The following is a 51,698-nucleotide window of genomic DNA, read 5'->3' on the forward strand; positions in this document are numbered from 1 at the left end:
TATCTCAACTGTTTTTTGATTTTCTAATGCGAAATATAGTGTTTTGTTCTAACTCATTCATAATTCAAAATGCTATCGCATAACTACATGTAAAATAAACCCAGTATAATAAAAAATTATACTGGGTTTGTAAACAACCTGTAAAATACCCACAGTATAATATACTGTGGGTATTTTTAAAAATTAATCAGATTTAAATTATATTGGTTTATATTATTTAGATGAATTAGCAGAACCTAAAACATTAATGATTTTACCTTCAACTAATTTTGTTATGTTGTTTCTAGCTTCTCCTAGATATTTTCTAGGATCTATTTCGCCAACATTTTTAGTGAGTACTTTTCTTATTGAACCGGTCATAGCAAGTCTTAAGTCAGTATCCATGTTTATTTTACAAACAGCCATAGAAGCAGCTTTTCGAAGCATTTCTAGTGGTATTCCTTTTGCACCCTTCATTTCTCCACCAAATTCATTGATCATGGCAACGTAATCTTGATCAACAGCAGATGCACCGTGAAGTACTATTGGAAAATTATGCATTCCAGCTTCTTCTAATTTTTTTGTAATCAAAGTTAATCTTTCAAAGTCAAGTTTAGGTTCACCTTTGAATTTATATGCACCATGGCTTGTTCCTATAGCTACAGCTAAAGAATCAATACCAGTTCTTGTTACATAATCTACTGCTTGATCTGGATCTGTATATGTTGCGTCTTTTGCTGAAACATTAACAGCATCTTCTATGCCAGCAAGTTTACCAAGCTCAGCTTCAACTACAACACCTTTAGAATGAGCATATTCAACTACTTCTTTAGTTGTACGTACGTTTTCTTCATAATCAAGATGAGAACCATCATACATAACTGAAGTAAAACCAGATGTTATTGCAAGTTTGCATTGTGCAAAATCTGAACCGTGATCTAAGTGAAGAGCAATAGCAAGACCAGTGTCTTCCACAGCGGCCTCTACCATTTTTCTTAAGTATGTTGGTCTTGCATATTTCATAGCTCCACCTGATACCTGAAGTATAACTGCTGATTTGTGTGTTGCACAGGCGTCAATAACGCCTTGTATTATCTCCATGTTATTGATATTGAAAGCTCCAATTGCGTATTTTCCTTTGAGAGCTTCTTCGAACATTTTAGTAGTAGTAACTAAAGCCATTTTAATTCCACCTTTCAAATTTTGTGATAGGGACATTTATCGTCCCTGTGGGACAGTTTTGATACATATATAATTATAAGCTATTAATGGACTATTTTCTACCCCTTTATTATAAGTCACATGAAAATAAATAACAAATGTAAAATATTAAAAAATATTTGCTATAGATACTTTTTCATGAGACATAATATGATTTACAAGATATTTCATAACATATACAGTGGCTAGGCCCTCAGATCTATCTTTTAATTTTATATATTGTGTTAGTTTTAAAATCTCACTGTCTAAATGATCTATGTCTTCATGATGTATATTTAGAGTTAAAAATTTAGAAGCCTTTTCCCATTTGGCTTTGTAATCTAGTGATAAGTCATATGCACCTTGATAATTTTCGTTCATTATATAAATTTCTAGGGAAGAGTTCAATTTTTGTAAATCAGAACAACTGCGGTTAATAACATTTACAGATAAAAATATTCCTATAATCATTACAGTGAATAAGCTAAAAGCTATCAAAAGGTTTTTCATCTTTTTTTATTTTTCCCTTCCTTAAGTTGATAATAAAATTTATTTTTAGAATCAAGCATTCCTACGAAAACTTCTTTTACTGTTGAAATTTTATTTTTCTTTAATATATGATATAACCAAGTTTCATCTTTTTCTAAAAGTTTTAAATTCTTATAATTTATATAACCATCCATAATTAAAGGCACAGGCAAAGACTCTTGAGTTATTTTTAAGTTTAGATCGTCTTTAGTTGCATTACTTTGACCAGTTTTAGGTAATATAGATAACTCCCCACTAGTCTCTAAAATAGCATACTGGATATCGGATAAATTAAAATATCCTTTTAGTCTAAGCTCTTCCAATAGATCATTAATATTAAATCTTTGATATCTGAGCTCTTCAATATCAATTTTGCCATCTTTTATTAATATACTGGGCGTGCCAGTTAATATTCTTCGGGCCTTCTCGCTTTTGAGTTCAATATAGGAGGTACCTACTTGGAGAAATAGCAAAGTAATTATTGGTATAAGTGCATGGGAAATAGGTATTCTTATATCTTCCATAGGAAAGGTAGCAAGATCAGAAATCATTAATGCAATTACAAGCTCAAAAGGTTCTAGTTCACCGATTTGTTTTTTTCCCATCATTCTCATAATAAATATTACTGCAAAGTATAAGAAAAAAGTCCTGATTACTAAAATTAACATAATATTACCTTCCTCTCTACTATATAATGTATATGTTTCGTTTAAATAGAAAAATTATAAGGGGTACAGGATACATTTTTAAATAATTAAAGTATAATAGTACTAATCACTAAAAAAATAGGGGATGATTGTATCATAACTTTCAATATAGGACTTAAAGATGGTGAAAACATTTTAGTTCCAGAGGGGACTATATTAAATGATTTTTTAAAAGAAAATAGTTTATCAAATGGTTTTCCAGTAGTTTTAGGTAAGATTAATAATAAACTTTATGAGCTAGGAAACACTATCACCACTGAGGGTAATTTTGAGATTGTGGATATTACAAGTAAAATTGGAATGATGACATACGTTAGAACCCTCCAGTTTGTCCTAATAAAAGCGATTTCTGAATTGTTCCCTAAAGTTAAAATTTCGGTTGAACATTCTTTAAGTAAAGGATTATTTGGTGAAATCGATAAAAACCCTGAATTAGATATTGATGATATATATGAAATAAAAAGTAGAATGAGTGAAATAATAAAAGCAGATATTCCTATAAGGAGAATTGCATTTTCAAAAGAACAGGCAATAGAGATTTTTACAAGATATGATATGCAAGATAAAGTTAAGCTTTTAAAATATGTTACTGCTAAGGAAATAAAACTATATGAATTAGATGGGAGATATGACTATTTCTACGGCATGATGGCTTATTCAACAGGAATACTCAAAACATTTGATTTAATATACTATGAACCAGGTTTTATATTAAGATATCCGACTATTGATACTCCAGACAGAATTCCTAAATTTTACAAACATGAAAAACTAGCTAAAGTATTTTATGAAGCCGCTCAATGGGGAGAAATACTGGGTGTTGGAAGTGTTGGTTCCCTAAACGATGAAGTAGTTAATGGGGATGTTGTTAATCTAATTAGGGTAGCTGAGGCACTTCATGAAAAGAAAATTGCCTACATTGCAGATATGATCCATCAAAAGGAAAAAGTAAAATTAGTGCTGATAGCAGGTCCATCATCTTCAGGAAAAACGACTTTTTCAAGAAGGCTGGGTATTCAATTAAGTGTAAATGGTCTTATACCAATATTTATATCGTTAGATGATTATTTTGTTGATAGAGACATCACTCCAAGAGACGAAAATGGAGAATATGATTTTGAATCTATATATGCTTTAGATTTAGAACTTTTTAATAGGGATTTAGAACTATTACTTCGTGGAGAAGAAACTGAAATACCAACTTTTAATTTTATGACGGGAAAAAGGGAATGGCATGGAAATAAAATTAAAATTCCTGATAATGGAGTTGTGATTGTAGAAGGAATACATGGATTAAACGAAATCTTAACTTCCTCAATATCTAAGGATAGTAAATTTAAAATATATATAAGCCCTTTAACGCAGCTTAATTTAGATGATCACAACAGAATTTCTACAACAGACGTAAGAATGACGAGAAGAATAGTTAGAGATTATTTATCAAGGGGATATGGGGTAGAAGATACACTTAAAAGATGGCCTTCTGTAAAACGTGGAGAGGAAAAAAATATTTTTGTATTTCAAGAACAGGCAGATGTTATGTTTAACTCTAGTGTAGTTTATGAACTTTGTGTGCTTAAAAAATTTGCATTAGCGGAACTTAATAAAATCACAGAAGAAAGTCCAGTATATTATGAAGCAAGTAGATTAAAAAGCTTCTTAAACTTCTTTATAGATGTAGACAAAGATTTAGTACCAGACAATTCAATAATAAGAGAATTTACTGGCGGAAGTTGTTTCTATCAATATTAAAATGTAATAACTAGCTAGAGCATCTATCATGTAGAGAATGGAAATGCATTAACAGATCCATTATTTACATAATGGATGTTTTCAATTTTTAAAATTAAAACTTACATAGTTTAATGTATAAAGAAAAAAATGAAATTTTTCTTGCAGGTATTGCAAGTTACGAAGGGATAATTGTATAATTGATATGCAGGTATTTTTTGTTGCGACATCTTAAGGTTTTAACATGTAGGATAGCAAACAATTAATATTAGTTAAATTATTACAAAAGAATAATATATGTAAATGCAGGATAAAATAATAATGATTGTTTTGCATTGGAGATAGAGTATAAAAACAGATGAGGAGATAAAAATGAAAGACTATAGTGTTTTTGACATATTGGGACCAATTATGATAGGTCCGTCAAGTTCGCATACAGCCGGTGCTGCAAGGCTTGGTAAGGTTGCGGCTGTAATTGCAGGAAAAAATATAAGATCGGTCAGATTTGTTTTACATGGGTCTTTTGCTAAAACTTACAAAGGTCATGGAACTGATAGAGCCTTAGTCGCAGGAATTTTAGGAATGGATCCTTGGGATGATAGACTTAAAGACTCAATAAGTATAGCTAAAGAGCGTGGTCTCGGTATAAAGTTTGAATTTGAAGATTTGGGTGATGTTCATCCTAATACAGTTAAGTTTATTATAACAAAAAAAAGTGCGAGAGAAGTTGAAATCATTGGCTCATCTGTTGGGGGAGGGAATATTTTAATCTTTGAAGTTGATGGTGAACCAGTTGAATTTACAGGTAAGAACCCAACAATTATAATTGGACATAAAGATACTCCGGGTGTGATTTCAAAAGTGAGTACCATATTATATAATATGGATATTAACATAGCATTAATGAAGGTTTATAGAAACAGCAGAGGGTTAAAGGCGGTCATGGTGTTTGAAACGGATACAATAGTGCCTGATAACGTACTGGATAAAATAAAAAACATGCCGAACATTTACAATATAAGAGAAATAACTCCAGTACCACAGTCATAATATAGTTAAGAAAGTTAGGGAGGATGAAATTGTGTTTGCAAACAAAGGAATAAATATTTTAAATATATGTCAGCAAAAAAATATATCAATTTGGGAATATACAATAATGTGTGAAGAAGAAGAAAGTGGTCTACCTAGGCACGAAATTATTGAGAAGATGAGAAAAAATTTGAATACAATGAAAGAGGCTGCAGAATACGGACTTATAAATGAAACTAGATCAATAAGTGGTTTAATAGGAGGAGATGCATTTAAACTCAATAGGTATGCAGAGGCTAAAAATACACTGACTGGAGAATTTATGATAAAAGCAATGGCGAGAGCTGTTTCTTGCTCAGAAGTTAATGCAACCATGGGTAGAATAGTTGCGGCACCTACAGCGGGGTCTTGTGGGATACTGCCAGCAGTAATTATTACAGCAGGAGAGAAATTAAATAAAACTGAAGATGAGTTAATTAATGCGTTATTCACGGCTTCAGGTATTGGGATTATAATTGCTAAGAATGCTACACTATCTGGAGCTGAAGGTGGGTGTCAGGCTGAATGTGGATCAGCAGCAGCAATGGGCGCGGCGGCCGTAGTTGAAATGATGGGTGGAACCCCCGCTATGGCAATGGACGCAGCGGCTATAGTCATAAAAAACGTACTGGGATTAGTATGCGACCCGATTGCTGGTTTAGTTGAGGTGCCTTGTGCCAAACGAAATATAGCTGGAACAGTCAGTGCTTTAACTACTGCAGATTTAGTTATGAGTGGTGTTACAAGTCGAATACCTTTTGATGATACAGTTTTCGCTTTGTATACAGTAGGCAAACAATTACCTTGTGAATTAAGAGAAACTGCCATGGGTGGACTTGCGACAACTCCCACAGGCCAAAGACTAGCAAAAGAAATTCTATTAAAAGAAAAACATTAAAATAAATGTATTTTTATATATTAAGAGCGGAATATCCTAAAAGGATGTTCCTTTTTTCATAATAGTCATAATTTAAAATACACAATAATATAATTAAACTAAAAGGTGATTATTTGGCACATAGAAGGGTAATTGATAATTATTATAACGATATAAATAATCTGGCAGATATTTTAAGTAAACTAGTTAATTCCTATAGGGTATTAATAGGTGGAGCAGAGGAATTAAATAGAATTGCACTAGGAAAAAAAAGTGATGTTAAGGATGCACTAAAAAGAGCGGATAATTTGGGAGACATTATAGACGAAACGATTAAAGTTTTAGATGATGCTAGTTATGGTTATATGTCTTATTGCAAAATAAAAACTGAAGTTATGAAATGTAAGATTCAAATAGAGTTTATAGAAACAGAAATTGACGAGGATTTAAGGTTAAAAGATTAAGGCACAAACAAACAAACAACAATTAGGTATAGTATAGATATTTGTTGTTTGTTTGTACCTATGAAAAAGTGTGAGAAATATTTCTTATACTTTTTTTATTTGAAATTTACTTACCATAAGATAAGAGAGTATAAACATTATAATAATAGTAAGTGGGAAATTATTAGGCGAATTTAAAGTAATTAAAGCGTAAAGTGCAACGAGCATTCCAGCTAGAGTAATAGGAATACCTGTATAAACGTTATTAAATGTAGAATTATTATATCTTGCTAGCCTATATGCACCAGCTACAGGAAAAATCAGAAAACAAACGTACCCTAAATAGCCTAGAGATTTGAAATTATATAAATAAAATATAAGAATAGAAGGTGCTACGCCAAAAGATACTAAATCGGCTAACGAATCTAATTCTTTTCCAAGGTCACTAGATACTTTTAAAAAACGTGCTACTTGACCATCGTACCTATCCATAAGACCAGCTAATAATATGAAGATAACTGATAACTTGTAATTAGTTTCAAAAGTCATTAATAAGGATAATAAACCAAAAATCAGATTTCCAAAGGTAAGAATATTTGGTACAGAAGATTTCTTCACTAAACATCACTCCTAAAATAATAAAAATTAATTATAAATTCGAATATTATGATATTGTTTTTTATAAAAATCATCTTTTTAATTATACCTTACTTTACATCAATATTTAAGTAAGTTTATCATATATTTTATTGTTACCCAAAAGGAAAAATTCTAAGTGAAATAAAAAAATATTAATATTAATTTTTCTTTATGGTTAAAATAAAAATAATTATTAATATTTATCTACACTAAAGCACTAAGAAGGAGGAATATAAAATGAAAGTTTCTGAAATAATGACTAAAGACGTTATAAGTTTATCTGCGGATGATACAGCGGAACATGCAGCAAAGCTTATGGAGGAGCATAATATAGGATCAATTCCTGTAAATGCAAATGAAAAAGTAATTGGCATTGTAACAGATAGAGACATAATACTTAGATGTATAGCTAAAGGTCTAGATATAAAATCACAAAAGGTACGAGATATCATGACTTCAAACCCAGTGGTAGGAGAAGAGAATATAAATGTGGATGATGCTGCTAGGATTATGTGTGAAAGGCAAATAAGGAGATTACCAATAACATCAAATAACCAATTAATTGGAATAGTAACACTTGGAGATTTGGCGTTAGAACCAAATTGTCGTGAAGAGGCTACGCTAGCACTTAGTGAAATTTCTATTCCCTGTATTCATAATATTTAGAATTTATGTATTTTAATAAATAACAAGTTACATATTTAATAGAAACTTATTATTTATTATAAAACACTTAAGACAAAATCCACAAGGAAAGGAATTCTTGTGGATTTATTTTTAAAGAGGTATAATATATGTAAATTAATTATCAAATCTAAGCGCGAAATAGGAGAGAATTTAATGAATAAGGTAAAATTTATTTACAATCCATATTCTGGAGAAAATACTATAACATCAGATTTAGATGAGATAATAAGTATTCATCAAAAATATGAACATACAATAGTGCCATATAGAATATGTTATGGATATCCTATAACTGATGCTTTTTATGATATTGATAAAGGGTATAGGTACGTCTTAATAGCAGGTGGAGATGGAACAATAGATAGTGTGGTAAATGAAATGAAAAAAAGAAATATTGATTTACCTATAGCAATTCTACCAGCAGGTACTGCAAATGATTTCGCTAATTATATAGGGATGTCTCATGATATTTCTAAAGCATGTAATCAAATATTAAAAAGTGAAGTAAAAAAGGTTGATATAGGAAAGATAAATAATAAATATTTTTTAAATGTAGCAAGTACTGGTTTATTTACAGATATTTCTCAAAAAATGGATATGAATTTGAAAAATACTATTGGTAAATTGGCATACTATGTAAAAGGTTTAGAGCAATTACCTAATTTTAAAAAATTAAAAATAAAGGTCAGTTCACAAGAAGTGTTGTTTGATGGAGATATGTATTTAATGTTAGTGTTTAATGGACAGACAGCAGGTAGCTTAAAATTTGCATATAATGCTAGGGTAGACGATGGACTTTTAGATGTAATTATAATAAAGGCTGGAATAATGAAGAATATTTTAAATGTTTTTATTAAAATGATTCGAAATGAACACTTAGAAAATGTTGAGGGAATTGTTTATTTTAAAACTAACAGATTGGAAATAGAATGCTTTGAAAATATTGTTACCGATATAGATGGAGAAAGAGGACCAGATTTTCCACTCGTTATAGAATGTATCAAAGGTGGAATATCCATATTAGGTGCTAAAATATAGTAAGTTATGCATATTTTTATATATAAATTAATAAATATTAACAAGAGCAATTTTGGGGAGAGTATATAAATGAGTATATATTTTTTACTACTGTTAATAATAGTTATTTTATTATATCAAGGCATAATTTCAACTTTGTTATATGCACCTAAAAAAATTAAAATAATAAGTGTTATAGCTTTAATTTTAATGACGTTTAGATACATAGCCTTATTAATTTTTTTCATTATGAAAAATCAAAATTATTTGTATCTATTAAAACCCTTAGTATACACAAATTTTCTTTATATACCAATATGTGGTATCGTTTCACTCTTTATATTTTCTAGAAATAATAGAATTAAACTTAAAAAAATTTTATTTATATGTGTCATTTTATTTATAGCCTACTTCACTGTTATATATAAATCAACTGCAATTATTAATATATCAAATATCAGTGGATTTTCTATAGAATTAAACCTCAAAGATTATTTTTATGTGGGGCTTCTTATATTAAATTCGATTTTTATTATAAAGGGTATAGAACTTCTTAATAAAACCTATTCTAACAAAATAGGCACTCTGCTGATAATAATATCATCTAGCGTTACATTATTATCAGTACTTTTAACTTGTATAAATTCAGATATTGCATGGTTATTACTAGGGGATATTTTTTGGATTGTAACTATAAACTATGGTTTAATAAAATTTAAAAAATAAAGTAATATAAAGGCAAAATACTAAAAAGGGATATACAGCTATAAGTAAATATATAGCTGTATATCCCTTTTATTTTTTAACCTTGTCTTGTTCTAGGATGATGTTTTGAAGTAGGTCTTGGTGCCTTCTTCGAAGCAATTTTCGGTGATGTCATTAAAGTTGGTTTTGAATTAATCTTCAAAGTAGTACCAGAAGAGGTTTTCGAATCGGACTTCACAGGGGATGATTTAGAACCCTTTTTCCTTGTGAATTTCGAATTAGTATTGTTTTTCATTGGTCTTGGTGGTATTAATGATTTTTTATCAAAACCAATTAGATCCTCTCTATGAGCTTTTATTAGTGCTTCTTTTACTATATTATAGTTCTCTGGATTTTTAAATTGAAGCAGAGCTCTTTGCATGTTTTTTTCTTTTTGATCATTTGGAACATAAACCTTTGCGCCTGTGAAAGGGTCAATTCCTGTGTAATATATTGTAGTAGATAAACTACCAGGTGTTGGGTAAAAGTCTTGAACCTGTTCTGGAGTGTAGCCCATTTCATTAATGTATTCTGATAATTTAATAGATTCAACGAGGTCACTACCTGGGTGGCTTGACATAAAATATGGAACCAAAAATTGATTTTTGTCTAGTTTTTGATTAAATGCGACATATTTTTTTACGAAACGGTCATACACTTCTCTTTTTGATTTTCCCATTTGATCTAGTACCTTGTCACTAATGTGTTCAGGTGCTACTTTTAATTGACCGCTAATATGATGTTCACACAATTCCTCAAAAAATTTAGTATTTTTATCATAAATCAAATAATCATATCTTATTCCAGAACGAATAAACACTTTTTTGATGTTCGGAATGACTCTAACCTTTCTTAATAAATCTAAATATTCTGTGTGATCAATAATAAGATTTTTACAAGGGATTGGATACATACATTGTCGATCCTTGCATACACCTACTTTTTCTTGAATCTTGCAAGCTCTATGTCTAAAATTTGCTGTAGGACCGCCTATATCATGAATGTACCCCTTGAAGCCCTTTAAAGTAGTCAAAAGTGTCGCTTCGTCTATAATAGATTTTTGGCTCCTATTTTGGATAACTCTGCCTTGATGGAAGGTTAAAGCACAAAATGAACAACTACCAAAACAACCTCTATGACTGGTTATAGAAAATTCAACTTCCTTTATAGCTGGAATACCACCTTTGGCTTCATATATAGGGTGATATGTTCTAGTGTATGGAAGACCATAAGTTATATCCATTTCATTTTGCGTTAAAGATATTTGAGGAGCATTTTGTACTACATATCGATCGCTATGTTTTTGTACTACTGTCTTTCCTCTTATATCATCTTGCTCCAAGGATTGTAATTTGTAACTCTGGGCATAAGCATTTTTATTCGCCACTACATCTTCGAAAGAAGGGACTTCTATGAAATCTTTAAGTTCACTAATATCTTTTGAAGCATAGACCGTGCCACGAAGGGTAGTCATTTTATCTATGTTCATACCATACTTAAAAAGATTAGCCATTTCGACTATTGTTTTTTCTCCCATGCCATAGATTAGTAAATCTGCTTTGGCATCAATTAATAAGCTTCGCCTTACTTTATTGTCCCAATAATCGTAATGAGCAAACCGCCTAAGACTTGCTTCTATACCTCCAATTATAATTGGAACATTTTTAAATGCCTCGCGGGCTCTATTACAATACACAATTACAGCCCTATCTGGACGATGACCTGACTCACCACCTGGTGAATAAAGATCAGTATGCCTTTTTTTCTTTGCTGCAGTATAGTGATTGACCATAGAATCTATATTGCCAGAATTTATAATAAATGCATATTTAGGTTTACCGAGTTTTCTAAAATCTTCAACGTCTTCCCAATTAGGTTGGGCTATAATACCTACATTAAAACCTTCTCGTTCTAAAGTTCTTCCGATAATTGCAGTTCCAAAAGATGGATGATCTATATATGCATCCCCTGTAATTATTATAAAATCTAATTGAGATATATTTCTTTCCTTTAAATCATTCATGCTAATAGGTAAAAATTGTTTATTTACTATCATATAATCCTCCTAAGAGACTAGTCGAACCTTGGTTCGTCGAACTCATATTTCATTAAACGAGGGTTCGTTGTCTTGTGCTAACTCTATCTAATAATATTAACATAATTACTGAAGAATATGAACTATAAAAGTTTGTAATTGCTAAAACCTTATTAATATATGGAATTTTTCTTTTATAGTTGCATTTTGAAGTATATATAATATACTTATATAGAGAAAATGTTTTTTGAAATAAAGTAAAAACATAATAATGAATTAGTTTATATGGAAAAAAAATTATAGGTGGTGAAAATAAATGGAAGATGACCCTCGAATTAGAAGGTCAAAATTAAATCTAAAATTGAATATTAATATGCAGAGAATTTCTTATTTTAAGAATTGACATAGTATAAGTAGTGATAAAAATCAATGGTTAAAATTATGTTTTGATATTTCTCTGTATAAGAGGAGGGATATCTATGGAAATAATTTCTGAGTTTTTTTTAAGCAAGTTATTATATCAAAATGTGTATGATGAATTTGAGGATAATATCGGAAAGTTATTCGATATTTACGTTACAACTGATCAAGGGTATCCAAGAGTTATAGGATATAAAATTAAAAAAGCAAGTGAAATTTATAATTATGAATTTAGAAATATTGAAATATGTAAAGAAGATAAAAAAATAAGTGTACAAGTAAGAGGGGTTAAGGATATAATTCCTAGAAAATTCTCTTACCTTTTATCTAAGCATTTACTAAACAAACAAATAGTAGATGTTAATGGAAAGAAAGTTGTTAAAGTTAATGATTTAACCATGAAAAAAGTCGCTGGAGAAATAAGGGTTGTAGCAGTAGAATCGGGTATTATTGCAGCTTCTAGAAAATATAAATTAGACGGATTAATAAGAGCTTTTTATAATATATTAGGTAAAAAACCTAGAGAAAATAGCATAACATGGGAGAGTGTTCAATCACTAGAAATGGTAGATCATAGCTTAAAATTAACAAGACCCTATGGGAAGTTAACTAAACTTCATCCAGCAGATCTTGCAGACATTTTAGAAGGACTGGATACTAAGGCCCGAAATAAAATTTTTGAAAGTCTTGATAAAGATTTAGCAGCGCATACTCTAGAAGAACTACAACCAGAGGTTCAGGCGGATATTCTAAGTACAATAAATAGTATACTCGCACAGGAGATTTTAGATGAAATGCCTAATGATGAAATTGCTGATATTTTAGATGAGATGAAGGAAGTCGATGTAGAAAAAATTCTCCTAAACTTTAATAAAGACGATGAAGAAGAAATTAGAGATCTTATGAATTATGAAGAGGAAGTTGTCGGGAGCATAATGAATAAAGATTTTATATCTTTTAATGTCAATATTACAGCTAGTGAAACTATAGAAATCCTAAGGGAACTTCAGCCTGAAGATGAGGTAATACATTATATTTATATTGTAGATGAAGATGAAAAACTTCAAGGATCTATTTCACTTAGAAATTTAGTTTTATCAGCACCGATTCGGAAATTGAAAGATATTATGGATGATACAGTTATTAAAATAAAAGATAATCAAGATATTGAAGAAGCTGTCGAGCTTGCACTTAAATATGATTTGATTTCTTTACCTGTAGTTGATAACGATGAAAAGTTATGTGGAATAGTAATTATGAATGATATAATTGAGGAACTATTGTCTCCTAGATGGAAAAGAAAACTTAAAAAAATTATATAAAGGCTATATAAGAATTATATAAATGCACTGTGTTACTAGATTATAGTAGCACAGTGTATTTTTTTTTGAATTTAACACAAACTAATGATGCTAATGAATTATATATATTTAATCTAAGGAGGGATAAATTTGAAACTTAGAAAACATTTACTCAAAAGATGCAGCGCTGTAGTTATGGTAATTTTAATTGCATATTTTGCAAGTGAAGTTTATTTTAATATTTCGGCAAGAGCTATAGCGCAGGTTTACAAATATGGGTCAAGAGGAGACCAAGTTAAACTAATTCAAACTAAATTAAAAAATTGGGGTTTCTATAATGAAAATGTTGATGGAATATACGGGTACAATACCTATCTTTCTGTCAAGGCTTTTCAGCGAAAGAATGGATTAGCAGAAGATGGAATAATAGGAAATTCGACACTTGCAGCCATCGGGTTGCCCGTTAGCACATCAACCTCCGGTGGATCACCCTCTAGCAAAAACGTAACAAATAACAAGGATGTAGAATTATTAGCTAGGCTTATAAATGGTGAAGCTAGAGGAGAACCTTATGAAGGCCAAGTTGCTGTTGGTGCAGTAATCTTAAATAGAACAAATGATGCGAGATTTCCGTCTACAATAGCAGGAGTAATTTATCAACCAGGTGCATTCACAGCTATAGTAGATGGTCAAATTAATGCAAAAATAGAAGCGAGTTCTACAAGGGCTGCAAGTGACGCATTAAATGGATGGGATCCCTCGGGAGGTGCTGTATTCTATTTTAACCCTGCAACAAGTACTAATAAGTGGATATGGTCAAGGCCTCTTATAAAAATAATTGGTAAACATAGATTTTGCAGTTGATAAAATTTAAGTTTAATGTAATATATTTTAAATAAACTTAACATTAAAAGCTACTTAATAATTTCTAATAATATTAGAAATTATTAAGTAGCTTTTTTATATTAAATTATAAAATATTAGATTAAATGATAACTCAGATATATTTAAATATTTATTTACAAGATAACATTAGTATTATTTAAAATATGGTATAATATTCTTAAATGCGTTTAAACAATTTACATATATTATACACAAAAATTTAACAAAATTTATACAAACTTTAAACAAATTTTACATAAAAAGTGGTAAACATGCAACTAAATATAAATAAATACGTATATTAAGCGAATTGTTTTTTAAAATACCACTGATATTTATAAAAAAACAAATTATATTGGGGGTACTGCTTAATGCCAAGCAAGTTCGAACAGTTGTACGACAAGTACTATGATTGTGTTTACAGGTATATCTTTGTTTCTGTAAAAAATAAATGGAATGCAGAAGATATAATTGCTACTGTATTTACTAAGATATATGAAAACAAGGATAAAATTACTGACGTAGAAGCAAGCAAAAATTGGATTTTCAGAATAGCTCATAATACTATTATAGATTTTTATAGAAAAAACAGCAAAATAATCCCTATAGAAAGTTTTTTTGATAGAGGGGATGAAGATTTTGGATATGAAGATATTATTATTAAAGATGAGTATAATGGAGTCAAAAAAATAATTGATTTATTACCGGAAGAAACTAGAAAAATGCTTTATTTGAGATTTTATGGTGGATTAAAATTCAGAGAAATTGCAGAGGCGGTAGATATAACTGAAAGTACTGTTAAGTCAACCATCTCAAGGGCTATAAAAAAAATCAAAAAAAATTATGACTGTAGTTTAGGAGGTGATGTAATTGGCAGTAAATGAGATTAATGTTGAAAAAGCATTGTGTGACGATGCAGCAAAAATTGTTATTGATGAAAAATTTAAATATGATTTAAAAAAGAGAATATTGTTTGGAGATAAGTATAACAATGTTATAGAACTACCTAAACATAAAAATAATTTTATAAAAAACAAATATTTCAAAATTGCTTCAGGTCTTGTAATTTGCGTATTTGTAGGTGGAACAATATTCAGGGCTATAAATGTTCCCAGCAAAAATATTTTTACTAAGGCTGATGGAAATACTGATGTAATTATGCCGATAGTTAATGCTAAAGGCTTGACGGGAGTTAGTAGTGAAAAAATAAATCCATTACAAAGATTAGATGATATTATAAAAAATAATTATAAAACTAAGCAAACAAATCTAGCCATAAAAAATTCGAAAAGTGCTGATAGTAAAGCTCTGGCTGAAAATGGCGACAATAACAATGTTATTATAAAAAAAGATACGAATGGGGAGAATTATGCAGAAAGTGATGCTTCCATAAATCAAGGATTAAGTATTAAAGGCACCACACATGCCAGTGCACCAACTGTTGTAAAGGTTCCAATAGATGTGCCTGACAAGGGTAACGTAAAAGATGATACCAGTGATAATTTGAAAGTCTACGATTCAAGGTATTCTTTTGATGAAAAGAAATTGGTAAGTGTTAAAGATGATGGTATATATGTTAAAAATATTGGGTCCTCAATAGAGACAAAGTTAATAGCTTGTAATGCAGCTACACAAATTGTTGATAAACCTAATTTTACACCTAAAGGCGAAATAATTTATTATAAAGCGGAAAAAGTAAAACTAGAAAATGGTGCTATTTATTTATCTGATAAAAATGGTAAAAATCCTATTAAAATTGTTGACGGGAAAAGTCCAATGATATCAAAAGATGGAGTAAAATTAGCATATGAAGTTAATGGTTCAATATATATTGAGAACCTATTAACAAAAGCTAGAAGTTTTATTGCTAATGGTAAATATCCTGCTTTTTCAGATAATGGCAACTTAATTAGTTATGTAAAAGAAGGAACAATTTCTAGTTTGTATGTTTTTAATACATCAACTGGCAAGGAGAACAAATTAAGCAATATGGAAATTAGTGCTGGAGATAGCAGCATTCAATCTTGGGCGGCAGCTGTAAGAAGTGTAAATGGTATTAGTAATTTAAGTGTAACTGGTAAATATAGCTATTTTGAGAGCATTTGGTGTTCGAGTAATAAAGAAATATATGTTCTTAGAAGAAATAATCCAGCGCAAGTATTTGACTTAATTAAGTTTAAAGTAGATTTATAACTACGTTAATTAATAACTAAGTTATAGAAGGCTAGACAAGAAATTAATTGTCTAGCCTTCTATAACTTTTAATTTCATTTATTCTAAATTGCAGTATTTAATAATTAAGTTAAGCGTACATAATATGGAATCCATATGAGTTCTTTCATAGCCATGTGAAGCATAAATTCCTGCACCGATTAAAGCTGTCTTTATATCCCATCCAGCTTTTAGAGCAGCAGATGCATCAGAACCATAGTGTGGATAAGTATCTATCTTATAATCTATTTTTTCATTTTTGCATATCTCCATTAATTTTTTTCTTAAATATAAGTCATAAGGACCTGATGAGTCTTTAGCACAGATACAAACGGAGTACTCAGATGAATTCTGACCTGGTCCAGGGCAACCCATATCTACAGATACAAATTCTTTGGTATTTTTTGGAATAGATGCAGAAGCACCATGCCCAACTTCTTCATAATTACTAATGAATATATTTGTTGTATATGGAAGATCAATTTTATTTTCTACTATGTATTTAATAGCATAAAGTAGAATAGCAACTGAAGCTTTATCGTCTAGATGTCTTGATTTTATAAAACCTTTTTCCGTAAAGAGTGTTCTTGGATCAAAGCAAATAAAGTCACCAACGCTTAAGCCTAATTTCACAACTTCTTCTTTTGAAGAAATTTTCTCATCAAGAATCACCTCCATATTCTCAGCAGTTCTTTTAAGTTCACGTGCATCATCACCACTAATATGTACTGAAGGTTTTATGGTTTGAATAGTTCCTGTAAATATTTTACCATCAATAGTTTCTATTGTGCAGTTTTCACCCTCTATTGAATTCATCATGTATCCACCTATAGGATCTATCCCTAAAGAACCACTGGGATTAATCTTTTTAACCATTGCTCCAAGTGTATCTACGTGAGCGGAAAGAGTTCTTTGATAATCATTATTTCGTCCTTTTAAGGTAGCCACAATTGCGCCTTTATTGGTAGTTAAATATGGTACGTTTAGAACGTCAAGTTCACCCTTTATGTAGTCTATAATTTTTTGTGTATAACCAGATGGACTGGATATTGATAGAATGGTTTTTAAATAGTATTTAATTTTACCTTCATCATAATTCATATTATCACTCCTTAAAAATGCAATTAGTATGGGCATAATTTTATCATAAAAATAGACGAATTAGTAGTGAAATATTTGACTTAAGTCAATGAGCAGGCACGAGTGCATAGGTTTTAATTATATAGGATTATCAGTTTCTTTGTAGTATAATATTCATGAGTAGAAAAGGGGAGTACATATGGGGAAAAAAGCAATTATTATATTAGGGGTTTTAGTATTGGTGGGTACAATTATTTTTAGTAGCCTCTCTTATGTTAAAGTGAAAAAATGGGATGCTTTGATTTTACCTAAAGTTAAAATAGAAAATGAAGATTTAACAGGTAAAACTAAGGAAGAGGCTCAAACGATAATAAAGGACAGGTATTTCAGCGAATTGACTAAGAAAAAAATAACCATAGTAACTAGTGATAAAAAATATGTTTTGGATTATTCAATGATAGATGCAAAATACAATATTGATGAAGCAATAGATCGGGCAATTAGCTATGGTCATGATATGAATATGTTTCAAAAATATAAAGCTATCAAAAATCCAGTTGAAAAGCAAATAAAGTTAACCTTTGAATATAATGATAAGAGTGTTGATAAAATAATAGAGAAAATAGCTAAAGATACAAATAAAATTCCCGTAAATGCAACTATAACTAAAGGTAGTGGCGGGCAATTCATTGTTACAAATGATGTTATTGGAAAGCAGTTAGAAAAAGATAAATTGAAAAGTAAGATTAAAAGCAAAATAGATGGCGTTTTGTCAGAAGATGTTATAAATATTACGGCTCCAGTAACGCAGTTAAAGCCTAAAATCTCAGCTGCTGACTTAAAAACAATAGATTCAAAAATATCAGGATATTCTACAAACTTTGCAAGCTCAGCAGAAGGTAGATCAACAAACATATATTTATCTACTAAAAGTATAAATGGCACATTACTTATGCCAGGTGATGTATTTAGTTTTAATGGGGTTGTAGGACAAAGAACAGTAGCAAGAGGATATCAAACCGCAGGGGTAATAATTGGAGATAAATTAGAACAAGGATTAGGTGGGGGAATATGTCAGACTTCATCTACTTTGTATAATGCAATGCTTACAACGCAAATTGTCTCTGTAGAAAGAATTCACCATACAATTTCGTCAGGTTATATCCCAAAAGGACAAGATGCTACAGTTGATTACGGCAATCTTGATTATAAGTTTAAAAACACATTTAAGTATCCAATATATATTGAAGGTTTTATATCAAATAGAAATATTTATTTTAATATTTATTCTAATTCTACATTAACTAAAAGAACATATGAAATAACAAACGAAACATATGAACTTACAAAGCCGATAACAGTAACGGTGCAAGACCCAACAATGTATGAGGGACAAAATGAAGTTGTTAAGACTGGTTATTCAGGATTTAAAGTTAGAGTTACTAGAAAGACTTATGAAAATGGGAATGTAGTTAATTCAGAGGTTATAAATAATGATACATTTCACGTTATCAATGGCATTGTAAAAGTTGGTACTAAAAAGAGAACATAACGTTTAATAAACGTTATGTTTTCTTTTATAGAGAATGAGGAGGAGAAAAAAATGGACTATAAATTGATATGTATAGATATGGATGGTACATTGTTAAATGATAAAAAAACTATTAGTGAGAGGAATCTTAAATCTATTCGGTTAGCTAATGAAAAAGGAGTTAGGATTGTTGTGTGCACAGGGAGAATTTTTACTTCCGCGAATTTCTTCTCGGAACTTTTGGGAGTTAAGTCACCGGTGATAGCTTCAAATGGTGCTTATATTAGGGAGAAAGATAGAGATGAAATAATATACAATGCAACACTCGGTGCGGAAAAATGTAAGAAACTTTTATCTGTTTTTAGGCAATATGATATATATCCACACTATTACACCAGTAATAAAATTTTCACAGAGGATGTAACATTTTCTTCTCGCTTTTACAAGGAAACTAATAAGATATTATCAAAGGATAATCAAATTAAATCAATACTTGTGAAGGATTGGAATAAAGTATTTAAGGAATATGGAAACGAAATTTTTAAATGCATAGGAGTAGATGTAGATTTAGAGAAAATTGAAAAAGTAAAAAAATCATTAAGAGGTATGAATAATTTTGAAGTGGTAAGTTCAAATCTTGATAATTTTGAAGTAACGAATAAGGGAGTAACAAAGGGGAATGCAGTTAAAATTCTAGCTGATTATTATGGGATAAATAAAGAACAGGTTATTTGTATAGGAGATAGTGAAAATGATTTATCTATGATTGAATTTGCAGGACTCGGGGTTGCTATGGGAAATGGGGATGAAAATGTGAAGCTAGCATCACAATATATTACTGATACTAATAATAATGATGGAGTAGCAAAAGCTATTGAGAAATTTGTGCTAGAAATGCAACCTATGAGAAACTAAATTATTAATTGAAAAAATAGTTTTCTTTATGTAAGAAATCATATAAAATATATATGGGGCACATTGTTGTTTTTACTAATGGATACATTTTTTAAAAAAACTAAAGGAGAATTTACTATGGAGAATAAGTTTTTAGGATCAATAAGAAGTGATTATAAAAAAGATGTAGATAAGAAAAGAGATTTTAACAAGTTTAAAAAATTATATAATATGAGTGAAAAGAAAGATTACACCTTAGATGATCAAACATGGGATGATTTAGATATGGATAAGGTATATGGAAAATTGGATAGAGCATATAGTAGCCCTGGAGAAGCGGCTTTATATTCAATGCTGAGAAATCCATTAATGAAGGAAGATAAATTAAAAGAAAGAGGAAAATTAATTACATTATTTAGTGAAAATAAAAAATTAAGGGAAAGTCTTTCGTGTATTTTTTTCGAATTAAATAGTGATATAAAAAATAGTTTTCTAGATATGATAGAAACTGACCTAGTTATTAATAAAGCTAAATTTTATATTTATACTATTCTGGGAAAGGTATTTCCAATAATAGCAATTTTGCTCGCTATATTTGTAAACATTAAATTTATGCTAGTACTTTTTGGATTAAGCTCTATTAATATGCTTATAAACTCAGTAGAGGTAAAGTCTATTAAGACTAATGGCATATTTTATTTACAAAAAAATATTAAGGCAGCTAAAAAAATTATAAAAATAAATAATAAAGATATTATTTATTACAAGGATAAAATAACATTATTACTTAAGAATGTAAGAGATATAGACAGAAATACTAGATTAATAGGGATTGTAAATATGTGGGGAGGATTATTTGAATTCGTTTCCATTATTTTTCTTTTAGAAGAAAGTGCTTATTATTCTATTTCTCACAGAATAAAAAAGGAAAAAGAAGGGTTACTAGACCTTTATTATACAGTGGGAGAATTAGAAGCATTAATTTCTATTTCAGGTTATAAACAAAATTTAAAGGAGTATTATATAAAACCTAATTTTATAAAAGAAATTACCTTAGAAATAAAAGATGGAATACATCCTCTTATAGAGAACGCTGTTCCCAATTCAATTAACATACAAAAGGGTGGAATTGTGCTTACGGGAACAAATATGGCTGGAAAATCTACTTTTTTGAGAATGATGGGAGTAAATATAATACTGGCCCAAAGTTTTTATTTTACTTTAGCTAAAAATTACAAAGCTCCTTTTTTTAACATTGTTTCATCAATTAGCCCGAGTGACGACTTAACAAAGGGCAAGAGTTTCTTTATGGCAGAGGTAGAATCAATTCAACGAATAATTAAAGCGTTAGAAAAGGATGTGCCTGTATTTTGCCCTATAGACGAGATATTTAGAGGTACAAACCCAATAGAGAAAATTTCAATGTCAGCTGCAATATTAACTTATATAAATAATGGCAAAAGTATTTCTATTGTAGCTACTCATGATCGAGAATTAGTTGACATTTTAAAGGAAAATTATGAATTCTATTACTTTAGTGAAAAGGTTGATACTAAAAAGGGGTTAAGCTTTGATTATAAGATAAAAAAAGGAGTTTCTCAAACAAGAAATGCTATAAAACTTTTAGAATATATGCATTATCCAAAAGAAATAACAAATGCAGCGTACAAAAGAGCTGAGATCATAGAAGGGTAAGGGTGAAAAGTTATGAATTTAAATATAGTTTTATTTCAACCGGAAATTCCACAAAATACTGGTAACATCGGAAGAACTTGCGTACTTACCAATTGTAAACTTCATCTTATAAAACCTTTAGGGTTTAGTTTAGAGGAGAAACAACTTAAAAGAGCGGGCCTTGATTACTGGCCTTACTTGGATTTGGAGATACATGAATCATACGAAGCATTTATCGAAAAATATAAGGGATCTACATTTTATTATTCTACAACAAAAGCTTCAAAATTATATTCAGAAGTGGAATATAAAGAAGGAGATTTTATAATCTTTGGGCGAGAGTCATCAGGACTTCCTGATAATGTTCGTGATTATAATATTGAAAAATGTATGAGGGTACCTATGATAAATAGCACAACTAGGTCGCTTAATCTTTCTAATACAGTGGCTATTGTGACATATGAAGCTCTTAGGCAGTTGGGCTTTATTGACATGAAATAAAGGAGAAAATGAGGAGGCTTAAGTTATGGAACATATTTATGATACTATAATTATTGGTGGTGGCCCTGCTGGATTATCTGCTGGACTTTATGCAGCAAGGTCAAAAATGGATACTTTAATTATTGAAAGAGGAGAGTTTGGCGGACAAGTTGCTACAACAGATGTATTAGATAATTACCCAGGATCCATTGAGAATTGCACAGGGGTTTCATTAAGCAAAAGAATGAAGCAGCAAGCAGAGGAATTTGGAACGCAATTTGCTCGCGAAGAGGTTATCGGAGTTGAACTTGAAGGTGATATTAAAATAATTAAATGTTTGAAAGAAACTTATAAAGCTAAGACAATTATAATTGCTACAGGAGCATTCCCAAGGCTCGGAGGATTTAAAAACGAACTGGAACTGAGAGGAAAAGGCATTTCTTATTGTGCAACTTGTGATGCTGATTTCTTTGAGGATTTAGATATTGTTGTACTTGGTGGTGGAGATTCAGCTATATCTGAAGCTATATACTTAGCTAAATTTGGAGAAACTGTTACTGTAGTGCATAGAAGAGGTGAACTAAGAGCTTCAAAGTCACTTCAAGAAAAAGTATTTAACAATCCAAAGATAAAGTTCGTTTGGGATACCGTAGTTGTAGAGGCAAAGGGCACAGAAATATTAGAAAGTTTAGTAGTTAAAAATGTTAAAACAGGTCAAGTTAGTGATTTGAAAGCAGATGGATGTTTTGTATTTGTAGGGTATCTACCTATTTCAGAATTATTTAAAGGTAAGATTACTATGACTGATAGAGGCGATGTTATTACTGATGAAGAAATGAGAACTAATATACCGGGAGTATATGCAGTAGGTGATATCAGAGAAAAATTGCTTAGACAGGTTATTACAGCAGCAGCAGATGGGGCGATAGCTGCGACTCATGCAGAACATTATATTGAAAGTGAATTATCTAGGTTATAGTAAATAACCAAGATTTCAGGAGGTGACGCGAAAATGATAGAATTAAACAAGGATAATTTTGAAATAGAAGTATTACAAGCAGAGAAACCCGTATTTGTTGATTTTTGGGGAGAAAAATGTAATGTTTGTCAAGCACTTATGCCCGGAGTTCATAACCTAAACGAAAAATACAACGATAAAATTAAATTTGCTAGTTTAAATATTGTTGGCGCAAGAAGAACAGCTATTGCGCAGAAGGTTCTAGGGCTTCCAACAATGGTGATTTATAATGGTGGAGAGAAAGTAGCTACAATAACACCAGATAAAATATCTTCATTAGAAGATGTAGAGAATTTTATAAAAGATTACTACAATACATTGTAATTTGGTACTAATTGTATTATATGTTAAATAAGAATTAAAAGATGAGAGTAAAATATAGATACGAAGGAAGATGGAAAATGTTTGACAGAAAAAAAATGATTGACCCAAAAAAAATACTGGCTGAAAAAAAAGTTATTATTATTGGAGATAAAGATGGAATATCAGGTCCTGCCATAGAAGCCTGTTTGAAATCTACGGGAGTCGAAGTGGTGTATGTAACAACAAAATGTTTTGCCTGCAGTACTACAGGCGCAATGGACGTGGAAATCCAGCAAATAATAGTTGACTGCGCTACGTTGCATGGTGCGCAAAATTTGGTAGTGGTTATAGGGGGATCTGAAGCGGAATCATCGGGACTTTGCGCAGAAACAGTTACAACTGGAGACCCAACTTTTGTCGGTCCTTTGGCAGGAATAGCTTTAGGTCTGGTTGTATACCATGTATTTGAACCAGAAATTAAAAATGAATGCCAAGAGTCAGTTTATGAAGAACAATGTGGAATAATGGAAATGGTTTTAGAAATAGATGAAATAATTTTGGAAGTAAAATCAATTAGAGATAAGTTTTCCATGTATGGACTAAAAAGATGTTAAAACATTATAAATATAAAGAGGAAATTCAACATATATATAGAATATGTAAGGGTTGAACAATAGTATTGTTTAATTAATTAATTAATTAGGGGGGGTATTATTATGAATAAAAAGAAGCTAGTTTCAGTACTAACAGTTGTAGCTATGGTTACAACATTGTTTGTTGGGTGTGGAACTAAGAAGGAAGCAGCAAAACCCGCAGCAACAAAAAGTACAGTAAGTATAGGTCTTTCTACTGATGAAGGTGGATTAAATGATAAATCATTTAATCAATCAGCAAATGAAGGGGTTAAAAAGGCTCAACTTGAAGATGGTTTCACATACAAAGCTCTTGAGTCTAAAAAGAAAGAAGATTACACAGCTAATTTAGAAGCATTAATTGATAATGGTGCAAATTTAATTTTTGCAGTCGGATTCCAAATGGCAGATGCAATGACAGAAGTTGCTAAAGCTCATACTGACAAAAGTTTTGCAATTATAGACTCAGAGGTTAAATTGCCAAATGTAGTATCAATTAGTTTTAAAGAGCAAGAAGGATCCTTCTTGATGGGAGTTATTGCTGGTAAAATGACTAAAACTAATAAGATTGGATTTATTGGTGGAAAAGATATGGAATTAATAAATAAATTTGAGGCTGGTTTTGCAGCTGGAGTTAAATCGGTTAATCCGGAAGCTGCTAAAGGTTTAATAACTACAAGTAAAGATCCTAAGAAATTGACCCCAGGAACAATGGTAAGATATGCAGACAGTTTCGATGATTCAGCCAAAGGGTATGAATTAGCTAAATCATTATATCAAGATGGTTGCGACGTAGTTTATCACGCAGCTGGAGGAGTTGGTATTGGTTTATTTAAAGCAGCTCAAGAACTAAAAGATTCTGGAAAACCAGTTTGGGCTATCGGAGTTGATATGGATCAAGCTCTAACAGTTCCACAATATGCTGACATTATACTTTCAAGTATGATGAAAAGAGTAGACACAGCAACTTACAATGAATCTAAAGCTGAAGTTAAAGGTCAATTTAAAGGTGGCACAGCTATTGTACTTGGACTTAAAGAAAAAGGCGTAGCCATAGCTGGAACATCTAGTAAAAACGTACCCAAAGCAGTTTTGGATATAGTTAAAACTTATGAAAATAAAGTTATATCTGGAGAGATAGTTGTTCCAGTGAATAGACAACAAGCAAAGGATTTCAAATAATAGTATACATTAAAACTATTGATTTTGATTAGTTTTTTATTTACTTGTTTATGGTTTTTAGTGTACAATTAGAGCTAGATGTATTACATCTAGCTCTTTCTAAAAATAATGAAAATTTAATATATTTAAAAGGAGATCATCCACCTATTTAAATGGATGGATAACAATAAATAATTGTTATCACCCAAGAGGAGGAGAGTAAATGGAAAAAGTAATTGAGATGAAAGGTATAACCAAGGTTTTTCCAGGAACTATTGCCAATGACAATGTAGATTTCGAACTTTTAAGAGGTGAGACACACGTTCTTCTTGGCGAAAATGGTGCAGGAAAAACGACTCTTATGAATATTCTTTATGGTTTATATAAACAAGAAAAAGGCGAAATTTATGTAAGCGGTAACATAGTAAGTATAAATACACCAAATGACGCTATAAAATTAGGCATAGGAATGGTTCATCAACACTTTATGCTAGTACATAATTTTACTGTGACTCAAAATATAGTGTTAGGTATTGAACCTAGAAAAGGTTTTAAGATTGATATGAATAAAGCAATTCAAGAAGTTAAAGAAATTTCAGAAAAATATGGTTTTGCAATAGATCCTAGCGCGGTAATAGAAGATATTTCAGTAGGGCAACAACAAAGGGTAGAAATACTAAAGGCACTATATAGAGGTGCTGAAATCTTAATACTAGATGAGCCTACTGCAGTTTTAACACCAAAGGAAATTAAGGAACTCGGAAATATAATTAAGAATCTTGAAAAAGAAGGAAAGTCAGTAATACTGATAACTCATAAATTAAAAGAAGTTATGAGTATGAGTGATAGGGTTACTATAATAAGGCGAGGTAAAGTAACTGGAACAGTGAAAACTAAAGAAACAAGTATAGATGAATTAGCTTTGCTTATGGTAGGTAGAAAAGTTAATCTAACTGTTAAGATGCAGCCAGCGGTAATTAAAGGTGAAATATTAAAAATTGAAAATCTTTGCGCAAGCGACCAAAGAGGGTTACCTGCTGTAGATAATTTGAAATTAAGTGTTTATGGTGGAGAAATTCTTGGTATAGCGGGTGTTGATGGCAATGGTCAAACTGAATTTTTAGAAGTTTTAACTGGCCTAAGAAAGCCTAAGAGTGGAAGCATTATAATAAACGGTAAAAATATATATGGAAAGTCAACAAGAAATATTATGTCACAAGGTGTCGCTCACATACCAGAGGATAGACAAAAAAGAGGCCTTATATTAACTTACTCTTTATTTGAAAACTCAGTGCTTGGATCTCATAGGAATGCACCTTTTAGTAAAGGTATAGCTATGAATTATAAGGAAATTAAAAAACATTGTGAAAATCTGATTCGTGAATTCGATATTAGAACCCCAAATGCAGATGTAAATGCTGAATCACTATCAGGTGGTAATCAGCAAAAGCTTATAGCTGCTAGAGAAATTTCGAAAGATCCAGAATTATTAATAGCGGCTCAACCTACAAGGGGTCTTGACGTTGGTGCAATTGAATATATTCATAAAAGATTAGTTGAGGAGCGAGATAAAGGTAAGGCGGTTTTATTAGTATCTTTAGAACTTGATGAAATATTAGCATTATCAGATAGAATTGCGGTAATGTATGACGGTAGCATAGTGGATATACTTGATAGATGTGATGCCACAGAGCAAAAACTTGGTATACTTATGGCTGGTGGTACTCTTCAAGAAATACCGGAGGGAGTTAAAAATAATGAATAAAGCAGAAAACAAAAATAGTAGTTTTGTTAATCTAGTAAAAGATGGTCTTAAAATGCTTGCATTTCCTTTATTGTCTATAGTTGTTTCTATGTTTGTTGCTGTATTCTTTGTAATGTGGGCAAAAGGATATTCTATATTACAGTATTTTTCAGCTTTAGGTGATTTATTTGGACTTATATATAAAGGTGGGTTTGGTAATACAAGAGTAACCTTTGTTACTATTTCTGAAGTTACTCCATTAATATTTACAGGAGTTGCAAATGCTATAGCATTTAAATGTGGACTATTTAATATCGGTGTTGCTGGTCAATTTATACTTGGAATGTTAGCAGCGGCATTTGTAGGAACTATTCCAGGGTTAAATCCAGTAATTCACGTAGTTTTAATTATTCTTGCAGGTATTATAGCAGGTGGAATATGGGGAGCTATCCCAGGGTATTTAAAGGCTAAAGTAGGAACTCATGAAGTTATTAATACTATAATGATGAACTATATATCTATGTTCTTAGCAAATTACCTTATCTTAAGAACTAGCTTTGGAGTGGTAGGCGATGCAAGTTCTCCCGATATACAGAGCAGCGCAGAGCTTCATAGGTTTGTTTCAGGTAGTGGAGCTAATATTAGTATATTCCTTGCCATAGCAGTAGCTATCTTTATATTCTGGTTATTATGGAAAACTACTGTTGGGTATGAAATAAGAGCAGTTGGTATAAATCCACATGCAGCGGAATATGGTGGAATTAATGTAGCAAAAAATACGATGCTTGCCATGGCGCTTTCTGGTGCAATAGCAGGGGTCGGTGGGGCAACGCAGGTTGCGGGGGTTCTTCATAATGTAAAAGACTTTATGGCACTTCCATCTTATGGGTTCGATGGTATTGCAGTTGCACTACTTGCCAAAAGCAATCCTATTGGATGTATAGCATCAGCTTTATTATTTGGGACATTAAATAGTAGTGCTAGAACCCTTCAATTAAATGGTATACCAAAAGACATAGTTTATTTAATCCAAGCAATAATTATTATATTTGTAGCTACAGATTATATCGTTAAATATTTCTCGGAAAGGAAAAAGAAGGGGGCGATTGCAAATGAACAGTGATATATTAATAAATTTGTTAGCGCAAACTCTAAGAATAGCAACACCTCTAATTTTTGCAGCACTAGGTGGTATATTTTCTGAAAAATCAGGTGTGGTTAACATAGGTCTTGAAGGTATGATGGTAATAGGAGCTTTCTTTGGGGTATATGGAAGTTATTTGTTTAGTCCAATGCTTGGTTCAGTGGCTGGTCCATTAGTTGGAATACTTTTCGGTGTTATAGCTGGTGGAGTTTTAGGTTTAATTCATGCAGTTTTAAGTATACATTTGCGTGCAGATCAAGTTATTTCAGGTACTGCAATAAATCTTTTTTCCACGGCCCTTGCTAGTTTTTTAATATTTAAACTGTTTGATGGCAAAGGTGGTCAAACGGATATAGTAACAGGGCTTTCCTATAACATACCTCATGTAATTAAGAACATACCAATAATAGGTGACTTTATATCTCAGTTAAACTGGTTTGTTATACTAGCGATTATTTTAGTATTTATATCACACTATGTATTGTATAAAACACCTTTAGGACTAAGAATTCGAGCTGTAGGAGAACATCCAAAGGCAGCTGATACTTTAGGAATAAATGTTTATAAAATAAGATATTTATGTGTTATTTTATCAGGAATGCTTGCGGGACTTGGTGGGGCGGCCTTATCTCTAGGAGTAACTCCACTTTATCGAGAAGGAATGGTTGCAGGACGTGGATTTATTGCCTTAGCGGCTGTTATTTTCGGTAATTGGAAGCCATTTGGAGCGCTTGGTGCTAGTTTATTATTTGCATTTGGTTCAGCATTTAATATTTTTGCACAGGGACTTAGCTGGAACTTACCTACAGAAGTATATGATGCTATTCCATATTTACTTACAATGCTTGCACTTGCAGGATTTGTTGGGAAAACTACAGGGCCTTTGGCAAGTGGTAAACCTTATGACAAAGGATCAAGATAATTCTTTTATTTTTAAATGAAGCCAAAAGCATAATCTATATTTATATCTTGTGCTATGGTATAATATTTATAATAGGTTGATACTTAAAATAAATAACAAGCCAAACTTGTTATTTATTTATTTGTACCTAAGATGAGGTGATAGATAAGATGAACATTAATTTTGGTTTAAATTTGATCCAAGAGCAAAAATTAATAATGACGCAGGAAATGCAGATGTCTGTTAAACTTCTTCAAATGTCCGCATATGAGCTAGGACAATTTGTGAATAAAGAAATGCAAGAAAATCCGGTGCTCGAGGAAAAAGATTTGCAAAATCATAAAAATAATAATAATGATATTTATGATTATAAGCAAATAATTAAATACCTTGAGAAGGATGATTACAAAACAAAGAATTATAATGCAAAAACTGAAAATGAAGAGGTTTCTCCTTTTTATTACATTGCACAAGAGAAATCCCTAAAAGATTATCTTAGCGAGCAAATAGGTGAACTTACCCAGCCAAGTGAAATATTAATTATTTGCAAATATATGGTTGAGAACTTGGATACTAAAGGTTATTTATCTGCAGATTTATCGGATATATGCAAGGAAATCGGAACATCAAATCAAAATGCTGAAAAAGCACTTAAAATTTTCCAATCGTTAGAGCCACAAGGAATTGGAGCCAGAAATTTAAGAGAATGTTTAATAATTCAATTAAACAATTTGAAGATGGATGATGAAAATATTTATAATATAATAAATAACTATTTAGAGTTACTAGCAGAAAATAAATATAATGATATAGCTAAAGAATTGAAAATTACAACTTGTGAGGTCCAAAAATATGGAGATATAATAAAAAAATTAGAGCCTAAACCATCAAGAGGATTTTATACAGGCGAGAGTGTTAAATATGTTGTACCTGATGCATACATTAACAAGATTGATGACCAATATTTTATTTCTATGAATGAAGATGTACTTCCCAAACTGAATATAAATAGTTTATATAAAGAAATTATTAAAAATGAAAAAGACGTAGAAGCTATAGAATATGTTAAAAATAAACTAAATAGCGCAATGTTTCTTATTAAAAGTATTGAACAAAGAAAGAACACTGTATATAGAGTTTTAGAAGAAATTTTGGCAGTTCAAAAGGAATATTTCGATAAAGGTGCCGAATATTTAAAACCAATGACACTTAAAAAGATTGCTAACAATTTAGAAATGCATGAATCTACTATTAGTCGTGCTATCAGGGAAAAATATGTTAGTATAAATAATGGTAAGGTCATTAAAATAAAAGACTTTTTTACTAATGGGATAACGTCAGTTGCTGGTGGCGAGGATATATCTACAAGTAATATTAAAAAATTTATTAAAGAAATGATAGAAAATGAGGACACTAAGAAACCTTTATCCGACCAAATTATTTGTAATCGATTAAATTTAGAAGGAATGAATATTTCAAGAAGAACTGTGGCAAAATACAGAGAAGAACTTGAAATTAAAAGTTCATCTAAAAGGAAAAGATTTTAAGAAATTTATTTAGTTAATCACTTCGTTAACAAAATGTTAACATGTTTTTTTGAAATACTAATTTAAAAAAGTTAGTATTTCATTTATAATGTAAGTGGGAACAAAAAATAAATGCTGGGACTTAAAAAGTCCAGAAAGGTGTTCAAGTGGAAAAAATATTAAAATTAGAACTGAAAATAGTGCCAGAATTAATAGATAGTCTTGAAAAGCGGCATGATATACTTAGGACTATATTTTTTAATCAACCTATAGGACGAAGAATCTTAGCAGAACATATGTGCATAAGCGAGAGAATAATAAGAAATGAGATAAATTTTTTAAAATCTCAAAATTTAATTGAAGTTAATGCATTGGGTATGTTTATAACAAAAGATGGTCAAGAGATTGTAAATCAGCTAAAAGGATTTATTCATGAAATTAAAGGGTTGTCTAAAATTGAAAAATTTATTGAGAATTATTTGAAACTTAAGCAGGTCATAGTTGTTCCTGGAGATGTAGACATTGATAAAAGTGTTCTTAAAGAAGTTGGAAGGGCAGCCTCTAGTTACGCTATGGATATTATTGAAGATAATAATATAATTGCATTAACAGGTGGATCAACTGTTAAAGAAGTTGTAGATAGTTTTCCTAAAAACAATAAATATAAAAACGTTTTAGTAGTTCCTGCTAGAGGTGGTATGGCGAGAAATGTAGAAATTCAAGCTAATACTTTAGTTGCTAGGCTTGCAGATAAAATCAATGGTAATTATGAATTACTACATGTACCTGATAATTTGAGTAATGCAGCTTTGGAGACCATATTGAATGAAAAAAATATCATAAACATAATTGAAAATATTAGAAATGCAGAAATTCTTATTTATGGTATAGGTATTGCTAAAGATATGGCAATAAAAAGAGGAATGCCCGAAAAAGAGATAATTGAACTTGAAAAATTGGGCGCAGTTGGAGAGGCATTTGGTCAATACTATAATGAACTTGGAAAAGTAGTTTATTCTACACCTGCGATTATGGTAAAAAATGAAGATGTTAAAAACAGTAAAATATTAATTGCTGTAGCAGCTGGGAAAAATAAAGCTAGAGCTATAATTGCCACTGAAATCAATCGCTCAAGCACCGTATTAATAATTGACCAAGCAGCTGCAATAGAAATTATTAATATTTTAGAGAAAATAGAGTAAACTATATAATGATTTTAAAAACAAAGAATTATATATTTACATATAAGAAGATTATCAAAATTTAGGAGGTTTTGCCAAAATGGTAAAAATAGGGATTAATGGATTTGGAAGAATAGGAAGAAACGTATTTAAGGCTTTAGTTGCAAATTATTCTACAGAATTACAAGTGGTAGGAATTAATGATTTAACTGATGCTGCAACACTCGCTCATCTTTTAAAATATGACTCTCTTTATGGAAAATTTAACGGAACTGTAGAAGCTAAAGAAAACTCAATAGTAGTTAATGGAAAAGAAATTAAAATATTTGCAGAAAGAGAACCAAAAAATATCGATTGGAGTTCACTTGGAGTAGAAATAGTTTTAGAATCAACAGGATTCTTTACAGATGCTACTAAAGCAGATGCCCATTTAGGTGTAAGTGTTAAAAAAGTTCTTATATCTGCACCAGCAAAAAATGAAGACATTACAATAGTTATGGGAGTTAACGAAGAAAAGTATGATGCATCAAAACATAACATTATATCAAATGCATCATGTACAACAAATTGTTTAGCACCATTTGCTAAAATTTTAGACAAAGAATTTACAATAGTTAAAGGTTTAATGACTACAATTCATTCATATACTGGAGATCAAAGATTATTAGATGCGCCACATAGTGATATGAGACGTGCAAGAGCTGCTAATTTATCAATGATTCCAACTACAACTGGAGCTGCTAAAGCAGTAGCATTAGTTTTACCACAATTAAAAGGAAAATTAAACGGATTCTCATTAAGAGTTCCAACTCCAACAGTTTCATGTACAGATTTAGTATGTGAAGTTTCAAGAGATGTTACTGTAGAAGAAGTAAATGCAGCATTTAAGAAAGCATCTGAAAATGAAATGAAGGGCATACTTGGATTCTGTGAAGAACCATTAGTTTCAATAGATTTCAAAGGAGACGAAAGATCTTCTATAATTGATGCAATGTCTACTATGGTTATAGAAGGAAATATGGTTAAGGTTGTTTCATGGTATGATAATGAAGCAGGTTATTCAAATAGATTAGCTGATTTAACTAAATTTGTTGCAGATAAATTATAAAATTTAATCTTACTATAAAACTGTAAGAAAATGTTAGCATAGTATTAAGGCCTGGTTTTATAGTTAGTCTATGGAATCAGGTCTTTTTATATTTTATTAATATAAGGTACATTTAAATAAATAACAAGTTGCATGGTAGTCTATTTATAGGGTAGCCTATTTATATGAATGTTCTTAAATTATATTCTTAATTACAATGATTTTATATTATAAATGAGAGGAGAATGTGTATGAAATTTAATAAAAAAACAATTGAAGATATTGAGGTTAAAGGTAAAAATATTTTAGTAAGATGCGATTTTAATGTGCCATTAAAAGATGGAGTTATTACAGATGTAAATAGATTAGTGGGTGCTATGCCTACAATAAATTATTTAATCAAAAATGGAGCAAAAGTTATTTTATGTTCACATCTTGGAAAACCAAGTGGAGAACCAAAACCAGAACTTTCTTTAGCCCCTGTTGCTAAGAAATTAAGTGAAATGTTAGGGAAAGAAGTAGTTTTTGCAGCAGACCCAAATGTAGTTAGTGATAATGTGAAATCCGCTGTTTCAAAAATGAAAGACGGAGATGTGTTATTATTAGAGAATACAAGATATAGAAAAGAAGAAACTAAAAACAGTGAAAACTTTTCTAAGGAATTAGCATCTCTTGCAGATATATTTGTAAATGATGCTTTTGGATCAGCACACAGAGCTCATTGTTCTACAGTTGGTGTAACACAGTTTGTTAAAACTTCAGTTTGTGGATATTTAATTCAAAAAGAATTAAAGTTTTTAGGTGATGCAGTAGAGAATCCTGTTAGACCTTTCGTAGCAATTTTAGGTGGAGCTAAGGTTTCAGATAAAATAAATGTTATTGAAAATTTGCTTGAAAAAGTTGATACTTTGATAATTGGCGGAGGAATGGCTTATACATTCTTAAAAGCTGGTGGTTACTCAGTAGGAAGTTCTCTAGTTGAGGAAGATAAAGTACAATATGCTAAAGTTATGATGCAAAAAGCTGAATCAAAAAAGGTTAAATTTTTAATACCTGTAGATAATATTGTTGCTGATAGATTTTCAGCTGATGCAGAGCCAGTAGTTACTGAAAGTCAAAATATCGCAGATGGGTATATGGGACTTGATATAGGACCTAAGACTTGTGAAATCTATAAAGGTGCTATAAGCATTGCTAAGACAATTGTTTGGAATGGTCCAATGGGAGTGTTTGAATTTGCTAATTTTTCAAAAGGAACAATAGCAGTGGCAGAAGCTATGTCAAAAGTAGACGGAACTACTATAATAGGTGGTGGAGATAGTGCGGCGGCTGTTAACCAATTAGGATTCGGAGATAAAATGACCCACATATCTACAGGTGGTGGAGCATCTTTAGAATTTTTAGAAGGTAAATTGTTACCAGGAATAGAAGCACTTACAAATAAATAGTAAATAACTTAAATACTTTATATTTTAAAAAAATGATATTTATATAAAAAAAATTAGGGGGTTTTTTCATGAGAAAAGGTATAATTGCTGGAAATTTTAAGATGAATAAAACTGTAGCTGAATCTGTAATTTTAATCGAGGAAATGAAACCATTAGTTAAAGATGCGAAATGTGATGTAGTAGTTTGCCCTACATTTTTAGCTTTAGATGCTGTAATAAAGGCGACTAAGGGTACAAATATAAAAGTAGGAGCTCAAAACATGCATTTTGCAGATAATGGTGCGTATACAGGTGAAGTTGCACCAGGAATGCTTAAAGCTATGGGCGTTGAGTATGTTATAATTGGTCATAGTGAAAGAAGACAGTATTTCAATGAAACTGACGAGAATGTAAACAAAAAACTTAAAGCTGCTTACAATCATAATATTAATCCTATACTTTGCATTGGAGAAACTCTTAGTGATAGAGAAGGAAATATTACAGAAAAAGTCTTAGCTAATCAAGTAAAATTAGATTTAGAAGGACTTATAAAACAGCAAGTAGAAAAATTGGTTATTGCTTATGAACCAATTTGGGCTATCGGTACAGGTAAAACTGCAACTGCTGATCAAGCTAATGAAACAATTGCTTTTATAAGAAAAACTGTTGAAGGTATGTTTGGTCCAGATGTAGCACAAAAAGTTAGAATTCAATATGGCGGCTCTGTAAAACCATCAACTATAAAAGAACAAATGGGTAAATCAGATATAGATGGTGGATTAATTGGAGGAGCTAGCCTTAAAGCAGAAGATTTTGCAGGAATAGTAAACTATTAAGATATTTTAGAAAATCAATTAACTAATGTGGCTAAGCTACTTTAGTAGATAAAGCTACTTTAGTAGATAAAGCTACTTTAGTAGATAAAGCTACAAAGGTAGATTAGGCTGCATTTGTAGCAAGCTACATTTGTAGCTTAATCTACCTTTGCAGCCTATGCCACATTAAATGCTTAATTATACCTGTAGATATCAATACACATTTATTTGTGTTGATTATTGGGAATAATTGGTGGGGGGGACAAAAATGTCAAAAAAGCCAGTAATGCTAATGATTTTAGATGGATTTGGATTATCAAGTAACATTGATGGAAACGCAGTATTTTCAGCAAATAAACCAAACTATAACAGACTAATAGAGAAGTATCCAAGCACAAAATTAACCGCAAGTGGCCTGGAGGTTGGATTGCCAGAAGGTCAAATGGGAAATTCAGAAGTTGGACATTTAAACATAGGTGCAGGTAGAATTATATATCAAGCACTTACAAAAATAACAAAAGAAATTAAGGAAGGAGACTTCTTTAAAAATCAGGCTTTTAATATAGCAATAGACAAAGCTATTAAAGCGAATTCTTCAGTGCATCTTTTAGGTTTATTATCTGATGGAGGAGTTCACTCTCATATTGATCATTTAAAGGCTTTAATAAAGCTTGCTAAAGATAAAGGTGCTAAAAAAGTTTATGTTCATGCATTTTTAGATGGTAGAGATGTGCAACCAGGTTCAGCGTTAAAGTATATAGAAGAAATAGAAGAATATATGGATGAAATAGGTCTCGGTAAAATCGCCACGATATCCGGTAGATATTATGCTATGGATAGAGATAAGAGATGGGAAAGAGTCCAGCTTGCATATAATGCTATGGTTTTATCTAAGGGGGAGGAGAATGTCTCATCAATAGATGCAGTGCGCAGAGCTATGCATGATAATAAGACAGATGAATTTGTTCTTCCAACCGTTATAATAGAAAACAATAAGCCAATAGCTGCTATAAGCAATAATGATAGTGTAATATTCTTTAACTTTAGACCAGATAGGGCCAGAGAATTAACGCGGGCAATAAATGATAAGGAATTCGAAGGTTTTAAAAGAGAAACTTTAACGCTTAATTTTGTATGTACTACTCAATATGATATATCTATAGAAAATGTTGATGTAGCGTATACACCTGAGAGTTACACGAATACACTTGGAGAATATGTTAGCAAGATGGGTAAAAAGCAGTTAAGAATAGCAGAAACAGAAAAATATGCCCATGTTACATTCTTCTTTAATGGAGGAGTTGAGGCTCAAAATGTTAATGAAGATAGGGCATTAATTCCATCACCGAAAGTTGCAACGTATGATTTACAACCAGAAATGAGTGCATATGAGGTAACAACAGAATTATTAAAGAGACTTGAATCAGATGAATATGATATGATAATATTAAATTATGCTAATCCAGATATGGTAGGTCATACAGGAGTTTTTGCTGCTGCTAAAAAGGCTATAGAAACAATTGATGAATGTCTTGGAAAAATTGTAGATGTCGTTCTAGGAAAAGATGGTTGTGTATTTATAACTGCAGATCATGGAAACTCTGAGCAAATGATAGATTATTCCTCGGGAAAACCCATGACAGCACATACTACAAATTTAGTGCCATTCACATATGTTTCCAATCATAGTACAAAGTTAAGAGATGCTGGGATATTGGCGGACATTGCTCCAACTATGCTTCAAGTTATGGGGCTTGCAAAGCCGATTGAAATGACAGGAAAATCTTTAATAAAACTATAATAACTAACTTACAAGGTAAAGGTGATAATATGATAGAAACATAACTATAATATTATCCAAGCTTAATTTGAGTTTTCTTTAAATTTAGGATTATTTTATTTGAACATAGAGAAGAATAATAATATATAAAAAATTTGGAGGTAACATAATATGAAAAACTATATTGAAATAATTGATATTTATGCAAGACAAATTTTGGATTCAAGAGCATTTCCCACTGTTGAGGTTGAAGTAACCCTGGAAGATGGAACTATAGCAAGGGCATCAGTTCCATCAGGTGCATCTACTGGTATATTTGAAGCCGTAGAATTAAGAGATGGAGACAAAGATGTATATAATGGAAAAGGTGTTTTAAATGCAGTTGATAATGTAAACAATATAATAGCCGAAGAGGTAGTTGGAATGAATGTATATGATCAAATTGCAATTGACAAAGCAATGATAGCACTTGATGGAACTCCTAATAAAGCTAAACTTGGTGCTAATGCAATTCTCGGGGTGTCCCTTGCTTGTGCTAGAGCGGCGGCTGAGTCATTAGGACTTGGGTTATATCAATATATCGGTGGAGTAAACGCTAAAGTTTTACCAGTTCCAATGATGAACATAATAAATGGTGGGAGTCACGCTGATAATAATGTGGACTTGCAAGAGTTTATGGTTATGCCAGTTGGAGCAACTTCTTTTGCAGAAGCATTAAGAATGAGCGCAGAAGTTTACCATGCATTAAAAGCATTATTAAAAACTAAAGGACTAGCTACTGGTGTTGGTGATGAAGGTGGATTTGCTCCAGACTTGTCATCAAATGAAGAAGCTATAAAAATAATTATCGAAGCTATAGAAAAAGCTGGATATGTTCCAGGAAAAGATATATTTATAGCGCTTGATCCAGCAGCTTCTGAATTCTTTGAAGATGGTAAATATAATTTAGCATCAGAGGGAAGAATATTAACTCCAGAGCAAATGGCTGATTATTATGTAGAATTGGTTAACAAATATCCAATTATATCAATTGAAGATGGAATGGCTGAAGAAGATTGGGATGGCTGGAAGTACTTAACTGATAAAATTGGAGATAAAATTCAATTAGTTGGAGACGACTTATTTGTAACTAACACTGATAGATTAAAAATGGGAATTGAGAAAAAAGTTGCAAATTCAATCCTTATAAAATTAAACCAAATAGGAACACTCACTGAAACATTAAATGCTATAGAAATGGCTGAGAGAGCAGGATATACTGCAGTAGTTTCTCATAGATCAGGAGAAACTGAAGATACAACAATTGCAGACTTGGTTGTGGCTATGAATGCAGGACAAATTAAAACTGGTGCTCCAGCTAGAAGTGAAAGAGTTTCTAAATATAATCAGCTTCTAAGAATAGAAGAAGAATTAGACGAAATGGCTGAATACAGAGGATTAAAAGCATTTTATAACATAAACAGATAATTTCTTTTATTAAGAGTATAGCCTATGAAGGTTATACTCTTATATTTTAGACACGTTTATGTAGATTTTTAGATGGAATTGTGTTAAACTTAATTAAAAATTAAAGTATATTATGGAGTAAGTATGTGAATTACAATACATTGTAAGTTACATTAGAGTATGATAAAATAGTCAAGTATTCAATGATTAGGGGGTGTACACATGCATAGTTTTTTAATAGTTTTACTAGTTATAACTTCAATTGGTGTAATTGTATCAGTTATGATGCAACCCAGTAAAACAGATGGATTAAGTGGGCTTATAGGAGGAACTTCTGAAACTTTTTTTGCAAAAAATAAAACCAAAACTGCAGAGTCAGTATTGGCAAGAGTCACAGTAGTTTCAGCAATTTGTTTTACTATAATTACGTTGATGTTAAATTTTATTAAATAGAATAGTTTAATCAAATTGAAATAAATATATTAATTTCAAGCAGTTTATTTAAATTATTTTTAATAAGCTGCATTTTTTTTATGTTTTTTAGAAATTAGTATATAAGTTATAAAATAATTTAAAGTAGTTTATGATTATTAGAGGTGAAGGATGATGAGTCAATACAGTTCTAAGTTAGCAAGTAAGGATATGGATTATTTATTCGAAGGTATTTTAAGCCTAAAAACAAAAGAAGAGTGTTATAGGTTTTTCGAAGATATATCCACAATAAATGAAGTTAAAGCATTTGAACAAAGATTTCAAGTAGCAAAATTGTTAGCAGAAAAAAGGACTTATTTGGATATAACAGGTATTACAGGGGCAAGTACTGCCACTATAAGTAGAGTCAATAGAGCTTTAAATTATGGCAGTGATGGGTATAAACTTATATTAGAACGTTTGAAATTAGAAAAATAAACATATTTGTTTTCAAGTGTAAATAAAGGAACTGTTAACATATGTTTACTCAGTTTAACTATTAAAGGAGTGGTTTCATGGACTTAAAAAATTTGTTAAACAAAGAGCAATGCGAGGCTGCAATAACAGTCGATGGTCCATTGCTAATACTAGCTGGTGCGGGGTCAGGAAAAACGAGAGTTTTGACTTATAGAATTGCGCACATGATAGAAGATTTAAAAATATATCCGTCACAAATTTTATCAATTACTTTTACTAATAAAGCGGCTGGTGAAATGAAGGACAGAGTAAGGTCTTTAGTAGGTAATATAGCAGATAATATGTGGATTTCTACCTTCCACTCTAGTTGTGTTAGGATACTTCGGCGGGAAATAGATAAGATAGGATATAATAAAAATTTTACTATTTATGATAGTTACGATCAAAAAAGTTTAATTAAGCAGTGTATGAAAGAACTTGATATAAATGAAAAAGATCTAACGGATTCAGAAATTTTAGGTAAAATATCAAATGCTAAAAACGAACTTATTTCTTCAGATAAATTCAAAAGAGAAAATGAGAGCGATTACAGAAAAAATAAAATTGCTGATGTGTATGTTCTTTATCAAAAAAAACTAAAGTCAAATAATGCATTGGATTTTGATGACTTGATTTTTAAGGCTGTTGAACTTTTAAAAAATAACAAAGACGTTCTAGATTTTTATCATTCAAAATTTAAGTATATTATGGTTGATGAGTACCAAGATACAAATAAAGCACAATATGAACTTATAAAACTTTTAGTAGATGAGTCTGAAAACATATGTGTGGTTGGAGATGATGACCAATGCATTTATGCTTGGAGAGGTGCTGATGTCACCAATATCTTAGACTTTGAAAAAGATTATCCAAAGGCAAAGGTTGTAAAACTTGAGCAAAATTATAGATCTTGCGGTAATATACTTAAGGCAGCTAATGAGGTTATAAAAAATAATTCTCAAAGAAAAGATAAAGCTCTAAGAACAGAAAAGGATTTTGGAGAGAAAATTAATTTATATAGAGCATTTACAGATAGAGATGAGGCAAATTTTGTAGCAACTCAGATTAAGAAAATTATGACAGAAAAAAATAGAAGTTATAAGGATTTTGCAATTTTATATAGGATGAATTCTCAATCACGTATTTTTGAGGAAAGTTTTAGAAAACATTTAATTCCATATAGAATAGTAGGAGGATTAAAGTTTTACGATAGAAAAGAAATAAAGGATATAATGGCTTATTTAAAGCTTATTAATAATCCACTTGACGATATTGCTTTAAAAAGAATTATAAATGTACCTAAAAGAAATATAGGCGATGCAACTATTCAAAAAATACAAGAATTTGCAAATGGTATAGACCAATGTTTGTATAGTGCAATTCTAGATGTAGACTTTATTCCGTCGCTTACTACTAGAAATAAGTCATCAATTAACAAGTTTGTGAGTCTTATGAATAGCTTTATGGCTAAAAATGAAGAGGTGAGCGTATCTTCATTAATTAAAGCTATAATAGATGATACGGGCTATTTAAAACAATTAGAAACATCTAAGGAACCAGAAGATGAGTCGAGGGTAGAAAATATAAAGGAATTAGTATCAGATGCTGTAGAGTTTGAAAGAACTTCAGAAGACAAATCACTTTTAGCATTTTTAGAAGGGGTAAGTTTAGGTTCGACTACTGATGATCCTGATGAAATCGTAGATACTGTAGGAATGATGACAGTACATAGTGCAAAAGGTTTAGAATTTCCTGTAGTATTCATGGTAGGTATGGAAAATGGGATATTCCCAGGTATGTCTTCTCTGAATAACTTTACTGAGATGGAAGAATCAAGACGTCTGTGTTATGTTGCTATTACAAGAGCAGAAGAAAAACTTTATATAACTTCTGCCGAGAGTAGAATGGTATTTGGAAGAAATGTAGGATATCAACCGTCAGACTTTATCAGCGAGATCTCTCCAGATTTAAAAGAAATTATTGGAGGAGCTAAAAATAGAACTGTACCTGTATTAAAGAGGAAAAACTCTAGGGATTCACAAAAATATAATCCTCATGGTCTGATGAGTACGACTAATATGGAAAATAAAACCACGCATGATTATCTATCTATTACAAGACAGGAAAATAATTTAGGTAATCAAATAATTAAAAGTGAAGCTACAGTAGGTAGAAAAGTTAGACATACTAAATTTGGCATAGGTACCATAGTGTCAACTTCAAGTTCTAATGGTGATACACTGATTTCAATAGCTTTTGATAACATGGGAATAAAAAAATTGATATTAGATAAAGCGCCCTTAGAAATGTTATAAGATATATGAAAATAGGACTAGCATATGACTTGTTATTTATTTTGTTTGCTTTCGTGCAATTTGGGTAATATAACTAGTGAGAATGCTAGCCATTTTTTTTCATATAACATATATGATTTAAATATTAGGCAGGAGGATAATAATGTAATGAATGTAGAAGATAGAATTAACGAAATCAAAAAGATAATTAAATACCATAGTGATAGATATTACAATGAAGATAATCCTGAAATATCAGATTATGAATACGATACATTAATGCTGGATCTTAAATCAATAGAGAAAACACATCCAGAACTTATCACCTTAGATTCCCCAACTCAAAGAGTGGGTGGAAATGCTAAAAGAAAAGCTGGGGTATTAGTAAAACATAATGTCCCAATGCTCAGTTTACAGGATGTGTTTATAAAAGAAGATGTCTATGCCTATGCAAATAAAATGATTGAACAACTGAATGATCCAACATTTGTTGTGGAACGTAAAATTGACGGTTTGTCAATGTCCGTGCGTTATGTAGATGGTAGATTAACAGTAGCTGTGACTAGAGGTGATGGAATTATTCAAGGTGAGGATGTCACTGAAAATGCTAAAGTAATTAAGGATGTTGTAAAAAAACTTAAAGATACCATTCCATACCTGGAAATTCGGGGTGAAGTATATATGTCTAATGAATCTTTTGATAAGGTTAATGAACAACAAGAATTATTGGAGAAGAAGGTATTTGCCAATCCTCGAAATTGTGCTGCAGGAACACTCAGACAGTTAGATAGTAAAATAACAAAGGAAAGACAATTATCTTTATTTATTTTCAATATTCAGGATATTAAAGGAATTGAATTTAAGTCGCATACTGAAGGTTATGAGTGGTTAAAAAAGCAGGGTGTAAAAGTCATTGAAAATTATGTGAAATGTAAAACAGCTGAAGAAGTGTGGAGTGCGGTGCAGGCTATCGGCGAGGAAAGAGGCAATTTAGCGTATGACATCGATGGAGCTGTTATAAAAATTGATAATTTGGAGGATAGAAAGAAACTTGGAAATACTTCAAAAGTTCCTAAATGGGCTATAGCTTATAAATATCCTCCAGAAGAAAAAGAAACAAAGTTAATCGATATTGAAGTATCAGTAGGAAGAACCGGTAGAATTACCCCTACAGCAATATTTGAACCCATTCGTTTATGCGGAACATCTGTATCTAGAGCAATCCTTCACAACCAAGATTTTATTGATGATTTGGATATAAGGATTGGAGATATAATTGTTGTATACAAATCAGGAGAGATTATTCCGAAAATTAAGTCAGTAGTGAAAGAAAAACGTGCTCTCGAATTAAGTAAATTTAAGATCCCAGATAGATGTCCGGTTTGTGGAACTCCTACTGTCCGTGAAAAAGACACGGCGGACATCAAATGTACAAACCCTAGCTGTTTGGCGCAATTAGAAAGACATATTATTAATTTTGTTGGTCGGAATGCTATGGATATAAAAGGTTTTGGCAGCGCATATATTAAGGAACTTATACGCACGGGGTATATAAAAGATATTGCAGATGTATATGCATTATTTAATTATCGCACCGAACTTATAGAGCAAGGTATAATAGGGAAAGAAAAGAATACAGATAAGTTATTAGAAGCTATAGATAAATCAAAGAATAATGAAGCGCAAAAACTGCTGACAGGCCTGGGAATTCCGAATATTGGAAAGGTAGCAGCAAAAAGTATAATGAAGTATTATAAATCTATTGAGGATTTAAAAAATACATCTTTGGAAGATTTACAAAATGTTTCGGATATAGGTGAAATAAGTGCCTTGTGTATACGGAAATTTTTTGAAGACAATAAAAATCGAGAAATAATTGATAGATTAAAAGGGTATGGCGTTAATATGGCTGTAGAGGACGCGAGTACGGTCGATAATAAGTTTGATGGATTAACATTTGTTGTAACTGGAACACTGACTTCTATGGGGCGAGATGAAGCTACCGTAATGATTGAGAATCACGGAGGAAAGGTATCTGGTTCTGTTTCGAGTAAAACCAATTACGTTTTAGCAGGTGAGAATGCTGGAAGTAAACTTACAAAAGCTCAAGAGTTAGGAATTACAGTTATATCTGATGAGGAATTAGTAGATATGTTGAAATAGACAATAGATTAAGAAAGACGTCATTCGGCGTCTTTTTTTATGTTAAGGTCTTCGATTTCTTTTTCAGTGGGTTTAAATATGTCTCCAGTTTTAGGGTCATCTTTAATGGACTCTAAATTTTTATGGGTTAAAGACAAATTTGATATGTTTTGTATAAGCTTTTCCATCAAATAATTTTTATATCTTAACTGGTTAAATATCTTAATTAATAAGATAAAGCCCCATATTCCAATAAACATAAAAGTTAACATGGCAAAAATTGAAATTATTTGAATGGTTACAATTAACATAGAAAAAGCCTCCTATATAACTCTTTAATACATAAATTTTGTAAATAGATATGAATATATTATAACATATTGAAACCATAAAAGTTGATACTTATAAATGCTATAAAATTCTATTTATAATATAAAAATAAGATTTCACTATATTTTATTATATATTTGATTATTTCATATGTTAGAAGTTAATACTCTTAATAAGACACATATTGGGGGTAGGTATGAAAAAGTTATTATGTATAATATTAATTTTTATGACAATGTTAACGGTTGGATGTATTCAAAAGAAAGTTAAGACTCCAACTTCTATGAAATATTTAGTTTATAACATAGGAGAATTGCCATCAGATTTATTGATGGTAAACAATAATAATATTAGAGAAAAAGATTTATTGTTAACTTTATTTGAGGGTTTAGTACGAGAGAATAAAGATGGTAAAATAGTGCCTGCTATGGCAGAGAAATATGAAGTTACAAAAGATAAGATTGGATATAACTTTACATTAAGAAAAGATCTTCATTATAGCGATGGAAGTTCCATAAAGGCTTCAGATTTTGTAGAGTTTTTTAAAGATATTTTATTGGATAAACAAAATATTTATGCTAAGGAATTATATTGTATATATGGAGCTAAGGATTTCAGTCTGGGAAAAGTAGATTTTGCTAATGTTGGTATTGTAGCATCAAAAGATGATTTAAGCTTAGAGATAAGGTTAAATAGCCCAAATGAATATTTTATAAATATTCTTAGTAATCCAGTGTTCACCTTAAGAGATAATAACGTGAATATAAGAAACTGGAAAGTTAGATTTAGTGAAATTAAGTATAGTGGCCCATTTATTATAAAAAATGTAACTAAAGCTGGAGAAATAACATTAATAAAGAATGAGAAGTATTGGAGAGCTAATGATATTGTAAGTAATAAAATGTTGGTTACTTCCATAAAGGATGAAGAAAAAGCATTAGCCAACTTTGAAACTACAGATGAGGGGGATACTTCAAAAATCGATGTATTTGTAAGTCCACCAATAAGTGAAGTAAGGACTCTTAGTACGGAAAACAAAACTCAAGTTAAACCATCGCAGAGTATGTATTATCTCAACTTTAATTTAAAAGCTGAAGATCCACTAGACACAAATTTTAGGAATGCAATTGGAGTTGTAATAGATAGAGAACTAATTATAGAAACCATATCAGAGGATTTGGCTGTCGCAACAATGAATTATACGCCATTTACGAGTTCTAATGAAAATAGTGGTAAAGTGATTTTTGATACAACCCTTAATAAAATTAAAGGTTTAGAATATTTAAAAAACAGTACGGTAGTCAAAAGAAAAATAAATATGGTATATGAAAATAATAATTTTGATTTTAAGATAAGCAATGCAATAGCAGAAAATATTAAGGAATACCTAGGTGTAAATGTGGTTTGTACAGGCTATGATACCGCAGAGCTAAAAAATGTGCTTACAAGCGGAGACTATGACGTTTTATTATCAAGAACTGATGAAGAAAATGGAGATATTTATGACTTTTTTTCTAAATGGACATCATATTCAAAAGAAAATATTTATGGATATGTAAATGCAGAATATGACAAAACTATAGAAAAAGCATTAATTGAAAATGATGATAAAAATAAAATAACAATTTATAAGCAGGCCCAAGAAATATTAGCAAAGGATTTGCCCTGTATACCAATATATATAGCCAATACAGTTATTTGTAAAAAAGAAAATGTTAAAGATATATATGCAACTAAGAGTGGAAATCTAATATTTGATTATGCTTTTAAAGACAATACTATAGCTACAAAGTAATCTAAAACCTTTTTTATTATATTATGCTATAACTAAAAGTATATGTTTCTAGAAATGCTATCACTTTGCTAATATCAATTTGACAAAAGAACATATGTTTGGTACTATGATTTATATAATAAGCAGGGGGTTAGTACTGATGAATATAGATACAAAGTATAAAAAGATTGTAAAAATTGTTGAGGAAAAATTAACTTGTTCAGCTCATAATTTAGATCATGTCTTTAGGGTTTATAATCTTTGTTTGTTACTCTCAGAACATGAGGAAGATGTTGACTTAGAGGTGCTGATTCCAGCAGCATTGTTGCATGATATTGCAAGAGTTGAAGAGAGCAAAGATGAAACTGGTGAGATTGACCATGCAGTTTTAGGTAGTGAGATTGCAGAAGGCATATTAAGAAAGCTAAAATATAAAGAAGAAAAAATTGAAAGAATAAAACATTGCATTGTGTCACATAGATTTAGAACTGGAAATGAGCCTAATACAATAGAAGCAAAAATACTTTTTGATTCGGATAAACTAGATGTTATTGGTGCAAGTGGAATTGCTCGTACTTTTATGTTAGCAGGACAATTTGGACAAAGACTAACAGTAAACCAATCACTTAATGAATACTTAAACATTAATACAGTTGAAAATGGAAGAGTAAAAGATATTTCAAAACATACACCATTTATTGAATATGAAGTAAAGTTCAAAAAAATACCTAATAAATTGTACACAAAAAAGGCTAAAGAAATCGGGAAAGAAAGGCTTAAATTTATGGAGATTTATTTTAATAGATTAAAGTCAGAGATAGAGGGCATCGAGTAATTTTATTCTTATTTTTTCTACCATACTATCATTAAAGATACTAACTGTCATAAATAACCGTACTTGACATATTCACTATGACATTATAAGCTATAGTAGTAAATGAGTTAGCAATAAATTATAAATGAGGTGTAATAAATGGAAAAAATTATTAAATTTCTAAAGGAGAATCCTACTTTTTATTTTGCAACAGTAGATGGTGACAAGCCTAAAGTTAGACCTTTTGGTTTCTTTATGGAACATAATGAAAAACTATATTTTGGTATGGGTAACCATAAACAATCTTATAAACAGGTTGTTGCCAATCCGAATGTAGAAGTATGTACAGTAGGTGCCAATGGACAATGGATTAGGATAAGTGGTGTTGCTGTATTTGATGACAGTGAAGAAACAATGGCTAAGGCGTTTGAAACATTGCCAATGCTTAAAAACATTTATAATGAAGAAAGTGGATTAAAGCTTGGTAATTTCTATTTGAAAGACGGAGTTGCTGAAATTGCAGATATGAAAGGTAATTTCGAAAAAATTAGCTTCTAAAGTAAGAACACGCCAACCCTCAAAAATGTGACGGTTCTTTTTCTTGTACTATATTACTATTTATCTCTAACAAAGTCTAAATTAAAAGAGTTAATTTTGATTTTGATCTTTCCCTTAAATGTTTTACATACTTTATTTTTTTCATGTAATTAAACTTTTTTTCTTGTATTATGCTAACAAAAGTATATATAACGTAAAATGCATTTGAACAAACCATAGTAATTCTTAATTTATTTTATTTGGAGTTGCGTTAAGAAAACACATGTTTGAGCGTAGCGAGTTTGTGTTTTTAGCAACTACTAATAATATAAATTTTAGAATTACATGGTGAGTGAAAGCATTTCAGTTATATATACTTTTAGTTATAGCATAATATAAGAAAAATCTTTAAACTATTTGATTACGGAAAAATATTGTCAAGAAAAATATAAACATATTTTTGCTGCTATCAAAAGACAACTTGCTTTGTTTAAATGTTTCTTTTCGCTTATTGTAAACCACATCTTTAATGAAGATAGATGCCAATTCATTATTTTCAGGTGTTGGAACTTCAGGCATTCTGAAATCATCATCTTGGATCAAATCGTCTGATTTCAGTGAAAAATTCCTGTAATGTTCTGCATTATCTAATGAAGGTGAATCGGGCCAACTTAAAATTAAACCACAGTCCAAAATTTGATGTTTAAAAATATCTTGAAGCATGCGAGAATTATCTTCCACCTTATTAAAATCTGAATATAAGATTAAACTATACATGTAAAGCATAAGCTCGTCAGAAGTATAATTTATCTCCTTATCAGCACTTTCCTTTAGTAAAATACCTTTATCAATGTCATACAATTTTGAAAGCTTTTCATGTAAATCATCGCTAGTATCTTTAAATTTAAGAATGGAAGTATTATTATACATAAGCGTACAATTTATAAAAAGCATACAGGAAACATCCAATTTAGCGTTGATGATTAAGTTTGGTTTAGCATTATAATGTTCTATAAGTAGGTCTAAAAAATCTAATAATAAAATTTTACATTTTTCTGAACCGGAGTACTTGTAGAAAATGTTTAGGGCTAAGCATATCTTATTGAGTTCCTCAAATGAAACCTTGTAAATCTCTTCTTTGTACTGAGTAAACATATTTAGAATATCTAGAGAAAACTTTTCGTATTCATGTTCTTGTTTATTGTTGTCTTTGACCTTGTCTCTATCAAAAGAAGAATATTTGTAGTAGGCAGCCATCATAAAAGCTTGATCAGAAAATTTGAATTTAGTGTTTTTATCTTCAAAATTAAATTCTTGGTGCATAGGATCAGTTAAATCCTTTTTATCAACAAAAAGCCCATCTTTATTTCGAAAATGCAAAGCATAAAATTCTAATTGTTCTTTGCAAAGTTTAAGGTGTATTGATCTTAGAGCATATTTATTATCATCAATATCCTTAAAACAACTATAATAGTCTGCGAGTTCCAGTAGCGACAAAGTCATAAATGCATTGCTATTAACGGTTATTTCTTTCTTTACCTTGCTTTCATTCCAACTTAACCTGTCTTCTTTCAATTTTAATTTAGCATCTGCTTTTTTGTAAATACATAAAAGTGGAGAATTTAGATTAATTGTGTTACTATCAATCTTAGAAAAAGATTTAGATCTTAAATCATGTGCGGGAATATATATTCCACATCTAGAGTAAAAAACTATATCTTTTAATGATTCTTTTGATAAGTAGAAAAATTGATTTTTTATGTTATTTTTGTCAAGAGTATTGATTCTTAAAAAAGGTCCTAGAAAATTCAACATAACACCACCATATATTAGTACTTATATAGATAATATGATTAGGTTTATTAAAATGTGCTAGTTTTGTGAAAATAGAGAGGAAGAATTTAAATGAAAGTTGGAAAACTGAATTGGGATGACTTAAAACAGATAATAGATGATAATAAAAGCGTTGTCAGGGGCGACGTAAGAATTAGAAGTGGAATAGGAGAAGATTGCAGTGTTATTGATTTTGGTGAATATGAGTGCGTAGTCTCAACTGACCCAATAACAGGGGCAGATAAAAATATAGGTAAATTGGCAGTTCATATAAATTGTAATGATATAGCTTCTTGTGGGGTTGAACCTATAGGTATTTTAGTTACAATTCTTGTGCCGCCAACATCCACCCTTGAAGATATAAAAACCATTATGAAAGAAATTGATGAAGAGACAAAAAAACTAAATGTGGAGATATTAGGTGGACACACTGAGGTTACGGAAGCGGTGAATAAGATAGTAGTTTCGTGCACAGCAATAGGAAAAGGAAAAGCGAAAAAAGCGGTGGCAACTTCGGGAGCAAAGCTTGGAGATGAAATTATTGTTACCAAATTATTGTGTATGGAAGGAACTTCAATTATAGTAAATGATCATTTAGATAAGCTACAGGGCATTTTGACTCATAAAGAGATTGGAGTAGCTAAAGACTATGTTAATAGTATTAGCGTGGTTAAGGAGGGGCGTATAGCAGGAGAATTCGGAGTTAATTCTATGCATGACATAACTGAAGGGGGAGTGCTAGGGGCATTATGGGAGGTTGCTCAGGCTAGTAATTTGGGGTTTAAGGTATATAACGATAAAATTCCAATTAGCGATGTTACATATAAAATCTGTGAAAAACTTAATATTGACCCTCTGAAATTTATATCTTCAGGAAGCATGTTAATAACAACTAGCTCTGGGAAAGGTCTAGTAGAGAGATTGAATAGTAGCGGAGTGCAGGCTACTATAATAGGCAAGATGACATCATCTAAAGGACTATTAGTAAAAGATGATATTGAAAAAAATGTTTTGCCACCTACTAGAGATGAATTGTTTAGTATATAATTTTAGAATAGACAAGACTAGAATAAAAATTATTAATTATTAACTAAATACAAAGAACTATGAGGGGGATAATTATGAAAAAAATAATAGTTGCTAGTAATAATGAACATAAAATAAAAGAAATAAAGGAAATTTTATCACAATTTCCTTTTGAAATATTATCTTTAAAGGAAGCTAATATTAATATTGATGTAGATGAAACAGGAAGTACCTTCATGGACAATGCAGAAATAAAGGCAAGTGAAATTTATAAAATTGCTGATAGAAACATGGTGCTTGCAGATGACTCAGGATTAGTAGTGGAAGTCTTAAGTGGTGCTCCAGGTGTTTTTTCGGCTAGATTTGCGGGGGAACATGGTAACACTAAAGCAAACAATGACAAATTATTATACCTTTTAACTGGTGCAAAGGATGATCAGCGAAAAGCTAAATTTATTTGCGCAATGGTGCTTATAGTTGATGAAGATACAATGGTGAAAGTACAAGGGGAAGTGGAGGGTATAATCACAGCTGAATTTAGTGGTGATGAAGGTTTTGGATACGACCCATTGTTTTTTGTAAAAGAATTCAACAAAACATTTGCACAGATGACTCCTGATGAAAAAAATTCTGTTAGTCATAGGGGAAGGGCATTAGGAAAATTAAAAAATGAACTTGAAAAACTAATATAGGGTATATGATTATTTATCATCTGTTTAGGAAAGGTTAAAGATAATCTGTGCTTTATTAATGAAGAAGGTGTATTAAAATGCGTATAGGTGTTATAAGTGATACACATAGGATTATTAGCAGTATAGAGCGCCTAGAGGACGAAATAAAGGGATTAGATGTATTAATTCATTTAGGAGATAATGTAGATGACATATTGATTATAAAAAAATATTTCAAAGGAAATATAATTAATGTGAAGGGTAACTGTGATTTTTCTACAAACACGCCAAATGATCGGGTAGAAGAGATTTGTGGAAAAAAATTTTTCATAACCCATGGACATAGATATGGTGTAAAAGAAAATTTGCTACAATTAAGATATAAGGCTTTAGAAACAGGTTCTGACATAGTTTTATATGGACATACACATATTGCACAAATAAATTTTGATGGAGGAATATGGTATATAAATCCAGGCAGCGCATCATTGCCAAGGGATGGAGATCGTAGTTTTGCCATTATTAGTATTAACGAAGAAAACATAGAACCAAATTTAATAAGATTTTAAAAAAGTGTTGACGAATTAATGTATATGGTGTAAAATAATCCATGTCGTCAGAAAAAATCATTTAATTTGAATGTTTGTGAGGGCAGAGTTAATTTAGGACATTAAACGGCTTTTTATATAGGTTTAATGGATATCGGGGTGTAGCGCAGCTGGGAGCGCGCGTGGTTTGGGACCATGAGGTCGCAGGTTCAATCCCTGTCACCCCGACCACTAAAATGACAGCATCGCAGATGATGCAATATGCGGGTATAACTCAATGGTAGAGTGTTAGCCTTCCAAGCTAATTACGAGGGTTCGATTCCCTCTACCCGCTCCAAATTATATTAATGCGTCAAGGTATTAATATATAAGCGTCTTTAGCTCAGTTGGATAGAGCAACGCCCTTCTAAGGCGTGGGCCGGGGGTTCGAATCCCTTAAGACGCACCATATGGTGGACGTAGTTCAGTTGGTAGAGCGCCAGTTTGTGGTACTGGTTGTCGTGGGT

Annotated in this window: 46 protein-coding genes and 3 tRNA genes; 41 read left to right on the forward strand and 8 right to left on the reverse strand. The window is 30.9% G+C overall.

What is annotated here, in order from left to right; translation table 11 throughout:
• Positions 1–213 precede the first annotated feature (213 nt).
• The 3 genes from VIM70_RS13320 to VIM70_RS13330 form a co-directional block, all read right to left on the reverse strand.
• The gene (locus tag VIM70_RS13320; protein ID WP_331946256.1) at positions 214–1,161 is read right to left on the reverse strand and encodes a ketose-bisphosphate aldolase; all 948 of its coding nucleotides are present in this window, start codon (positions 1,159–1,161) and stop codon (positions 214–216) included.
• A gap of 147 nt (positions 1,162–1,308) precedes the next feature.
• Positions 1,309–1,689: a DUF4363 family protein gene (locus VIM70_RS13325; RefSeq protein ID WP_331946257.1), complete on the reverse strand. Its 381-nt coding sequence runs from the start codon at positions 1,687–1,689 to the stop codon at positions 1,309–1,311.
• The gene (locus VIM70_RS13330) at positions 1,686–2,375 is read right to left on the reverse strand and encodes a DUF421 domain-containing protein (RefSeq protein WP_331946258.1); all 690 of its coding nucleotides are present in this window, start codon (positions 2,373–2,375) and stop codon (positions 1,686–1,688) included. Before VIM70_RS13330 ends, VIM70_RS13325 begins: the two co-directional genes overlap by 4 nt.
• A gap of 132 nt (positions 2,376–2,507) precedes the next feature.
• Between VIM70_RS13330 and VIM70_RS13335 the strand changes: the two genes are divergently transcribed.
• The 4 genes from VIM70_RS13335 (at position 2,508) to VIM70_RS13350 (ending at position 6,554) form a co-directional block, all read left to right on the forward strand.
• Positions 2,508–4,166: a nucleoside kinase gene (locus VIM70_RS13335; protein WP_331946296.1), complete on the forward strand. Its 1,659-nt coding sequence runs from the start codon at positions 2,508–2,510 to the stop codon at positions 4,164–4,166.
• 351 nt (positions 4,167–4,517) lie between these two features.
• Positions 4,518–5,195 (forward strand): L-serine ammonia-lyase, iron-sulfur-dependent subunit beta, encoded by a 678-nt coding sequence (sdaAB, locus tag VIM70_RS13340; RefSeq protein WP_331946259.1) that lies wholly within the window; start codon positions 4,518–4,520, stop codon positions 5,193–5,195.
• A 31-nt stretch (positions 5,196–5,226) separates the two neighbouring features.
• On the forward strand, positions 5,227–6,111 hold the full coding sequence (sdaAA, locus tag VIM70_RS13345; RefSeq protein WP_331946260.1) for an L-serine ammonia-lyase, iron-sulfur-dependent, subunit alpha: 885 nt from the start codon (positions 5,227–5,229) through the stop codon (positions 6,109–6,111).
• 113 nt (positions 6,112–6,224) lie between these two features.
• Positions 6,225–6,554: a hypothetical protein gene (locus tag VIM70_RS13350; protein WP_331946261.1), complete on the forward strand. Its 330-nt coding sequence runs from the start codon at positions 6,225–6,227 to the stop codon at positions 6,552–6,554.
• Between the two features lie 84 nt (positions 6,555–6,638).
• On the opposite strand, the gene pssA is transcribed toward VIM70_RS13350, so the two are convergent.
• Positions 6,639–7,151 (reverse strand): CDP-diacylglycerol--serine O-phosphatidyltransferase, encoded by a 513-nt coding sequence (pssA, locus tag VIM70_RS13355; protein ID WP_331946262.1) that lies wholly within the window; start codon positions 7,149–7,151, stop codon positions 6,639–6,641.
• Positions 7,152–7,409: 258 nt separating this feature from the next.
• Between pssA and VIM70_RS13360 the strand changes: the two genes are divergently transcribed.
• The gene (locus VIM70_RS13360) at positions 7,410–7,838 is read left to right on the forward strand and encodes a CBS domain-containing protein (protein WP_331946263.1); all 429 of its coding nucleotides are present in this window, start codon (positions 7,410–7,412) and stop codon (positions 7,836–7,838) included.
• 174 nt (positions 7,839–8,012) lie between these two features.
• A complete protein-coding gene (locus VIM70_RS13365; RefSeq protein WP_331946264.1) occupies positions 8,013–8,897 on the forward strand; it encodes a YegS/Rv2252/BmrU family lipid kinase in 885 nt (294 codons plus the stop codon).
• Positions 8,898–9,678: 781 nt separating this feature from the next.
• Here VIM70_RS13365 and VIM70_RS13370 read toward each other — a convergent pair.
• Entirely contained in the window at positions 9,679–11,673 is a 1,995-nt protein-coding gene (locus tag VIM70_RS13370) for a YgiQ family radical SAM protein (protein WP_331946297.1), read from the reverse strand.
• A 461-nt stretch (positions 11,674–12,134) separates the two neighbouring features.
• Here VIM70_RS13370 and VIM70_RS13375 point away from each other — a divergent pair, with 461 nt between their 5' ends.
• The 4 genes from VIM70_RS13375 (at position 12,135) to VIM70_RS13390 (ending at position 16,454) form a co-directional block, all read left to right on the forward strand.
• Positions 12,135–13,397 (forward strand): magnesium transporter, encoded by a 1,263-nt coding sequence (locus tag VIM70_RS13375; protein ID WP_331946265.1) that lies wholly within the window; start codon positions 12,135–12,137, stop codon positions 13,395–13,397.
• Between the two features lie 174 nt (positions 13,398–13,571).
• Positions 13,572–14,240 carry a spore cortex-lytic enzyme gene (sleB, locus tag VIM70_RS13380; protein ID WP_331946298.1) on the forward strand — a complete coding sequence of 223 codons (669 nt, stop codon included), beginning with the start codon at positions 13,572–13,574 and terminating at the stop codon, positions 14,238–14,240.
• Between the two features lie 392 nt (positions 14,241–14,632).
• On the forward strand, positions 14,633–15,145 hold the full coding sequence (locus tag VIM70_RS13385) for a sigma-70 family RNA polymerase sigma factor (protein ID WP_331946266.1): 513 nt from the start codon (positions 14,633–14,635) through the stop codon (positions 15,143–15,145).
• Entirely contained in the window at positions 15,132–16,454 is a 1,323-nt protein-coding gene (locus VIM70_RS13390; RefSeq protein WP_331946267.1) for a hypothetical protein, read from the forward strand. The genes VIM70_RS13385 and VIM70_RS13390 overlap by 14 nt, the downstream gene beginning before the upstream one ends.
• Before the next feature lie 78 nt (positions 16,455–16,532).
• Here the strand turns inward: VIM70_RS13390 and VIM70_RS13395 are convergent, their stop codons facing one another.
• Entirely contained in the window at positions 16,533–17,573 is a 1,041-nt protein-coding gene (locus VIM70_RS13395) for a M42 family metallopeptidase (protein WP_331946268.1), read from the reverse strand.
• A 178-nt stretch (positions 17,574–17,751) separates the two neighbouring features.
• On the opposite strand from VIM70_RS13395, the gene VIM70_RS13400 reads away from it, so the two are divergent.
• From VIM70_RS13400 to ligA, 22 genes are all read left to right on the forward strand, one after another.
• Positions 17,752–19,104 (forward strand): VanW family protein, encoded by a 1,353-nt coding sequence (locus VIM70_RS13400; protein WP_331946269.1) that lies wholly within the window; start codon positions 17,752–17,754, stop codon positions 19,102–19,104.
• A gap of 51 nt (positions 19,105–19,155) precedes the next feature.
• Positions 19,156–19,998: a Cof-type HAD-IIB family hydrolase gene (locus VIM70_RS13405; RefSeq protein WP_331946270.1), complete on the forward strand. Its 843-nt coding sequence runs from the start codon at positions 19,156–19,158 to the stop codon at positions 19,996–19,998.
• Positions 19,999–20,115: 117 nt separating this feature from the next.
• A complete protein-coding gene (locus VIM70_RS13410) occupies positions 20,116–21,672 on the forward strand; it encodes a MutS-related protein (RefSeq protein ID WP_331946271.1) in 1,557 nt (518 codons plus the stop codon).
• 12 nt (positions 21,673–21,684) lie between these two features.
• Positions 21,685–22,152 (forward strand): tRNA (uridine(34)/cytosine(34)/5-carboxymethylaminomethyluridine(34)-2'-O)-methyltransferase TrmL, encoded by a 468-nt coding sequence (gene trmL, locus VIM70_RS13415; RefSeq protein WP_331946272.1) that lies wholly within the window; start codon positions 21,685–21,687, stop codon positions 22,150–22,152.
• 25 nt (positions 22,153–22,177) lie between these two features.
• Positions 22,178–23,110, forward strand: coding sequence for a thioredoxin-disulfide reductase (trxB, locus tag VIM70_RS13420; RefSeq protein WP_331946273.1), 933 nt, complete (start codon positions 22,178–22,180; stop codon positions 23,108–23,110).
• Positions 23,111–23,143: 33 nt separating this feature from the next.
• Positions 23,144–23,473 carry a thioredoxin family protein gene (locus VIM70_RS13425; protein WP_331946274.1) on the forward strand — a complete coding sequence of 110 codons (330 nt, stop codon included), beginning with the start codon at positions 23,144–23,146 and terminating at the stop codon, positions 23,471–23,473.
• Positions 23,474–23,568: 95 nt separating this feature from the next.
• Positions 23,569–24,066, forward strand: coding sequence for a glycine/sarcosine/betaine reductase complex selenoprotein A (grdA, locus tag VIM70_RS13430; protein ID WP_331946299.1), 498 nt, complete (start codon positions 23,569–23,571; stop codon positions 24,064–24,066).
• A gap of 102 nt (positions 24,067–24,168) precedes the next feature.
• Positions 24,169–25,266: a BMP family ABC transporter substrate-binding protein gene (locus tag VIM70_RS13435; protein WP_331946275.1), complete on the forward strand. Its 1,098-nt coding sequence runs from the start codon at positions 24,169–24,171 to the stop codon at positions 25,264–25,266.
• Between the two features lie 202 nt (positions 25,267–25,468).
• A complete protein-coding gene (locus VIM70_RS13440) occupies positions 25,469–27,010 on the forward strand; it encodes an ABC transporter ATP-binding protein (protein ID WP_331946276.1) in 1,542 nt (513 codons plus the stop codon).
• On the forward strand, positions 27,003–28,112 hold the full coding sequence (locus VIM70_RS13445; protein WP_331946277.1) for an ABC transporter permease: 1,110 nt from the start codon (positions 27,003–27,005) through the stop codon (positions 28,110–28,112). The genes VIM70_RS13440 and VIM70_RS13445 overlap by 8 nt, the downstream gene beginning before the upstream one ends.
• Positions 28,102–29,055, forward strand: a complete 954-nt coding sequence (locus tag VIM70_RS13450) for an ABC transporter permease (protein WP_331946278.1) — start codon at positions 28,102–28,104, stop codon at positions 29,053–29,055. Before VIM70_RS13445 ends, VIM70_RS13450 begins: the two co-directional genes overlap by 11 nt.
• Before the next feature lie 155 nt (positions 29,056–29,210).
• A complete protein-coding gene (rpoN, locus tag VIM70_RS13455) occupies positions 29,211–30,581 on the forward strand; it encodes an RNA polymerase factor sigma-54 (protein ID WP_331946300.1) in 1,371 nt (456 codons plus the stop codon).
• 146 nt (positions 30,582–30,727) lie between these two features.
• A complete protein-coding gene (locus tag VIM70_RS13460) occupies positions 30,728–31,762 on the forward strand; it encodes a sugar-binding transcriptional regulator (RefSeq protein WP_331946279.1) in 1,035 nt (344 codons plus the stop codon).
• Positions 31,763–31,841: 79 nt separating this feature from the next.
• On the forward strand, positions 31,842–32,849 hold the full coding sequence (gap, locus tag VIM70_RS13465; RefSeq protein ID WP_331946280.1) for a type I glyceraldehyde-3-phosphate dehydrogenase: 1,008 nt from the start codon (positions 31,842–31,844) through the stop codon (positions 32,847–32,849).
• A gap of 230 nt (positions 32,850–33,079) precedes the next feature.
• On the forward strand, positions 33,080–34,276 hold the full coding sequence (locus VIM70_RS13470) for a phosphoglycerate kinase (RefSeq protein WP_331946281.1): 1,197 nt from the start codon (positions 33,080–33,082) through the stop codon (positions 34,274–34,276).
• A gap of 68 nt (positions 34,277–34,344) precedes the next feature.
• On the forward strand, positions 34,345–35,091 hold the full coding sequence (gene tpiA, locus VIM70_RS13475; protein WP_331946282.1) for a triose-phosphate isomerase: 747 nt from the start codon (positions 34,345–34,347) through the stop codon (positions 35,089–35,091).
• 247 nt (positions 35,092–35,338) lie between these two features.
• Positions 35,339–36,871, forward strand: coding sequence for a 2,3-bisphosphoglycerate-independent phosphoglycerate mutase (gene gpmI, locus VIM70_RS13480; RefSeq protein ID WP_331946283.1), 1,533 nt, complete (start codon positions 35,339–35,341; stop codon positions 36,869–36,871).
• A 150-nt stretch (positions 36,872–37,021) separates the two neighbouring features.
• The gene (gene eno / locus VIM70_RS13485; RefSeq protein WP_331946284.1) at positions 37,022–38,317 is read left to right on the forward strand and encodes a phosphopyruvate hydratase; all 1,296 of its coding nucleotides are present in this window, start codon (positions 37,022–37,024) and stop codon (positions 38,315–38,317) included.
• Between the two features lie 201 nt (positions 38,318–38,518).
• Complete coding sequence (gene secG, locus VIM70_RS13490) at positions 38,519–38,749, forward strand: preprotein translocase subunit SecG (protein ID WP_331946285.1); 231 nt, start codon at positions 38,519–38,521, stop codon at positions 38,747–38,749.
• Between the two features lie 153 nt (positions 38,750–38,902).
• The gene (locus VIM70_RS13495; protein ID WP_331946301.1) at positions 38,903–39,205 is read left to right on the forward strand and encodes a YerC/YecD family TrpR-related protein; all 303 of its coding nucleotides are present in this window, start codon (positions 38,903–38,905) and stop codon (positions 39,203–39,205) included.
• 77 nt (positions 39,206–39,282) lie between these two features.
• A complete protein-coding gene (pcrA, locus tag VIM70_RS13500; RefSeq protein ID WP_331946286.1) occupies positions 39,283–41,538 on the forward strand; it encodes a DNA helicase PcrA in 2,256 nt (751 codons plus the stop codon).
• Between the two features lie 147 nt (positions 41,539–41,685).
• Entirely contained in the window at positions 41,686–43,680 is a 1,995-nt protein-coding gene (gene ligA / locus VIM70_RS13505) for an NAD-dependent DNA ligase LigA (RefSeq protein ID WP_331946287.1), read from the forward strand.
• 20 nt (positions 43,681–43,700) lie between these two features.
• Here ligA and VIM70_RS13510 read toward each other — a convergent pair whose 3' ends face one another.
• Positions 43,701–43,970 (reverse strand): hypothetical protein, encoded by a 270-nt coding sequence (locus VIM70_RS13510; RefSeq protein WP_331946288.1) that lies wholly within the window; start codon positions 43,968–43,970, stop codon positions 43,701–43,703.
• Between the two features lie 215 nt (positions 43,971–44,185).
• Between VIM70_RS13510 and VIM70_RS13515 the strand changes: the two genes are divergently transcribed.
• The 3 genes from VIM70_RS13515 (at position 44,186) to VIM70_RS13525 (ending at position 47,135) form a co-directional block, all read left to right on the forward strand.
• Positions 44,186–45,784 carry a peptide ABC transporter substrate-binding protein gene (locus VIM70_RS13515; RefSeq protein ID WP_331946289.1) on the forward strand — a complete coding sequence of 533 codons (1,599 nt, stop codon included), beginning with the start codon at positions 44,186–44,188 and terminating at the stop codon, positions 45,782–45,784.
• A gap of 139 nt (positions 45,785–45,923) precedes the next feature.
• A complete protein-coding gene (locus VIM70_RS13520; protein ID WP_331946290.1) occupies positions 45,924–46,598 on the forward strand; it encodes an HD domain-containing protein in 675 nt (224 codons plus the stop codon).
• A gap of 138 nt (positions 46,599–46,736) precedes the next feature.
• On the forward strand, positions 46,737–47,135 hold the full coding sequence (locus tag VIM70_RS13525) for a pyridoxamine 5'-phosphate oxidase family protein (protein ID WP_331946291.1): 399 nt from the start codon (positions 46,737–46,739) through the stop codon (positions 47,133–47,135).
• A gap of 387 nt (positions 47,136–47,522) precedes the next feature.
• On the opposite strand, the gene VIM70_RS13530 is transcribed toward VIM70_RS13525, so the two are convergent.
• A complete protein-coding gene (locus VIM70_RS13530) occupies positions 47,523–48,929 on the reverse strand; it encodes a hypothetical protein (RefSeq protein ID WP_331946292.1) in 1,407 nt (468 codons plus the stop codon).
• A gap of 90 nt (positions 48,930–49,019) precedes the next feature.
• Between VIM70_RS13530 and VIM70_RS13535 the strand changes: the two genes are divergently transcribed.
• The 6 genes from VIM70_RS13535 (at position 49,020) to VIM70_RS13560 (ending at position 51,640) form a co-directional block, all read left to right on the forward strand.
• Positions 49,020–49,994, forward strand: coding sequence for an AIR synthase family protein (locus VIM70_RS13535; protein WP_331946293.1), 975 nt, complete (start codon positions 49,020–49,022; stop codon positions 49,992–49,994).
• A gap of 74 nt (positions 49,995–50,068) precedes the next feature.
• On the forward strand, positions 50,069–50,665 hold the full coding sequence (locus tag VIM70_RS13540) for an XTP/dITP diphosphatase (protein ID WP_331946294.1): 597 nt from the start codon (positions 50,069–50,071) through the stop codon (positions 50,663–50,665).
• Positions 50,666–50,742: 77 nt separating this feature from the next.
• Complete coding sequence (locus VIM70_RS13545) at positions 50,743–51,213, forward strand: metallophosphoesterase (protein WP_331946295.1); 471 nt, start codon at positions 50,743–50,745, stop codon at positions 51,211–51,213.
• A gap of 134 nt (positions 51,214–51,347) precedes the next feature.
• Positions 51,348–51,423: transfer RNA gene (locus tag VIM70_RS13550), tRNA-Pro, on the forward strand.
• Positions 51,424–51,455: 32 nt separating this feature from the next.
• Positions 51,456–51,529: transfer RNA gene (locus tag VIM70_RS13555), tRNA-Gly, on the forward strand.
• A gap of 34 nt (positions 51,530–51,563) precedes the next feature.
• Positions 51,564–51,640, forward strand: a tRNA-Arg gene (locus VIM70_RS13560).
• Positions 51,641–51,698 lie beyond the last annotated feature (58 nt).

The sequence above is a fragment of the Clostridium sp. genome, assembly GCF_036569345.1.
Lineage (GTDB): Bacteria > Bacillota > Clostridia > Clostridiales > Clostridiaceae > Clostridium_AD.

What these genes read in the sequence shown, in the direction of transcription:
- VIM70_RS13320 (WP_331946256.1), bottom strand. Translation starts at nt 1,161, where the DNA reads ATGGCTTTAGTTACTACTACTAAAATGTTCGAAGAAGCTCTCAAAGGA.
- VIM70_RS13325 (WP_331946257.1), bottom strand. Translation starts at nt 1,689, where the DNA reads ATGAAAAACCTTTTGATAGCTTTTAGCTTATTCACTGTAATGATTATA.
- VIM70_RS13330 (WP_331946258.1), bottom strand. Translation starts at nt 2,375, where the DNA reads ATGTTAATTTTAGTAATCAGGACTTTTTTCTTATACTTTGCAGTAATA.
- sdaAB (WP_331946259.1), top strand. Translation starts at nt 4,518, where the DNA reads ATGAAAGACTATAGTGTTTTTGACATATTGGGACCAATTATGATAGGT.
- VIM70_RS13360 (WP_331946263.1), top strand. Translation starts at nt 7,410, where the DNA reads ATGAAAGTTTCTGAAATAATGACTAAAGACGTTATAAGTTTATCTGCG.
- VIM70_RS13365 (WP_331946264.1), top strand. Translation starts at nt 8,013, where the DNA reads ATGAATAAGGTAAAATTTATTTACAATCCATATTCTGGAGAAAATACT.
- VIM70_RS13375 (WP_331946265.1), top strand. Translation starts at nt 12,135, where the DNA reads ATGGAAATAATTTCTGAGTTTTTTTTAAGCAAGTTATTATATCAAAAT.
- sleB (WP_331946298.1), top strand. Translation starts at nt 13,572, where the DNA reads ATGGTAATTTTAATTGCATATTTTGCAAGTGAAGTTTATTTTAATATT.
- VIM70_RS13385 (WP_331946266.1), top strand. Translation starts at nt 14,633, where the DNA reads ATGCCAAGCAAGTTCGAACAGTTGTACGACAAGTACTATGATTGTGTT.
- VIM70_RS13395 (WP_331946268.1), bottom strand. Translation starts at nt 17,573, where the DNA reads ATGAATTATGATGAAGGTAAAATTAAATACTATTTAAAAACCATTCTA.
- VIM70_RS13400 (WP_331946269.1), top strand. Translation starts at nt 17,752, where the DNA reads ATGGGGAAAAAAGCAATTATTATATTAGGGGTTTTAGTATTGGTGGGT.
- VIM70_RS13405 (WP_331946270.1), top strand. Translation starts at nt 19,156, where the DNA reads ATGGACTATAAATTGATATGTATAGATATGGATGGTACATTGTTAAAT.
- VIM70_RS13410 (WP_331946271.1), top strand. Translation starts at nt 20,116, where the DNA reads ATGGAGAATAAGTTTTTAGGATCAATAAGAAGTGATTATAAAAAAGAT.
- trmL (WP_331946272.1), top strand. Translation starts at nt 21,685, where the DNA reads ATGAATTTAAATATAGTTTTATTTCAACCGGAAATTCCACAAAATACT.
- trxB (WP_331946273.1), top strand. Translation starts at nt 22,178, where the DNA reads ATGGAACATATTTATGATACTATAATTATTGGTGGTGGCCCTGCTGGA.
- VIM70_RS13425 (WP_331946274.1), top strand. Translation starts at nt 23,144, where the DNA reads ATGATAGAATTAAACAAGGATAATTTTGAAATAGAAGTATTACAAGCA.
- grdA (WP_331946299.1), top strand. Translation starts at nt 23,569, where the DNA reads ATGATTGACCCAAAAAAAATACTGGCTGAAAAAAAAGTTATTATTATT.
- VIM70_RS13435 (WP_331946275.1), top strand. Translation starts at nt 24,169, where the DNA reads ATGAATAAAAAGAAGCTAGTTTCAGTACTAACAGTTGTAGCTATGGTT.
- VIM70_RS13440 (WP_331946276.1), top strand. Translation starts at nt 25,469, where the DNA reads ATGGAAAAAGTAATTGAGATGAAAGGTATAACCAAGGTTTTTCCAGGA.
- VIM70_RS13445 (WP_331946277.1), top strand. Translation starts at nt 27,003, where the DNA reads ATGAATAAAGCAGAAAACAAAAATAGTAGTTTTGTTAATCTAGTAAAA.
- VIM70_RS13450 (WP_331946278.1), top strand. Translation starts at nt 28,102, where the DNA reads ATGAACAGTGATATATTAATAAATTTGTTAGCGCAAACTCTAAGAATA.
- gap (WP_331946280.1), top strand. Translation starts at nt 31,842, where the DNA reads ATGGTAAAAATAGGGATTAATGGATTTGGAAGAATAGGAAGAAACGTA.
- VIM70_RS13470 (WP_331946281.1), top strand. Translation starts at nt 33,080, where the DNA reads ATGAAATTTAATAAAAAAACAATTGAAGATATTGAGGTTAAAGGTAAA.
- tpiA (WP_331946282.1), top strand. Translation starts at nt 34,345, where the DNA reads ATGAGAAAAGGTATAATTGCTGGAAATTTTAAGATGAATAAAACTGTA.
- gpmI (WP_331946283.1), top strand. Translation starts at nt 35,339, where the DNA reads ATGTCAAAAAAGCCAGTAATGCTAATGATTTTAGATGGATTTGGATTA.
- eno (WP_331946284.1), top strand. Translation starts at nt 37,022, where the DNA reads ATGAAAAACTATATTGAAATAATTGATATTTATGCAAGACAAATTTTG.
- secG (WP_331946285.1), top strand. Translation starts at nt 38,519, where the DNA reads ATGCATAGTTTTTTAATAGTTTTACTAGTTATAACTTCAATTGGTGTA.
- VIM70_RS13495 (WP_331946301.1), top strand. Translation starts at nt 38,903, where the DNA reads ATGAGTCAATACAGTTCTAAGTTAGCAAGTAAGGATATGGATTATTTA.
- pcrA (WP_331946286.1), top strand. Translation starts at nt 39,283, where the DNA reads ATGGACTTAAAAAATTTGTTAAACAAAGAGCAATGCGAGGCTGCAATA.
- ligA (WP_331946287.1), top strand. Translation starts at nt 41,686, where the DNA reads ATGAATGTAGAAGATAGAATTAACGAAATCAAAAAGATAATTAAATAC.
- VIM70_RS13510 (WP_331946288.1), bottom strand. Translation starts at nt 43,970, where the DNA reads ATGTTAATTGTAACCATTCAAATAATTTCAATTTTTGCCATGTTAACT.
- VIM70_RS13515 (WP_331946289.1), top strand. Translation starts at nt 44,186, where the DNA reads ATGAAAAAGTTATTATGTATAATATTAATTTTTATGACAATGTTAACG.
- VIM70_RS13520 (WP_331946290.1), top strand. Translation starts at nt 45,924, where the DNA reads ATGAATATAGATACAAAGTATAAAAAGATTGTAAAAATTGTTGAGGAA.
- VIM70_RS13525 (WP_331946291.1), top strand. Translation starts at nt 46,737, where the DNA reads ATGGAAAAAATTATTAAATTTCTAAAGGAGAATCCTACTTTTTATTTT.
- VIM70_RS13530 (WP_331946292.1), bottom strand. Translation starts at nt 48,929, where the DNA reads ATGTTGAATTTTCTAGGACCTTTTTTAAGAATCAATACTCTTGACAAA.
- VIM70_RS13535 (WP_331946293.1), top strand. Translation starts at nt 49,020, where the DNA reads ATGAAAGTTGGAAAACTGAATTGGGATGACTTAAAACAGATAATAGAT.
- VIM70_RS13540 (WP_331946294.1), top strand. Translation starts at nt 50,069, where the DNA reads ATGAAAAAAATAATAGTTGCTAGTAATAATGAACATAAAATAAAAGAA.
- VIM70_RS13545 (WP_331946295.1), top strand. Translation starts at nt 50,743, where the DNA reads ATGCGTATAGGTGTTATAAGTGATACACATAGGATTATTAGCAGTATA.